The sequence below is a fragment of the Pseudomonas sp. GW821-FHT09E12 genome (assembly GCF_059416085.1).
The window spans coordinates 403,837-459,727 of sequence record NZ_JBWKOM010000006.1 but is presented as its reverse complement, the minus strand read 5'-3'; the positions used below and the strand labels follow the sequence as shown (position 1 = coordinate 459,727).

At 61.6% G+C, this 55,891-nt stretch carries 55 protein-coding genes and 1 tRNA gene (1 of these 56 cut by a window edge); 26 read left to right on the top strand and 30 right to left on the bottom strand.

The annotated features are described in order from the left end of the window. From relA to AC07PQ_RS20420, 5 genes are all read right to left on the bottom strand, one after another. Positions 1-1,134 carry the 5' portion of a GTP diphosphokinase gene (gene relA / locus AC07PQ_RS20440; protein ID WP_007927768.1) on the bottom strand. 1,110 nt of this gene lie to the left of the window's left edge, so the window shows 1,134 of its 2,244 coding nt (coding positions 1-1,134); the start codon lies at positions 1,132-1,134; its stop codon lies off the left edge, out of view. Positions 1,135-1,254: 120 nt separating this feature from the next. After that, on the bottom strand, positions 1,255-2,607 hold the full coding sequence (rlmD, locus tag AC07PQ_RS20435) for a 23S rRNA (uracil(1939)-C(5))-methyltransferase RlmD (protein ID WP_493186029.1): 1,353 nt from the start codon (positions 2,605-2,607) through the stop codon (positions 1,255-1,257). Then, complete coding sequence (gene cysM, locus AC07PQ_RS20430; RefSeq protein ID WP_007927760.1) at positions 2,607-3,509, bottom strand: cysteine synthase CysM; 903 nt, start codon at positions 3,507-3,509, stop codon at positions 2,607-2,609. Before cysM ends, rlmD begins: the two co-directional genes overlap by 1 nt. An 80-nt stretch (positions 3,510-3,589) precedes the next feature. Continuing rightward, positions 3,590-5,002: a sensor histidine kinase gene (locus AC07PQ_RS20425; protein ID WP_007927758.1), complete on the bottom strand. Its 1,413-nt coding sequence runs from the start codon at positions 5,000-5,002 to the stop codon at positions 3,590-3,592. Beyond that, positions 4,989-5,711, bottom strand: a complete 723-nt coding sequence (locus AC07PQ_RS20420; protein WP_493186030.1) for a response regulator transcription factor — start codon at positions 5,709-5,711, stop codon at positions 4,989-4,991. The genes AC07PQ_RS20425 and AC07PQ_RS20420 overlap by 14 nt, the downstream gene beginning before the upstream one ends. Positions 5,712-5,931: 220 nt before the next feature. On the opposite strand from AC07PQ_RS20420, the gene AC07PQ_RS20415 reads away from it, so the two are divergent. From AC07PQ_RS20415 to AC07PQ_RS20400, 4 genes are all read left to right on the top strand, one after another. Further along, entirely contained in the window at positions 5,932-8,685 is a 2,754-nt protein-coding gene (locus AC07PQ_RS20415) for a response regulator (RefSeq protein ID WP_101338800.1), read from the top strand. Positions 8,686-8,751: 66 nt separating this feature from the next. Continuing rightward, positions 8,752-9,741: a 2-hydroxyacid dehydrogenase gene (locus AC07PQ_RS20410; protein WP_101338801.1), complete on the top strand. Its 990-nt coding sequence runs from the start codon at positions 8,752-8,754 to the stop codon at positions 9,739-9,741. 90 nt (positions 9,742-9,831) lie between these two features. Beyond that, entirely contained in the window at positions 9,832-10,269 is a 438-nt protein-coding gene (locus AC07PQ_RS20405) for a hypothetical protein (protein WP_009050281.1), read from the top strand. Further along, a complete protein-coding gene (locus AC07PQ_RS20400; RefSeq protein ID WP_007927741.1) occupies positions 10,266-10,670 on the top strand; it encodes an META domain-containing protein in 405 nt (134 codons plus the stop codon). The genes AC07PQ_RS20405 and AC07PQ_RS20400 overlap by 4 nt, the downstream gene beginning before the upstream one ends. A 114-nt stretch (positions 10,671-10,784) precedes the next feature. On the opposite strand, the gene AC07PQ_RS20395 is transcribed toward AC07PQ_RS20400, so the two are convergent. Further along, positions 10,785-11,249 carry a TlpA disulfide reductase family protein gene (locus tag AC07PQ_RS20395; RefSeq protein WP_007931800.1) on the bottom strand — a complete coding sequence of 155 codons (465 nt, stop codon included), beginning with the start codon at positions 11,247-11,249 and terminating at the stop codon, positions 10,785-10,787. 128 nt (positions 11,250-11,377) lie between these two features. Between AC07PQ_RS20395 and arsC the strand changes: the two genes are divergently transcribed. From arsC to AC07PQ_RS20380, 3 genes are read left to right on the top strand one after another with little or no spacing between them, the layout of a single operon-like run. Beyond that, entirely contained in the window at positions 11,378-11,731 is a 354-nt protein-coding gene (gene arsC / locus AC07PQ_RS20390; protein WP_007931799.1) for an arsenate reductase (glutaredoxin), read from the top strand. Further along, on the top strand, positions 11,728-12,333 hold the full coding sequence (gene wrbA / locus AC07PQ_RS20385; RefSeq protein WP_007931797.1) for an NAD(P)H:quinone oxidoreductase: 606 nt from the start codon (positions 11,728-11,730) through the stop codon (positions 12,331-12,333). The genes arsC and wrbA overlap by 4 nt, the downstream gene beginning before the upstream one ends. Next, positions 12,326-12,751 (top strand): DUF2069 domain-containing protein, encoded by a 426-nt coding sequence (locus AC07PQ_RS20380; protein ID WP_053262269.1) that lies wholly within the window; start codon positions 12,326-12,328, stop codon positions 12,749-12,751. The genes wrbA and AC07PQ_RS20380 overlap by 8 nt, the downstream gene beginning before the upstream one ends. A 111-nt stretch (positions 12,752-12,862) precedes the next feature. Here AC07PQ_RS20380 and AC07PQ_RS20375 read toward each other — a convergent pair whose 3' ends face one another. Then, positions 12,863-13,534 carry a DNA-3-methyladenine glycosylase I gene (locus AC07PQ_RS20375; RefSeq protein ID WP_009050287.1) on the bottom strand — a complete coding sequence of 224 codons (672 nt, stop codon included), beginning with the start codon at positions 13,532-13,534 and terminating at the stop codon, positions 12,863-12,865. Positions 13,535-13,610: 76 nt separating this feature from the next. Then, the gene (ttcA, locus tag AC07PQ_RS20370; protein WP_007931792.1) at positions 13,611-14,435 is read right to left on the bottom strand and encodes a tRNA 2-thiocytidine(32) synthetase TtcA; all 825 of its coding nucleotides are present in this window, start codon (positions 14,433-14,435) and stop codon (positions 13,611-13,613) included. 279 nt (positions 14,436-14,714) lie between these two features. On the opposite strand from ttcA, the gene AC07PQ_RS20365 reads away from it, so the two are divergent. Together AC07PQ_RS20365 and AC07PQ_RS20360 are read left to right on the top strand one after the other, a co-directional pair. Beyond that, complete coding sequence (locus AC07PQ_RS20365) at positions 14,715-15,317, top strand: Yip1 family protein (protein ID WP_007931790.1); 603 nt, start codon at positions 14,715-14,717, stop codon at positions 15,315-15,317. Positions 15,318-15,461: 144 nt separating this feature from the next. Beyond that, a complete protein-coding gene (locus tag AC07PQ_RS20360) occupies positions 15,462-15,953 on the top strand; it encodes a SprT family zinc-dependent metalloprotease (RefSeq protein WP_007931787.1) in 492 nt (163 codons plus the stop codon). A 16-nt stretch (positions 15,954-15,969) separates the two neighbouring features. On the opposite strand, the gene AC07PQ_RS20355 is transcribed toward AC07PQ_RS20360, so the two are convergent. Both AC07PQ_RS20355 and AC07PQ_RS20350 read right to left on the bottom strand, forming a co-directional pair. Next, on the bottom strand, positions 15,970-17,151 hold the full coding sequence (locus tag AC07PQ_RS20355) for a CaiB/BaiF CoA transferase family protein (RefSeq protein ID WP_493186031.1): 1,182 nt from the start codon (positions 17,149-17,151) through the stop codon (positions 15,970-15,972). 151 nt (positions 17,152-17,302) lie between these two features. Next, complete coding sequence (locus AC07PQ_RS20350; protein WP_007931783.1) at positions 17,303-18,637, bottom strand: dicarboxylate/amino acid:cation symporter; 1,335 nt, start codon at positions 18,635-18,637, stop codon at positions 17,303-17,305. 346 nt (positions 18,638-18,983) lie between these two features. On the opposite strand from AC07PQ_RS20350, the gene AC07PQ_RS20345 reads away from it, so the two are divergent. Continuing rightward, the gene (locus AC07PQ_RS20345) at positions 18,984-19,982 is read left to right on the top strand and encodes an AraC family transcriptional regulator (protein ID WP_493186032.1); all 999 of its coding nucleotides are present in this window, start codon (positions 18,984-18,986) and stop codon (positions 19,980-19,982) included. 9 nt (positions 19,983-19,991) lie between these two features. Here AC07PQ_RS20345 and AC07PQ_RS20340 read toward each other — a convergent pair whose 3' ends face one another. The 3 genes from AC07PQ_RS20340 to AC07PQ_RS20330 all read right to left on the bottom strand — a co-directional run bounded on the left by AC07PQ_RS20340 (position 19,992) and on the right by AC07PQ_RS20330 (position 22,733). After that, positions 19,992-21,338, bottom strand: coding sequence for an ATP-binding protein (locus AC07PQ_RS20340; RefSeq protein WP_007931779.1), 1,347 nt, complete (start codon positions 21,336-21,338; stop codon positions 19,992-19,994). Next, complete coding sequence (locus AC07PQ_RS20335; protein WP_493186033.1) at positions 21,335-22,012, bottom strand: response regulator; 678 nt, start codon at positions 22,010-22,012, stop codon at positions 21,335-21,337. Before AC07PQ_RS20335 ends, AC07PQ_RS20340 begins: the two co-directional genes overlap by 4 nt. 118 nt (positions 22,013-22,130) lie before the next feature. Then, entirely contained in the window at positions 22,131-22,733 is a 603-nt protein-coding gene (locus AC07PQ_RS20330) for a hypothetical protein (RefSeq protein WP_007931772.1), read from the bottom strand. A gap of 144 nt (positions 22,734-22,877) precedes the next feature. Here AC07PQ_RS20330 and AC07PQ_RS20325 point away from each other — a divergent pair, with 144 nt between their 5' ends. After that, positions 22,878-23,669: a dienelactone hydrolase family protein gene (locus tag AC07PQ_RS20325; RefSeq protein WP_493186034.1), complete on the top strand. Its 792-nt coding sequence runs from the start codon at positions 22,878-22,880 to the stop codon at positions 23,667-23,669. A 103-nt stretch (positions 23,670-23,772) separates the two neighbouring features. Next, the gene (locus AC07PQ_RS20320; RefSeq protein WP_007931768.1) at positions 23,773-24,498 is read left to right on the top strand and encodes a 4'-phosphopantetheinyl transferase family protein; all 726 of its coding nucleotides are present in this window, start codon (positions 23,773-23,775) and stop codon (positions 24,496-24,498) included. A gap of 27 nt (positions 24,499-24,525) precedes the next feature. Here the strand turns inward: AC07PQ_RS20320 and AC07PQ_RS20315 are convergent, their stop codons facing one another. The 3 genes from AC07PQ_RS20315 to AC07PQ_RS20305 all read right to left on the bottom strand — a co-directional run bounded on the left by AC07PQ_RS20315 (position 24,526) and on the right by AC07PQ_RS20305 (position 27,390). After that, positions 24,526-26,136, bottom strand: coding sequence for an ATP-binding protein (locus AC07PQ_RS20315; RefSeq protein ID WP_274304352.1), 1,611 nt, complete (start codon positions 26,134-26,136; stop codon positions 24,526-24,528). Beyond that, positions 26,133-26,858, bottom strand: coding sequence for a response regulator (locus AC07PQ_RS20310; protein WP_493186035.1), 726 nt, complete (start codon positions 26,856-26,858; stop codon positions 26,133-26,135). Before AC07PQ_RS20310 ends, AC07PQ_RS20315 begins: the two co-directional genes overlap by 4 nt. 364 nt (positions 26,859-27,222) lie before the next feature. Further along, positions 27,223-27,390: a hypothetical protein gene (locus AC07PQ_RS20305; protein ID WP_155738300.1), complete on the bottom strand. Its 168-nt coding sequence runs from the start codon at positions 27,388-27,390 to the stop codon at positions 27,223-27,225. 198 nt (positions 27,391-27,588) lie between these two features. Between AC07PQ_RS20305 and AC07PQ_RS20300 the strand changes: the two genes are divergently transcribed. Then, positions 27,589-30,480 carry a ribonucleoside-diphosphate reductase subunit alpha gene (locus AC07PQ_RS20300; RefSeq protein ID WP_493186036.1) on the top strand — a complete coding sequence of 964 codons (2,892 nt, stop codon included), beginning with the start codon at positions 27,589-27,591 and terminating at the stop codon, positions 30,478-30,480. 367 nt (positions 30,481-30,847) lie between these two features. Here the strand turns inward: AC07PQ_RS20300 and flgE are convergent, their stop codons facing one another. The 6 genes from flgE to AC07PQ_RS20270 all read right to left on the bottom strand — a co-directional run bounded on the left by flgE (position 30,848) and on the right by AC07PQ_RS20270 (position 35,851). Then, entirely contained in the window at positions 30,848-32,173 is a 1,326-nt protein-coding gene (gene flgE / locus AC07PQ_RS20295; protein ID WP_007921631.1) for a flagellar hook protein FlgE, read from the bottom strand. A gap of 30 nt (positions 32,174-32,203) precedes the next feature. Next, positions 32,204-32,932 carry a flagellar hook assembly protein FlgD gene (flgD, locus tag AC07PQ_RS20290; protein WP_007921630.1) on the bottom strand — a complete coding sequence of 243 codons (729 nt, stop codon included), beginning with the start codon at positions 32,930-32,932 and terminating at the stop codon, positions 32,204-32,206. A 15-nt stretch (positions 32,933-32,947) separates the two neighbouring features. Then, a complete protein-coding gene (gene flgC / locus AC07PQ_RS20285; protein WP_007921629.1) occupies positions 32,948-33,391 on the bottom strand; it encodes a flagellar basal body rod protein FlgC in 444 nt (147 codons plus the stop codon). A 3-nt stretch (positions 33,392-33,394) separates the two neighbouring features. Then, the gene (gene flgB, locus AC07PQ_RS20280) at positions 33,395-33,802 is read right to left on the bottom strand and encodes a flagellar basal body rod protein FlgB (protein ID WP_007921628.1); all 408 of its coding nucleotides are present in this window, start codon (positions 33,800-33,802) and stop codon (positions 33,395-33,397) included. Positions 33,803-34,046: 244 nt separating this feature from the next. Continuing rightward, positions 34,047-34,874, bottom strand: coding sequence for a protein-glutamate O-methyltransferase CheR (gene cheR, locus AC07PQ_RS20275; RefSeq protein WP_007921627.1), 828 nt, complete (start codon positions 34,872-34,874; stop codon positions 34,047-34,049). Between the two features lie 44 nt (positions 34,875-34,918). Next, positions 34,919-35,851: a chemotaxis protein CheV gene (locus tag AC07PQ_RS20270; protein WP_007921626.1), complete on the bottom strand. Its 933-nt coding sequence runs from the start codon at positions 35,849-35,851 to the stop codon at positions 34,919-34,921. A gap of 73 nt (positions 35,852-35,924) precedes the next feature. Between AC07PQ_RS20270 and flgA the strand changes: the two genes are divergently transcribed. From flgA to AC07PQ_RS20250, 4 genes are all read left to right on the top strand, one after another. Beyond that, entirely contained in the window at positions 35,925-36,686 is a 762-nt protein-coding gene (flgA, locus tag AC07PQ_RS20265) for a flagellar basal body P-ring formation chaperone FlgA (RefSeq protein ID WP_007921625.1), read from the top strand. A gap of 151 nt (positions 36,687-36,837) precedes the next feature. Next, the gene (flgM, locus tag AC07PQ_RS20260; RefSeq protein ID WP_007921624.1) at positions 36,838-37,158 is read left to right on the top strand and encodes a flagellar biosynthesis anti-sigma factor FlgM; all 321 of its coding nucleotides are present in this window, start codon (positions 36,838-36,840) and stop codon (positions 37,156-37,158) included. A 50-nt stretch (positions 37,159-37,208) separates the two neighbouring features. Then, positions 37,209-37,676, top strand: coding sequence for a flagella synthesis protein FlgN (locus AC07PQ_RS20255; RefSeq protein ID WP_007921623.1), 468 nt, complete (start codon positions 37,209-37,211; stop codon positions 37,674-37,676). 95 nt (positions 37,677-37,771) lie between these two features. Continuing rightward, positions 37,772-38,518: a flagellar brake protein gene (locus tag AC07PQ_RS20250; RefSeq protein ID WP_007921622.1), complete on the top strand. Its 747-nt coding sequence runs from the start codon at positions 37,772-37,774 to the stop codon at positions 38,516-38,518. A 57-nt stretch (positions 38,519-38,575) separates the two neighbouring features. Here AC07PQ_RS20250 and AC07PQ_RS20245 read toward each other — a convergent pair whose 3' ends face one another. Together AC07PQ_RS20245 and AC07PQ_RS20240 are read right to left on the bottom strand one after the other, a co-directional pair. Beyond that, positions 38,576-39,958: an MFS transporter gene (locus tag AC07PQ_RS20245; RefSeq protein ID WP_007921621.1), complete on the bottom strand. Its 1,383-nt coding sequence runs from the start codon at positions 39,956-39,958 to the stop codon at positions 38,576-38,578. 70 nt (positions 39,959-40,028) lie between these two features. Continuing rightward, complete coding sequence (locus AC07PQ_RS20240) at positions 40,029-41,270, bottom strand: glutamine synthetase family protein (protein WP_177323775.1); 1,242 nt, start codon at positions 41,268-41,270, stop codon at positions 40,029-40,031. Between the two features lie 478 nt (positions 41,271-41,748). On the opposite strand from AC07PQ_RS20240, the gene speB reads away from it, so the two are divergent. Together speB and AC07PQ_RS20230 are read left to right on the top strand one after the other, a co-directional pair. After that, positions 41,749-42,705: an agmatinase gene (speB, locus tag AC07PQ_RS20235; RefSeq protein WP_493186037.1), complete on the top strand. Its 957-nt coding sequence runs from the start codon at positions 41,749-41,751 to the stop codon at positions 42,703-42,705. A 50-nt stretch (positions 42,706-42,755) separates the two neighbouring features. Beyond that, entirely contained in the window at positions 42,756-43,685 is a 930-nt protein-coding gene (locus AC07PQ_RS20230; RefSeq protein WP_493186167.1) for a LysR family transcriptional regulator, read from the top strand. Here the strand turns inward: AC07PQ_RS20230 and AC07PQ_RS20225 are convergent. Continuing rightward, complete coding sequence (locus tag AC07PQ_RS20225) at positions 43,673-44,365, bottom strand: sensor histidine kinase (protein WP_007921615.1); 693 nt, start codon at positions 44,363-44,365, stop codon at positions 43,673-43,675. The two genes, AC07PQ_RS20230 and AC07PQ_RS20225, sit on opposite strands and share 13 nt — an antisense overlap. Next, the gene (locus tag AC07PQ_RS20220) at positions 44,362-45,966 is read right to left on the bottom strand and encodes a tetratricopeptide repeat-containing response regulator (protein WP_007921613.1); all 1,605 of its coding nucleotides are present in this window, start codon (positions 45,964-45,966) and stop codon (positions 44,362-44,364) included. The genes AC07PQ_RS20225 and AC07PQ_RS20220 overlap by 4 nt, the downstream gene beginning before the upstream one ends. A gap of 387 nt (positions 45,967-46,353) precedes the next feature. Here AC07PQ_RS20220 and AC07PQ_RS20215 point away from each other — a divergent pair, with 387 nt between their 5' ends. The 4 genes from AC07PQ_RS20215 to AC07PQ_RS20200 all read left to right on the top strand — a co-directional run bounded on the left by AC07PQ_RS20215 (position 46,354) and on the right by AC07PQ_RS20200 (position 50,445). Next, positions 46,354-47,286, top strand: a complete 933-nt coding sequence (locus AC07PQ_RS20215) for a phytanoyl-CoA dioxygenase family protein (protein WP_493186038.1) — start codon at positions 46,354-46,356, stop codon at positions 47,284-47,286. 77 nt (positions 47,287-47,363) lie between these two features. After that, positions 47,364-48,932, top strand: a complete 1,569-nt coding sequence (locus AC07PQ_RS20210) for a glycosyltransferase family 61 protein (RefSeq protein WP_493186168.1) — start codon at positions 47,364-47,366, stop codon at positions 48,930-48,932. Beyond that, positions 48,929-49,327: a sugar 3,4-ketoisomerase gene (locus AC07PQ_RS20205; RefSeq protein ID WP_007921600.1), complete on the top strand. Its 399-nt coding sequence runs from the start codon at positions 48,929-48,931 to the stop codon at positions 49,325-49,327. The genes AC07PQ_RS20210 and AC07PQ_RS20205 overlap by 4 nt, the downstream gene beginning before the upstream one ends. Further along, positions 49,324-50,445 (top strand): DegT/DnrJ/EryC1/StrS family aminotransferase, encoded by a 1,122-nt coding sequence (locus AC07PQ_RS20200; RefSeq protein WP_007921599.1) that lies wholly within the window; start codon positions 49,324-49,326, stop codon positions 50,443-50,445. The genes AC07PQ_RS20205 and AC07PQ_RS20200 overlap by 4 nt, the downstream gene beginning before the upstream one ends. A 19-nt stretch (positions 50,446-50,464) precedes the next feature. On the opposite strand, the gene AC07PQ_RS20195 is transcribed toward AC07PQ_RS20200, so the two are convergent. Together AC07PQ_RS20195 and AC07PQ_RS20190 are read right to left on the bottom strand one after the other, a co-directional pair. Further along, positions 50,465-51,643, bottom strand: coding sequence for an ankyrin repeat domain-containing protein (locus AC07PQ_RS20195; protein ID WP_493186039.1), 1,179 nt, complete (start codon positions 51,641-51,643; stop codon positions 50,465-50,467). 98 nt (positions 51,644-51,741) lie between these two features. Continuing rightward, positions 51,742-51,818, bottom strand: a tRNA-Arg gene (locus AC07PQ_RS20190). 296 nt (positions 51,819-52,114) lie between these two features. On the opposite strand from AC07PQ_RS20190, the gene AC07PQ_RS20185 reads away from it, so the two are divergent. Both AC07PQ_RS20185 and AC07PQ_RS20180 read left to right on the top strand, forming a co-directional pair. Continuing rightward, positions 52,115-52,357 carry a hypothetical protein gene (locus AC07PQ_RS20185; RefSeq protein WP_493186040.1) on the top strand — a complete coding sequence of 81 codons (243 nt, stop codon included), beginning with the start codon at positions 52,115-52,117 and terminating at the stop codon, positions 52,355-52,357. 25 nt (positions 52,358-52,382) lie between these two features. After that, positions 52,383-52,562: a PA3371 family protein gene (locus AC07PQ_RS20180; RefSeq protein WP_007921585.1), complete on the top strand. Its 180-nt coding sequence runs from the start codon at positions 52,383-52,385 to the stop codon at positions 52,560-52,562. On the opposite strand, the gene phnN is transcribed toward AC07PQ_RS20180, so the two are convergent. Beyond that, complete coding sequence (phnN, locus tag AC07PQ_RS20175) at positions 52,537-53,121, bottom strand: phosphonate metabolism protein/1,5-bisphosphokinase (PRPP-forming) PhnN (RefSeq protein ID WP_493186041.1); 585 nt, start codon at positions 53,119-53,121, stop codon at positions 52,537-52,539. The two genes, AC07PQ_RS20180 and phnN, sit on opposite strands and share 26 nt — an antisense overlap. 381 nt (positions 53,122-53,502) lie before the next feature. On the opposite strand from phnN, the gene AC07PQ_RS20170 reads away from it, so the two are divergent. Beyond that, a complete protein-coding gene (locus tag AC07PQ_RS20170) occupies positions 53,503-53,829 on the top strand; it encodes an Arc family DNA-binding protein (RefSeq protein ID WP_003178899.1) in 327 nt (108 codons plus the stop codon). Positions 53,830-53,971: 142 nt separating this feature from the next. Here the strand turns inward: AC07PQ_RS20170 and mgtE are convergent, their stop codons facing one another. Continuing rightward, complete coding sequence (mgtE, locus tag AC07PQ_RS20165; protein ID WP_007921578.1) at positions 53,972-55,414, bottom strand: magnesium transporter; 1,443 nt, start codon at positions 55,412-55,414, stop codon at positions 53,972-53,974. Between the last annotated feature and the right edge of the window lie 477 nt (positions 55,415-55,891).

Genomic DNA, 55,891 nt, shown 5'->3' with positions numbered 1-55,891 from the left:
GTTGGAACCGGATTTGACGTCGGTGCCCTTGTAGCGCCAGTGGGCGCAGACCCCCAGCTCGGCCTCTTCGTGCATCGCGTGGGTGCGGATCTGCACTTCCAGGACCTTGCCCTCAGGGCCGATGACCGCCGTGTGCAGCGAGCGGTAACCGTTCTCCTTGGGGTTGGCGATGTAGTCGTCGAACTCTTTCGGAATGTGCCGCCACAGGGTGTGGACGATCCCCAGCGCGGTGTAGCAGTCGCGCATTTCCGGGACCAGCACACGCACCGCGCGCACGTCGTAGATCTGGCTGAACTCCAGGCCCTTGCGCTGCATTTTGCGCCAGATCGAATAGATATGTTTGGCCCGGCCACTGATGTCGGCGTCGACGCCGGTGGCCCGCAGCTCATTCTGCAGCTGATTCATCACGTCGGAGATGAAACGCTCGCGATCAAGGCGCCGCTCGTGCAGCAACTTGGCGATCTGCTTGTACTGCTCAGGCTCCAGGTAGCGGAAGGACAGGTCCTCCAGCTCCCATTTGATATGGCCGATACCGAGGCGATGCGCCAGCGGTGCATAGATGTCGAAAACTTCCCGGGCGACCCGGTTGCGCTTCTCGTCGTCGGCGTTTTTCACCGCGCGGATCGCGCAGGTCCGCTCGGCCAGCTTGATCAGGGCCACACGCACGTCATCGACCATCGCCACCAGCATCTTGCGCAGGTTTTCCACCTGGGCCTGGGTGCCGAGCACGAGGGATTGGCGGGGGCTGAGGCTGGCGCTGATCGCCGCCATGCGCAGCACGCCGTCGATCAGTTTGGCCACCACCGGGCCGAAGCGCTGGCTGACGGCCGGCAGCGGGATCTGGCCTTCGCGGACGCCACGGTAGAGTACCGCGGCCACCAGCGAATCCTGATCCAGCTTGAGGTCGGCGAGGATCTCCGCGATCTCCAGGCCAGTGCTGAAACTCGACATGTCCTCGCCGCTGAGATTCTTCGCCGCGATGTGTTGTTGCTCTGCCTCACGAGCAAACTCGCAGGCTTCTTTCAAGGCTTCACGGTCCAGTGCCATGTCGACGCTGACCGCATGATCGAGCCACGCCTCGAGATTGATACTGCCGTCGGTGTTGATCGGCTGGTGCGCTCTCACCTGTACCATCTTGCTTTACCTTCCCTACGACGCACATTCAATGCGTCAAATCGCTGACCTTCACTGCCAGTATTTCCTCGCTGGGCCGGCGAGTGCTGCCTGACGGGCCAACGGATTAGACGAGCCATCCTAGCTCGCTTCAAATAACGCCATGGCCTCGACATGTGCCGTCTGAGGAAACATATCGAGGATCCCGGCACGTTTTAACCGGTAGCCCTGTCTGACCAGTTCGACTGTGTCACGCGCCAGAGTGGCAGGGTTGCATGACACATAAACCAGGCGCTTGGCGCCCAGGCTCGCAAGCTTGCGTACCACCTCGAAAGCACCGTCCCGAGGTGGGTCCAAGAGTACCGCAGAAAAGCCTTCGCGGGCCCACTCGGCGTCGCTCAGGGGCTGCGATAAATCGGCCTGAAAAAACCGGGTGTTATGCAAATTGTTGCTAGCAGCATTCTGCGCCGCACGCGCGACCATGGTCGCCACCCCTTCGACCGCCACCACTTCCCGAACGTTCTGCGCCAGCGGCAAGGCAAAGTTGCCCAAGCCACAAAAAAGGTCCAGCACGCGCTCGTCGGCCTGTGGCGCCAGCCATTCCAGGGCCTGGGTCACCATCGCCTCGTTGACCCCGGCGTTGACCTGGACAAAGTCTCCCGGCCGATAAGCCAGCTGCAGATTCCAGGGCTCCAGGCGATAGCCCAGGGCCTGGTCCGGGTCCACTGGTTGCGGCTCGCCTTCGCCATGCAGCCACAACTGGGCCTCATGGAATGCGCAGAACGCCTGGAGAATCTCCAGGTCGGCCGCGGACAACGGCGCCATATGGCGCAGCAGCACGGCAATCGCCGAACCGCTGAACAATTCCACATGCCCCAGTGCCTGCGGTTTGCTCAGGCGCTGCAGCATGGCCGGCAAGCGGCTCATGATCGGTTGCAAGGGCTGTACCAGCACCGGGCATTCGTCGATGGCGACGATGTCCTGGCTGCCGGCGGCGCGAAAACCCACTTCGAGCTTTTTCGCCTTGGCGTCCCAGCGCACCGCAACCCGCGCCCGGCGCCGGTAGCCGAACTCCGGACCGCTCAAGGGCGCCGCCCACACCTCTGGCTCGACACCGGCGACCCGCGACAGCTGCTCGGCGAGCATGCGCTGTTTCAGGGCAAGCTGTTCGTCATGGGGCAGATGCTGCACGCTGCAGCCACCACAACGGCCGGCATGGGCACATGGCGCCGGGCGCCGCAGATCGCTGGCGCTGAACACCCGCTCGGTACGGGCTTCCACCACTTTGCCGTGGGCGCCCAACACGCGCGCCTCGACCTCTTCGCCCGCCAATGCGCCAGCGACGAACCAGGTACGTCCTTCCAGGAAGGCAATGCCGCGACCATCATTGGCCAGGCGCTCGATGGTCAGGCGCTGTTTTTTACCGACGGGTATCTGCGCAGCCCGGCTGCCGCCCGAAGGCTGGAAGCGCAGGCCTCTGACTGGCTTAGCCATCAGTTGGGCGCATCGAAGATGCCGGTCGACAGGTAACGGTCGCCACGGTCACAGATGATCGCGACAATCACCGCGTTTTCGACTTCGCGGGACAGGCGCAACATCGCCGCCACCGCACCGCCCGAGGACACGCCGCAGAAGATGCCTTCTTCGCGGGCCAGGCGCCGGGTCACCTCTTCGGCTTCGCTTTGCGCCATGTCGACGATGCGATCGACGCGACTGGCCTGGTAGATCTTCGGCAGGTATTCCTGCGGCCAGCGGCGAATGCCGGGAATGGCCGAGCCTTCCATCGGTTGCAGGCCGATGATCTGCACGTTCGGGTTCTGTTCCTTCAGATAACGCGAGGTGCCCATGATGGTGCCAGTGGTACCCATGGAGCTGACGAAATGGGTGATGGTGCCCTCGGTCTGCCGCCAGATTTCCGGGCCGGTGCCGGTGTAGTGCGCCTCCGGGTTGTCACCGTTGGCGAACTGGTCGAGCACCTTGCCACGACCTTCGGCCTGCATCCTTTCGGCCAGGTCGCGCGCGCCTTCCATGCCCTCTTCCTGGCTGACCAGGATCAGTTCGGCACCATAGGCGGTCATCGCCGCCTTGCGCTCGGCACTGGAGTTGTCGGGCATGATCAGGATCATCTTGTAGCCCTTGATCGCCGCGGCCATGGCCAGGGCAATCCCGGTGTTGCCCGAGGTCGCTTCGATCAGCGTATCGCCGGGGTGAATCTGCCCACGCAGCTCGGCGCGAGTGATCATCGACAGCGCCGGGCGGTCCTTGACCGAACCCGCCGGGTTATTGCCCTCGAGCTTGAGCAGCAGGGTGTTGCTGGTGACGCCAGGCAGGCGCTGCAAACGGACCAGCGGGGTGTTGCCGACGCAATCGGCGATGGTGGGGTACTGCAAGGTCATGGCGTATTCGCAATCCGGACTGCGGGGGCGACTATCATACCGGCAAACGTTCGCAGGCCATATCACGCAAAGTGAGGGTCTTATGGCTTAACGATATAAGGCAGCGAATCAGCTTCGGGCGAAGGCGCTTCCATCACAACCGTAGCCCGCAGGCGCATGTTCAAACGCAGCCCACGCCCGGTATTTTCCGCCCACAGCTGGCCGCCCTGACGCTGCACGGCGTTGCGCGCAATACTCAACCCCAGGCCAAAACCGCCATGGCCCGGGCGCGAGCCGTCGAGGCGGATAAAGGGATCGAAGATCCGCTGCAGATCGGCGTCGGCCACGCCAGGCCCTTCATCCTCCAGCCACAGCAACCAATGCTCGCCCTGGCGCTGGCCGTCCAGCAGCACACGACCGCCCGCGGGCGAATGGCGAATGGCATTGCGCAGAATGTTTTCCAAGGCCTGGGCCAGGGTATTGAGATTGCCCCGGACCCAGCACGAGGCGTCCAGCGCGCAATGCAGTTGCGTGGCGGACCAGGCGCTTTCGAAGCAGGCGTTTTCCGTGAGCATTTCCCACAGGGCCTGGATCTGGATGTCTTCCTCGGCCAGCGGTGCCCGCTCGGTGTCGAGCCAGGCCAGTTGCAAGGTGTCGTCCACCAGCCGCTGCATGCCATCGACTTCCCGCGCCAGCCGCTCGCGCAGTGCTGGCAGGCTCTGCTCGCCGTCACAGGCGACCCGCAGGCGACTCAGGGGCGTGCGCAATTCATGGGAAAGATCGCGCAGCAATTGTTGCTGCAAGGCCACGGTGCCCTGCAGGCGCTCGGACATCTGGTCGAACGCCCGGCCCAGCTCACCCAACTCGTCCTGCCGACTGGTGGTCTGGCTCGACAGCCGCGCATTCAGTTGATCGGCGCGCCAGGCGTTGGCCTGTTCGCGCAGCTGGTTCAGCGGCACTACCAGCAGTCGATACAGCCCGACACACAGCAGCAGGGTGAACAGGCCGGGAATCACGCCATTGGTCAGCACCCGCCAGAACACCCGGTAGCGCCCGGGCATGAAGCGCTGGGGCAGCTCGATCACCAGGCTGCCAGCGGACGGGTCGTTGGGAAACGCAATCTTCAGCCAGGGCAAGCCACGGGTATGCCGGCTGACCGGCCAATCCAGGCCGCGCAGGAACGTCAGGTGCTGGCTCTCGGCTTCGCTCAGCGGATAACTGCTCAGCGATTGCAGGTCGCGGCCGATGACCCCGACCCAATGGCGCTCGCGCTCGGCCATGCCCTGCAGCCAGGCATCGACCCCGGCGCTCTGCCCCTGGTTCCAGGCCCGTTCGGCTTCGGCGGCGTAGCCGGTCAGCGTGCCGCGGGCCTCGTCGGAAAGGAACAGGTTCTTCTGTTCCATGTAGCGGCCCCAGGACCAGCTCAGCCAGATCATCAGCAGGCAGAACGCGACCAACAGGCAGGCCAGCTTCCAGAACAGCGAATGCCTGCCGGGCAGCTCAGGCCATTTCATCGACGGCACTCAGCACATAGCCCTTGCCCCAGACGGTGCGCACTTCCCGCGCGACATAACCGATGGCCTTGAGTTTGCGGCGGATCTGGCTGATGTGCATGTCCAGGCTGCGATCATGGGGCGCATAGCCGCGCTGCAGCACATGCTGATAAAGGAAGGGTTTGCTCAGGACCTCGTCGCCGTTGCGGTTGAGCGTCTCCAGCAGGCGGTATTCGCTGCGGGTCAGCCCGGCCCACTGTTGCCCGTAATGCACGTCGCACAGCTCGTCGTCGAAACGCAGGCCCTGGGCTTCCTGCCTGAGCGGCGCCGAGGCCGGCCGGCGATCCAGGGCCACGCGCCGCAGGATGGCTTCGATCCGTACCCGCAGCTCGGCCATGCTGAAGGGCTTGGGCAGATAATCGTCGGCCCCCAGGCGAAAACCGCTGATGCGATCGGCCTCGGCCCCCAGTGCCGACATCAGCAGCACCGGCGTGGAATGGCTCTGGCGAAAATGGGTGAGCACCGTCAGCCCGTCCATCCCCGGCAGCAGGATGTCCATCAGCACCACATCGAAAGGTTGCTGGCGAGCCATCGTCAGGCCTTCCTGGCCGTTCTGGCACCAGGTGACATCAAACCCACAACGGCCCAATTGCTCATGCACATAGGCACCGAGCACCAGGTCGTCTTCGATACTCAGGATCCGGGGATGGCCGACAGATACGGGATTCATTAGCTTCTGCAAGTAATTCTCAGTTGGGCGATTATTCAAGATTGTCCGCGGCCGGGCAACCGACACCGGTCGACAAAGCGCTCGCTAACCCGCGGCACCTGAGCGGTTCGACGGTTAATTTTGCGAAGATTGCGGCAAAGCAAATGGCTACACTGCGCAGGTGGTGCGCACCGGATGTGCGCAGGGTTCATTCAAAACGGCGTGGTAGCAGGAGAGTTGCGTGCTTAAGAAACTGGGGATCAAAGGCCGCGTGCTGTTACTGACCTTGCTGCCAACCAGCCTGATGGCGTTGGTGCTGGGCGGTTATTTCACCTGGATGCAGCAGTCGGACCTGCAAACCCAGCTTCTGCAACGCGGCGAAATGATCGCCGAGCAACTGGCGCCCCTGGTGGCACCGGCCCTGGCCCACAAGAACACCGCCCTGCTGGAACGCATCGCCACCCAGTCCCTGGAACAGCAGGACGTGCGCGCAGTGACCTTCCTCGCGCCCGACCGCACGCCCCTGGCCCATGCCGGCCCGAGCATGCTCAACCAGGCGCCGACCGGTAACGGCAGCCAGATGCTGCAACGCACCGGCAGCGACGCCACCCGCTATCTGCTGCCGGTGTTCGGCCGCCACCGCAACCTGGCCGGCGACCTGATTCCCGACGAGTCCGACCGCCTGCTCGGCTGGGTCGAGCTGGAGCTGTCCCATAACAGCATGCTGTTGCGCGGCTACCGCAGCCTGTTCGCCAGCCTGCTGCTGATTATCGCCGGGCTGATCTGCACCGGCCTGCTGGCGCTGCGCATGGGGCGCACCATCAACAACCCGCTGAGCCAGATCAAACATGCCGTTACCCAACTCAAGGACGGCAACCTGGAAACCCGCCTGCCCTTGCTCGGCAGCCAGGAGCTGGACGAGCTGGCCTCGGGCATCAACCGCATGGCCGGCACCCTGCAGAATGCCCAGGAAGAATTGCAACACAGCATCGACCAGGCCACCGAGGACGTCCGGCAAAACCTGGAAACCATCGAGATCCAGAACATCGAACTGGACCTGGCGCGCAAGGAGGCCCTGGAGGCCAGCCGGATCAAATCGGAATTCCTGGCCAACATGAGTCACGAAATCCGCACGCCGCTCAACGGCATCCTCGGTTTCACCCACCTGCTGCAGAAAAGCGAACTGACCCCGCGCCAGCTGGATTACCTGGGCACCATCGAAAAGTCCGCCGACAGCCTGCTGGGAATCATCAACGAAATTCTCGACTTCTCGAAAATCGAAGCCGGCAAGCTGGTGCTCGACAGTATTCCGTTCAACCTGCGCGACCTGTTGCAGGACACCCTGACCATCCTCGCCCCGGCCGCCCACGCCAAGCAGCTGGAACTGGTCAGCCTGGTGTATCGCGATACCCCGCTGTCGCTGGTGGGCGACCCGCTGCGCCTCAAGCAGATCCTCACCAACCTGGTGAGCAACGCCATCAAGTTCACCCGCGAAGGCACCATCGTCGCCCGCGCCATGCTCGAAGAAGAACACGAAGACAGCGTGCAACTGCGCATCAGCATTCAGGACACCGGCATCGGCCTGTCGAACCAGGACGTGCGTGCCCTGTTCCAAGCCTTCAGCCAGGCCGACAACTCGTTGTCGCGCCAGCCTGGCGGTACCGGCCTGGGGCTGGTGATTTCCAAGCGCCTGATCGAACAGATGGGTGGCGAGATCGGCGTCGACAGCACGCCCGGCGAAGGTTCGGAGTTCTGGATCAGCCTGCGCCTGCCGAAAACCCGCGACGACGCCGAAGACCTGCCAGCCCCGCCGCTGCTCGGCAGGCGGATCGCGGTCCTGGAGAACCATGAACTGGCGCGCCAGGCCCTGCAGCATCAACTCGAGGACTGCGGCCTGGAAGTGACGCCGTTCAATACCCTGGAAGCCCTGACCAACGGCGTGACCGGAGTGCATCAGACCGAACAGGCGATCGATCTGGCAGTGCTCGGCATCACCACCAACGACATGCCGCCGGAACGCCTCAACCAGCACATCTGGGACCTCGAACACCTGGGCTGCAAAGTACTGGTGCTGTGCCCGACCACCGAACAGACGCTCTTCCATCTGTCGGTGCCCAACCCTCACAGCCAGTTGCAGGCCAAACCGGCCTGCACCCGCAAACTGCGGCGCGCCCTGGCCGACCTGGTCAACCCCAAGGTGGTGCGCAACGAGCCGAGCGAACCGATCGCCAGTCGCCCGCCACGGGTGCTGTGTGTCGATGACAACCCGGCCAACCTGCTGCTGGTGCAGACCCTGCTCGAAGACATGGGCGCCAAGGTGCTCGCGGTCGACAGCGGCTATGCGGCGGTCAAGGCGGTGCAGAACGAATCCTTCGATCTGGTGATGATGGACGTGCAGATGCCCGGCATGGACGGCCGCCAGAGCACCGAGGCGATTCGCCAGTGGGAGAGCGAGCGCAACTGCACGCCGCTGCCGGTGATCGCCCTCACCGCCCACGCCATGGCCAACGAAAAACGCGCACTGCTGCAAAGCGGCATGGACGACTACCTGACCAAGCCCATCAGTGAGCGGCAACTGGCTCAGGTGGTGCTGAAGTGGACCGGTCTGGCCCTGCGCAACCAGGGGCCGGAACGCACTGGCGAACCGTCCGGCAACGGCCTCGAGCTGCAAGTGCTGGATCACGACGAAGGTTTGCGCCTGGCCGCCGGCAAGGCAGACCTGGCCGCCGACATGCTGGCGATGCTCCTGGCCTCGCTGGAGGCCGACCGTGAAGCGATTCGCGCCGCCCGTGCCGCCAACGACCACAATGCGCTGATCGAACGGGTCCACCGTCTGCACGGGGCGACCCGCTACTGCGGAGTGCCGCAGTTGCGCGCCGCCTGCCAGCGCAGCGAAACCCTGCTCAAGCAGGAAGACGTCAAGGCCTTCGCCGCCCTCGACGAACTCGAACGGGCCATCAACCGCCTGGCCACGGAGGCCCGCATCAACGCCTGACCCAGAGCAACGACAGGTTTGCCCCGAAGGTTCATGCTCGGGGCAACCTCCCACAAGGACGACGCCATGCGCACGATTCTCTTCAGCAGCCAGAACTATGACCGCGACAGCTTCCTCGGTGCCGAGTTGCCGCCGGGCATCGAGCTGCAGTTCCAGGCCGCGCGCCTGAGCCTGGACACCGCGGCCCTGGCGGAGCACCACGAAGTGGTCTGCGCCTTTATCAACGACGACCTGAGCGCCCCGGTGCTGGAGCAACTGGCCGCCGGCGGCACGCGCCTGATCGCGCTGCGCTCGGCCGGCTACAACCATGTCGACCTGGCCGCGGCCAAACGCCTGGGCCTGAGCGTGGTCCGGGTCCCGGCCTATTCTCCCCATGCCGTGGCCGAGCATGCCGTGGCCCTGATCCTGGCGCTGAACCGCCGCCTGCACCGCGCCTACAACCGCACCCGCGAAGGCGACTTCAGCCTGCACGGCCTGACCGGCTTCGACCTGGTGGGAAAAACCGTCGGCATCGTCGGCACCGGGCAAATCGGCGCGACATTTGCCCGGATCATGGCCGGCTTCGGCTGCCAGTTGCTGGCCCACGATCCCTTCCCCAACCCGCAAGTCGAGGCCCTGGGCGCACGTTACCTGAGCCTGCCGGAGCTGCTGGCCCAGGCGCAGATCGTCAGCCTGCACTGCCCGCTCACCGCCGACAGCAAACACCTGATCAACCGCCAGAGCCTGGCCCGGATGCAACCGGGCGCAATGCTGATCAACACCGGCCGCGGCGGCCTGGTGGATACCCCGGCACTGATCGAGGCCCTGAAGAACGGCCAACTGGGCTACCTGGGGCTGGATGTCTACGAAGAGGAGGCGCAGCTGTTCTTCGAGGACCGCTCCGACCTGCCGCTACAGGACGACGTGCTGGCGCGGCTGCTGACCTTCCCCAACGTGATTGTCACCGCCCACCAGGCGTTCCTCACCCGCGAGGCCCTGGCGGCGATCGCCGACACCACCTTGCACAACATCGTCGCCTGGGCCGCCGGCGCGCCCTGCAACCGGGTGGAAGGCTGAGTCGACGGACCGGCGGTAAGCGAAGGTCATCTGCCTGCAACCTGAGCTATCGGGGTGCGTGCTAGCATACGCGCCAGATTTGGAGGACCCATGGTCGAACACGATTTCCGCTACAGCCTGATGAACCCGCAACACACTCTGATCGAATGCCGCGCCCTGGTGCCCGGCCGCTATCAGGTCACCGGCAACGGTGGTTCCATCCGCAACGACGACGTGCTGATCGTCACCCTCAAGGGCAGCAAGGACCTGTCGATGCGCCTGACGGTGGAAACCGTGCGGCACCTGATCAACCCGGTCGGCCAGTGGGTCGCCGTGGCCCGTGGTCCGGTATTCGGCGAGCTGGCGATCCATCAGTGGCAGGTCAACTGCGACAGCTGCGCGGCCGAGCTGAGCTTCGAGTTCGCGGTGGACGCCAAGCTGGGCAGCAAGGCGCAAAAGCCCGCGGCCAGCGCGCGGATCGCCGAGCTGGGCTGGATCAGCGAAGGGGAAAAACACCTCTGCCCGAAATGCCAGCGAGCCGCCCAATGAAACGCCTGGCGTTGACCGCCGCGTTCGGCGCCGGCCTGCTGGGTTGCGCGGCGGAGCCGGTGAAACTGCAGCAGGATCGCAGCTACATCCTGGAGTGGATCGGCGAGCGTCCGCTGATCGACTACAGCCACCTGACCATCACCCTCGGTGAAGACGGTCGCGCCTACGGCAACGGCGGCTGCAACCACTGGTTCGCGCCCTATACCCTGGACGGCGACAAGCTCAGCTTCGGCAAGGTCGGCAGCACCCGCAAGCTGTGCGCGCCAGCCCTGATGGAGCAGGAACGACGCTTCCTGCAGGCGTTGGAAACCGTCCAGCGCTGGGACATTTCCCCAATCGAGCAAGTGCGCTTCTGGCCGGCCGAAGGCAAGCCGTTGCGCTGGTGGCTCGAGGAAGGTTGACCGCCCCTCTTGTAGCCGCTGCCGCAGGCTGCGATAAGGTCCGCAGGACCTTCAGCGATCCCGAGATCGCAACGGCCTTGCAGGCCGATCGCAGCCTGCGGCAGCGGCTACAGATCAATGCCCGCGCAGGGCTTCCAGCTTCGCCATCACGCCCGCCGCGGTCTGTTCGCCCATCAGTTGCTCACGCACCTTGCCCTGATCATCGATGATGTAGGTCACCGGCAAGCCTTCGCTGCGTGGCAAGTCGAAAATCTCCGCCGGGTTCTGCGCCAGCACGGTGAACTTGATCCCCAGTTTTTCACTGGCGCTCTTCAGTTCTTCGCCCTGCACATTATCGAAATTGACCCCCAGCACACTCACCGGCTGGCCCTTGAGCCCTTCGGCCAATGCATTGAGCTCGGGAATCTCGGTGCGGCACGGCCCACACCATTCGGCCCAGTAATTGAGCACCAGCCACTGCTTGTCCACGCGCTCGGCGGCGACTTTCCGGCCATATTGATCGACCCCGTAATCGTTACCGCAGCCGCTCAGCAACAAAGTGCCGATGATCGCCAATGCCGCTGCCAGTTGCCTTGCCATGCCTTGATCCTTGTATTGAAAAAAACCGTCAAACCCGCTTTCTCGTGCGACCCATCGCCTCGCAAGGTTCAGGACTGCCCGTCGCACAGGTAGAATAGCCGCCACCTTACGCAAGATGCGACCCGCCCATGACCGATCTGACGCTTTATCACAACCCGCGCTGCTCGAAATCCCGCGGTGCGCTGGAACTGCTGGAAGCCCGTGGCCTGACTCCAACCGTGGTCCGCTACCTGGAAACCCCGCTCGATGCCGCCCAGCTGCAAAGCCTGCTGGGCAAGCTCGGGATCGGCGCCCGCCAGCTGCTGCGCACCGGCGAAGACGAGTACAAGACCCTCAACCTGGCCGACGCCAGCCTCAGCGAAGCGCAGCTGATCGCCGCCATCGCCGCGCACCCGAAACTCATGGAACGGCCGATTCTCGAAGTCGGCGACAAGGCCATCATCGGCCGGCCGCCGGAGAACGTGCTGGAGATCCTGCCTTGAGTACGCCGTACATCCTGGTTCTCTACTACAGCCGCAACGGCTCGACCAACGAGATGGCCCGGCAGATCGCCCGGGGCATCGAACAAGGTGGCATGGAAGCGCGCCTGCGCACCGTGCCGGCGATATCCGCCGACTGCGAGGCCGTGGCTCCGAGCATCCCGGAAGACGGCGCGCTGTACGCCAGCCTCGACGACCTGAAGCACTGCTCCGGCCTGGCTCTGGGCAGTCCGACCCGGTTCGGCAACATGGCCGCGCCGCTGAAGTACTTCCTCGACGGCACCAGCAACCTGTGGCTGACCGGCGCCCTGGTGGGCAAGCCGGCCGGGGTGTTCACCTCCACCGCCAGCCTGCACGGCGGCCAGGAAACCACCCTGCTGTCGATGATGCTGCCGCTGCTGCACCACGGCATGCTGATCACCGGCCTGCCCTACAGCGAATCGGCCCTGCTGGAAACCCGTGGCGGTGGCACGCCTTACGGTGCCAGCCACCATGCCGGCGCCGACGGCAAGAGCCCGCTGAACGAGCACGAAGTCGCCCTCTGCCGCGCCCTGGGCCTGCGCCTGGCCAAGACTGCCCTGCAACTGGAGAGCAGCCGTGGCTAAAAAGCCGAAGATCCTGCCGGCCATCGAATGGCTGGAGCCGCGCGTACGCATCACCCGGGTGCTGAGCCTGATCTGTTTTTTCGGCCTGGTCGGCCTGCTCTGCGGCTACTACCTGTTCGTCGCCGACCTGCACGGCGCCCGGCCCTGGGTGATCCTGCTGATCGAACTGGTGCCGCTGCTGTTGATGGCGCCGGGCATGCTGGTGGGCAGCGCCCGCGGGCATTCCTGGATGTGCTTTGTGGTGAACCTGTATTTCATCAAGGGCGCGCTGGCCGCCTACGACCCGAACCGGCAACTGTTCGGCATTCTGGAAATGCTGGCCAGCCTGGCGGTGTTCTGCTCGGCCCTGCTCTACGTGCGCTGGCGCTTCCAGCTCAACCGCAAGCTGGCGGGCGAAGGCCAGGTCAGCGCCGCCTGACGGCGCGCTGTCGCGGGCAAGCCTCGCCCCTACAGAGCACCCTGTACTTCTGTAGGAGCGAAGCTTGCTCGCGATGAACGATGACGCGGTACTCCAGGGAACACGCCCCGATCAGTGATTGACCGTATACGCCAGCATCATCGAGATCTGGCACAGCGGCCGGCCACTTTCGGCGTGCCACTGGTTGAAGGCGCCCTGCACGGTGGCCAGGTCCTTGAGGCTGCTCGGCACCTTGTCGATGATCTGCTGCGCATTCAGCGCCGCCACCACGTCATAGGTCGGCACGAAGGTGTCCTTGCCGACCATTCGCAGAAAGCGCGGGGCCGACAGGCCGCCCAACTGATGACCGTGCTTGGCCAGGTACTTCCACAGGCCGACGATGTCGGTCACCGGCCAGTCGGCGATCAAGGCGCCGAAACTGCCCTTCTCCTTTTCCACGTCGAGCACCATCTGCGCATTGCGCGGCACGCTCTTGAGCTTGCCCAGGTGGCGAATGATCCGCGTGTCCTGCATCAGCCGCTCGAGGTGCTCGGCGCCCATCAGCACCACTTTTTCCGGGTCGAAGCCAAAGAACACCTCTTCGAAGGCCGGCCACTTGGCGTCCACCAGGCTGTGCTTCAAGCCGGCGCGGAATACCCGCAGGGCCAGGGTCGAGAGATAACGGTCATCGCTGATCTTGCGCAATTGCGCCGGGGTTTTCGGCACCGGCAGATGGGCTTCCAGCTCGGCCGCCGAACCGAAGCGGTTCAGACAGTATTCGTGCAGCCACTTGTAATCGCGCATGCCCTCTCCTAATGACGATAAAGAAACGGCGCTCGAAGGAGCGCCGTGATTCCACGATACAGAGCCGCGAGACGACTCAGAGGTTCACCACATTGACGAAACGCGAAGCCGCGGTTTCATCGATCTTCAGGCTGGTGAAGTCGAACAGGTTGCGGTCCGCCAGCTGCGACGGCACCACGTTCTGCAGGCCGCGGAAAATGCTTTCGGTACGGCCCGGGGTCTTGCGTTCCCATTCCTGGAGCATTTCCTTGACCACCTGGCGCTGCAGGTTTTCCTGAGAGCCGCAGAGGTTGCACGGGATGATCGGGAACTGCTTGAGGTCGGAATAGGCCTGGATGTCCTTCTCGCTGCAATAGGCCAGGGGTCGGATCACCACATTACGCCCGTCGTCGGCCCGCAGCTTGGGCGGCATGGCCTTGAGCGAGCCGTTGTAGAACATGTTGAGGAAGAAGGTCTCGACGATGTCGTCCCGGTGGTGACCCAGGGCCATCTTGGTCGCGCCGATCTCGTCGGCGAAGGTGTACAGGGTGCCGCGACGCAGGCGCGAGCACAGCGAACAGGTGGTCTTGCCTTCCGGTATCAGTTCCTTGACCACCGAATAGGTGTCCTTCTCGACGATGTGGTACTCCACACCCAGTGTCTCGAGGTAGGCCGGCAGCACGTGCTCGGGGAACCCGGGCTGCTTCTGGTCCATGTTCACGGCGACGATGTCGAACTTGATCGGTGCAACCTTCTGCAGGTGCATCAGCACGTCGAGCATGGTGTAGCTGTCCTTGCCGCCGGACAGGCAGACCATGACCTTGTCGCCGTCTTCGATCATGTTGAAGTCGGCGACCGCTTCCCCGGCCTGGCGGCGCAAGCGTTTCTGCAGTTTGTTCTGGTTGACCGTAAGAGTGCCCATGGCGCTTGAAATCCGCGGTGTGTGACGAAAAGCCGGTCATTTTACGCAAAAACCGCGCGCGGGCGAAGCGCCGGGCGCCAGTCGACCGATCAAATCGCCGAATGCGATTACCAGCCGCGCCGACAGCGCGATTTGCTCTAACACCCATGACCTTTGCAGGTCAGTCCTTTCTATACTGCGACATAAGGTCGCACGCATATTCAGACCTTTACTTACTTGGCCGCTGGCCCGTAGGCGCTCCGTTGGGGGGCGATGGCAATAACAAAGGAGTGACTGACTATGATTCATCATGTCGTGGGACTCTTCACCCACCCCGATCAGGAATGGCGAGAAATACGTGGCGACGAAGAGGAAAGCATCAGCCACATGTACCTCACCCACACGCTGATTCTCGCGGCAATTCCGGCGATTTCGGCGTTTATCGGCACCACCCAGGTCGGTTGGGTCATCGGCAATCGAGCACCGGTCATGCTGACCATGGAAAGCGCGCTGTGGATGACCATCATGTCGTACCTGGCGATGCTGGGCGGGGTCGCGGTCATGGGCGCCTTCGTCCACTGGATGGCCCGCACCTACGACGCCAGCCCGAGCCTGGCGCGCTGCATCGCGTTCGCCACCTATACCGCGACGCCCCTGTTCATCGGCGGCCTGGCGGCGCTGTATCCGCACATGTGGCTGGGCATGATCGTCGGCACGGCCGCCATCTGCTACACCGTCTACCTGCTGTATGTCGGGTTGCCGACCTTCATGAACATTCCCTCGGACGAAGGTTTCCTGTTCTCAAGCTCCGTACTGGCCGTTGGGCTGGTGGTGCTGGTCGCGATCATGGCGTTCACCGTGATCGTCTGGGGTCTTGGCGTCGGCCCCGTTTACACCAACTGACGTCGCTCAAAAAACCAACACAATCTGCCAACACAGGCCGCCGCAAGGCGGCCTTCTAATCTGCGCAACGACCATTCGGCGCCTGGACGATTCGGAATGCATCGGCTTTGCGGCATACTCACCCGCTCTGGAGAGCCGTTAAGCATGCCCGAGCAACTCAATACCCGCGTCGAAGACTGTTTCCAACTCGCTGAATCCTTTTTCAAACGACCTTTCAAACGCCCGGTGGTCAGCCTCAAGTTGCGCGGCCAGAAAGCCGGTGTCGCCCACCTGCACGAGAACCTGCTGCGCTTCAACCCGCAACTGTACCGGGAAAACACCGAAGACTTCCTCAAGCAGACCGTGGCCCATGAAGTCGCGCACCTGATCGCCCACCAACTGTTCGGCGAGCGCATTCAGCCCCACGGCGAAGAATGGCAACTGATCATGCGCGGCGTGTACGAACTACCGCCCAATCGCTGCCACACCTACGAGATCCAGCGCCGCAGCGTGACCCGCTACATCTACCGCTGCCCCTGCGACAACGACTTTCCGTTTTCCGCCCAGCGCCATCGCCTGGTCGCCCAGGGCCGGCGTTATCTGTGCCGGCGTTGCCGGCACACCCTGGTGTTCAGCGGCGAGATGCGGGTGGAATGAACCCGGTCCTGGCGCCCTACAGGATGACCCGGCCCTGGCGTAGCTCAGCGATGCGCTGCGCGCTGTAACCCAGCTCGGCCAGCACCTGGTCGCTATGGCCCCCCAGTTCCGCCCCGATATGCCGCGGCTCCGGCAACCCCTGGGAAAACTTCAGCGGGCAGGCCATCTGCGCCTGGTAGCTGCCATCGCCACGCGGCACCTGGCTGACCAGTTGCCGTGCCTGCAACTGCGGATGCGCCACCGCCTCCGCCAGGCCCAACACCGGTTCGACGCAGGCGTCGACCCCAGCAAACAACTCGCAGAGCTCGGCAAAATCGTGCTTCTCGAACTCGACCTGCAAGGCCTGCTTGAGCGCCTGCTGTTGTTCCGGCTGCGGCGACAGCCCCTGGGCCGCCAGTTCCGGACGCCCCAGGGCCTTGCACAGCGCCTGCATGAACGGCGGCTCCAGGCTGCCCACCGACAGCCAGCGACCATCCCGACTGCGGTAATAGTCATAGAAGCTGCCGCCATTGAGCACCTGCTGCTCCGCCGCGGGCTCGATCCCGCACGCCAGGTAGCCGGCCCCGGCCATGGCGTTCAGGCTGAACACGCAATCGGTCATGCTCACGTCCAGGTGCTGCCCCAGGCCGCTGTGCTGGCGGGCAATCACCGCCGCCAGCAGGCCGATGACCCCATGCAGCGAACCGCCGGCGATGTCCGCCGCCTGGATGCCCAGGGGCAGCGGCCCGCTGTCCTTGCGCCCGGTGTAGCTGGCCAAGCCCGCCAGGGCCAGGTAATTGATGTCGTGGCCGGCGCGATCCCGGTACGGGCCGGTCTGGCCGTAACCGGTGATCGAGACATAGATCAGCTTCGGGTTCAGCGCCTTCAGCGCCTCGTAGCCCAGCCCCAGGAGCTCCATCACCCCGGGGCGGAACTGCTCCAGGACGATGTCGTATTCCAGCACCAGTTGGCGGATCACCTCCAACGCCTCGGGCTGCTTGAGGTCCAGCGCCAGGCTGCGCTTATTGCGATTGAGGTAGGCATGGCTGGCGGAGACGCCCTGATCGTGGGGCGGCAGCACCCGCAGCAGGTCCATGCGGGTCGGCGATTCGATGCGCAGCACCTCGGCGCCCATGTCCGCCAGCAGCAAGGAGGCGAATGGCCCCGGCAGCAGCGTGGAGAAATCCAATACCTTGAGTGACGCCAGTGGCCCGTGCATGAGTACCCTCCCTTGCCGATTGACTGCCCACAGAGTAGGCAGCGTCTCGAGGCCCGGCAATCACCGCAAGCGCCACCCGGGCTGACCGTTGCGCTCAAACCCCGGGCATGAAAAAACCCGCCGCAGCGGGTTTTTCATCGACGTGGTGAAGTTACTTCACGGACGTCGGGGTTGGGCCTTCGGCAACGCCCAGGTCATCTTCTTCGCGAGTGTCGCTGATAGCACGACCACCGGAAGCCAGCTCGGCCTGCAACTGGTCTTCGTCCAGCTCCTTGACCCACTTGGCGACCACTACGGTGGCTACCGCGTTACCCACCAGGTTGGTCAGCGCACGGGCTTCGGACATGAAACGGTCGATACCCAGGATCAGCGCCAGGCCGGCCACCGGCAGGTGACCCACGGCCGACAGGGTCGCCGCCAGCACGATGAAGCCGCTACCGGTCACGCCTGCGGCGCCTTTGGAGGACAGCAGCAGCACCAGCAGCAGGGTGATCTGGTGAGTGATGTCCATGTGGGTGTCGGTCGCCTGGGCGATGAACACGGCCGCCATGGTCAGGTAGATCGAAGTACCGTCGAGGTTGAAGGAGTAACCGGTGGGGATCACCAGGCCCACTACCGATTTCTTCGCGCCCAGGCGTTCCATCTTGATCAGCATGCGTGGCAGGGCCGATTCCGAGGAGGAAGTACCCAGCACGATCAGCAGTTCTTCACGGATGTAGCGGATCAGCTTCAGCACGCTGAAACCGTGGGCGCGGCAGATGGCGCCCAGCACCACCAGCACGAACAGCACGCAGGTGATGTAGAAGCAGATCATCAGCTGGCCCAGCTGCACCAGCGAACCCACGCCATAGGCGCCGATGGTGAAGGCCATGGCGCCCAGCGCACCGATCGGCGCGAGCTTCATGATCATGTTGATGATGTTGAACATCACATGGGCGAAACGGTCGATGAAGTCCAGCACCGGCTTGCCATAGGCACCCAGGCGGTGCAGGGCGAAACCGAAGATCACCGAGAACATCAGCACTTGCAGGATGTCGCCGTTGGCGAAGGCACCGACGATGGTGTTCGGAATGACGTTGAGGATGAAGCCGACGATGCTCTGGTCCTTGCCGGCGGTGACGTAGGCCGCCACTTTCGAGGCATCCAGGGTGGACACGTCGATGTGCATGCCGTTGCCCGGCTGCACCACGTTGACCACAACCAGGCCGATCAGCAGGGCGATGGTCGAAACGATTTCGAAGTACAGCAGCGCGTAGCCACCGGTCTTGCCCACCGATTTCATGTTCTGCATGCCCGCGATACCGCTGACGACCGTACAGAAGATGATAGGCGCGATGACCATCTTGATCAGTTTGATGAACCCGTCACCCAGGGGCTTGAGGGCCACACCGGTCTGCGGGTAGAAGTGACCGAGCAGGATGCCGATGGCGATGGCAACGATCACCTGGAAATACAGGGATTTGTACAGTGGCTGACGAGTCGTCATTGCAAAGTTCCTCAAGAGCACCGTTGCACACCATCCATCGATGCACACGACGCCTAAAGTGCGAACCCTCCTGCACTGGAGGGATTTGTTGTGTAGAGCTGCGGGGAACACCTTTCGCTGCTCCCTTCTCCTTGCTCGCTATCGCAAAGCCCGTGCCAGCTTGCCAAAAAACCCTGAAGGCCTTTGGACACCAGGGTTTGCGCTCGCCTTCGCTCTCCCTGCCCCTACATGAAGTGGCGGATTTCCGCCCATCGCCCGACGCTCGTCCTACAATTTGGCGGATATCCGCCTTGCCCAGTCGTTGTCGGCTGTTAACATCCGCCACTTAATGGACGGATCAACCTTCATGCGCGAACGCACCATCGCCAGTCATTTCGCCCGCGCCGCCCTGGGCGGGGCGCGCCGACGGGGCTACGACTATTCGGAGCTGCTGCAGACCCTGGGCATCAGCCTCGAACTGCTCAACGAACCCAAGGCCCGTATCGCCCCCGAGCAGTTCGCCAGCCTGCTGCAACAGCTCTGGCAAGTCCTGGACGACGAGTACCTGGGGTTTGGCGACGGCCCGAGCAAGCGCGGCACCTTCGCCATGATGTGCCACGCCCTGATCCACTGCAGCAACCTGGAAAAGGCCCTGCAGCGCGGCCTGCTGTTCTATAGCCTGTTCCCCCAGGCACCGCGGCTGAGCCTGACGCGCGAAGGGGACATGACCCGCCTGAGCCTGGACGACGCCGCACTGTGGGACCCGGACCATTTCCTCAGCGAGAGCCTGCTGGTGATCTGGCATCGCCTCGGCAGTTGGTTGATCGGCCAGCGCATCCGCCTCGAGCAGGCCTGTTTCAGCTACCCGAAACCCGAGCACGGCAACGAATACGACCTGCTGTTCCCCTGCCCCCTGATGTTTTCCCGCGACTGCAGCAGCCTGCTGTTCCACAGCCGCTACCTGAACATGCCGCTGCTGCAGGACGAACGAACCCTCAAGCACTTCCTTGAACGCTCCCCCGCCGACCTGCTGGCCCGCCCGGACGACGGCGACAGTCTGAGCAGCCAGCTGCGCCGCCTGCTCAGCCGCGACAGCAACCATTGGCCGGACCTGGAAAGCATCGCCCAGCACCTGCACATCAGCCCGCAGACCCTGCGCCGGCACTTGCGCGAAGAAGGCACGAGTTTTCAGGGGTTGAAGGATCAGTTGCGGCGCGATATCGCCATCTACCACCTGCGTCGGGCCGACCTGTCGTTGCAACAGATCGCCGAGCAGACCGGCTTTTCCGAGCCATCGGCCTTTCACCGCGCGTTCAAGAAGTGGACCGGGCTGACCCCGGGCGCCTACCGCGCCCAGGAAATCTGAGCGCGCCGATCAAATCGCCGGGAAGTGAATGCGGAACGCGGCCCCGCCCAGGGTGGAATCGCCAAGGGTCAGTTGCGCGCCGTAGCTGTCGATGATGTCCTTGACCACCGCCAGGCCGATCCCCTGCCCCGGATGCTGGCGATCCAGCCGTTCGCCGCGCTGGAGAATCCGCGCCCGCTGGTCCGGCGGCACGCCCGGCCCGTCGTCCTCGACACACAACTGCGCGCCGTGGAGGTCTTGGCGGACACTGATGCGCACCTCGCTCAGGCACAGGCGGTAGGCGTTCTCCAGCAGGTTGCCCAGCAATTCGAGCAAGGCTCCATGCTCGATCGGCACATAGCAGCGCTCCGGCAGATCGAACGAGACCCGCACCTGTTTGTCGCGGTAGACCTTGTCCAGGGTGTCGCACAGGCTTTTCAGCACCGGACGCAAACGCACCTGGTGGCGCACCAGGCCGCTCTTGCGCAGGCTGGCGCGCTGCAGCTGGTAGCTGATCTGCTGGCTCATGCGTTCGATCTGGGTCTGCAGCACCCAGGCCTGTTCGCGGTCTTGAGGACGCAGGGCCATGTCCTCGCTGACCCCTTGCAACACCGTCAGCGGGGTCTTCAGGCTGTGGGCCAGGTCATCCAGGGAATCGCGATAACGGCTGCGTTGCTCGCGCTCGCTGTGCAGCAGGCGGTTCAACGAGCCGGTCAGGCGCAGCAGTTCGCGTGGATGTTCTTCGCTGAGGCTTTGCCGGGTGCCGCTCTCGATTTCGTCCAGCTCCTGGCTCAGCCGGCGCAATGCCTGCAGGCCCCAGGTCAGGCCGAGCCAGAGCAGCGCCAGGAGCACCAGCAACGCGGCGCCGAACCCGAGGTAGAGGTTTTCCCGCACCCCTTCCAGGGTCAACTGGTACTCACGCACCGGCTGCAAGGCGACGATGCTGAACGCCGCGCTTTTACCGCCCAGCAGCTTGACCTCGACGTCGTAGACGAAAAACTCCTGGCCGTTGACCTCGCGGATACGCGCGAACTCGTTGCCGCGCCCGTCATACCGCGGCTTGTAGTTGATGTTCTCTTCCTGGGTCGCCTTGGAGCGCCAGACCAGCCGCCCTTCCCGGTCGTAGATGTAACCCAGGAGACGGCTGTCGGTCAGGTTGAAACGCTCGTCCGGCAGTTGCGCCGGCATTTGCAGGTGATTGTTCTCGACCCGGGCCGCCGAGATCAGCGTGGTCACGTCGGAGGCCAGGCGCTGCTCGATGGAGTCCTGCAGCGCCAGGCTGAACGCGCCTTGCATGGCCGGCAACAACGCCAGCATGAACAGCACCGCCAGCGTCGTGGCCGCCAGCATCAGGCGCAGGCGTAACGATCGGATCATCGGCAGCGCTCGTTGAACAGGTAACCCAGGCCACGCACGGTATCGATGGGCTTGAAGCCCGACGGCCCTTCCAGCTTGCGCCGCAGGCGGCCGACCAGCACCTCGATCACGTTCGGATCGCGCTCGTCATCGTCCGGGTACAGCTGCTCCATCAGCCGGTCCTTGGCCACCACCTGCTGATGGTGGCGCATGAGGTACTCGAGAATCCGGTACTCGTAGGCGGTCAACGCCAGCGGCTGTTCGTCGAGCGAGGCCTGCTTGCGATTGAGGTCGAGCAGCAGCGGGCCGGCGATGATGGTCGACTGGGTGAACCCGCTGGAGCGACGCAGCAGCGCATTCAGGCGTGCGTCCAGCTCCTCGAACTGGAAGGGCTTGACCACATAGTCGTCGGCGCCGGCGGCCAGCCCTTCGACCTTGTCCTGCCAGTTGCCGCGTGCCGTCAGGATCAGGATCGGAAACGCCTTGCCCCGCGAGCGCAGCTGGCGGATCAGGTCCAGCCCGCCTATGCCCGGCAGGCCCAGGTCGATCACCGCCAGATCATGGTTGAACTGCTCGGTCTGATACAGCGCCTCCTCGGCATTGGCCACGGACTCGACCACATGGCCGCTGTCCGTGAGGCGGGTTTGCAAGTGATGGCGCAGCAGCGCCTCATCTTCAACGACGAGCAGTTTCATGCAGCTCTCCCAGGCAAAATTCGACATCTCCAAGGGCGCTCAGGCGCCCTGATCGTATATATGGCAACGCCGGATCTTGCCTTGGCAGATCCGGCGCGCTCAGAACCAGGACAATATTTTAGAAAGCGTAGTTGGCCGACAGGTAGGTCTGGGCGCTGCTGGTCAGGCTCAGCGAACCCTGCTTGCTGCCACTGCGCTCGCTCATCTCGGTGCTGGCATTGCTGCGCAGGTAACGGTAACCCAGTTCGACCGAGGTGTTCTGTGAAACCTGCTGCAGGACACCGGCCTGCACGCCGACGGCATAACCGATATCGCTGTCGCGGCTGAAGCCTGGGGAATCCTGGGTCAGCTTGGTCAGGCCCGCGGTACCGCCGCCGAACAGCTTGGTGCTGCTGGTCACCGGCAGGAACACATCGTAGCTGCCGAGCAGGTTTTCCTGGCGCAGTTTAATGCCATTGTGCGAGCCGGAGACATTGTCGTAGGTGGCGTAGTAGCGGTGCTGGTCATTCTGCTGACCCAGGCGCACGCCCCAGGTGTTGTCCTTGCCGATCACACCGTCGGCGTTCGGGTTGTTCAGGTTGCTGTTGAGCAGGCTGGACTTCTTGACCTTGTCGCTGGTCTGGCCATAGGTAAGGCTGGCGAAGTTGCTGTCGGCGGCCTGGACGACAGCGCTGGCGCCGAGAACAGTGAAGGCCAGGATCATCTTCTTGAAAGTAGTCATGGGTGTTTCCTCATTCGCTATGTGTTTTTGGGTACGGGAGCCAGACTACCGACCCCGCCCTGAACTCCCCCTGAACACACTCTGAACCTCGGCTGAATCAAATCGACTAGGCTGTTGGGCAGTCTTTTAAAAGGAGAACGGACCATGCGCGCGCTTTTCGCTTGCTTGTTGTTGGCTTTCTGCGGCTTGAGCCAGGCAGCCATCAAGCCCCAGGAAATCCCCTACCAGAGCCCCGACGGTACCCGGCTCATCGGCTACTACGCCTATGACGACAGCCTGCAAGGGCCACGTCCCGGCGTCGTGGTGGTGCATGAGTGGTGGGGCCTGAACGACTACGCCAAACGCCGGGCCCGGGATCTCGCGGCCTTGGGTTACAGCGCCCTGGCCATCGATATGTACGGCGACGGCAAGAACACCGAGCACCCGAAAGACGCCATGGCCTTCATGCAGGCCGCCTCGAAAGACAGTGCCGCCGCCAGCGCGCGCTTCAAGGCCGGGCTCGACCTGCTGAAGAAACAACCGCAGACCGACCCGGCCAAGCTGGCCGCGATCGGCTACTGCTTCGGCGGCAAGGTGGTGCTGGACGCAGCGCGCCAGGGCCTGCCCCTGCTCGGTGTGGTGAGTTTCCATGGCGCCCTGGTCACCAGGGCCCCGGCCACTCCCGGCAGCGTCAAGGCGAAAATCCTGGTGGAGCACGGCGCCCTCGACAGCATGGTCACCGCCGATAACGTCAGCGCCTTCAAGGCAGAAATGGACAAGGCCGGCGCCGACTACCGGTTCGTCAACCTCGAGGGCGCCAAGCACAGCTTCAGCAATCCGGATGCCGACCGCATGAGCCACGGCGAACATGGCGGGCTGGACATCGGCTACAGCAAGGCCGCCGATGAACGCTCATGGGCGGACATGCGAGAGTTTTTCAAAAAGCTGTTCGACTGACCCCGCGTCGACCGCCCCGAGACCTCAATTCCCGGGGCGGCGGCATCGAGGCCGACGCTTGCCAGGCTACCCTCCAGCCTTACAACCCGGCAAAATGCCTGGCATGAATCACATCCCCACCCTCCCCGCCTGCTGCACCCCACTCGACGACCAGTGGCCGCTGCCCGACGCCCTGCCGGACACCGTCCTGCTCGGCACCCATTTCGATGCCTCGCGCCTGGCCAGCAACGACTTCCAGCGCAGCGCCATCGAGCCGCCCGCGAGCATTCAACGTTCGGTGGCGAAACGGCAGGCCGAGTTTCTCGCCGGTCGTTTCTGCGCCCGCGCCGCCCTGCATCGCCTGGATGGCCTGGACTGCATTCCGCCGATCGGCGAGGACCGGGCGCCGGTCTGGCCGACGCACATCAGCGGCTCGATCACCCACAGCACCGGGCGCGCCGCGGCGATTGTTGCGCGTAAGGAACACTGGCGCGGGCTGGGCATGGACCTGGAGAACCTGCTCAACAGCGAACGGGCGGAACGCCTGGCGGGGGAAATCCTCATCCCGGCCGAAATGCAGCGCATGGCTGCCGCCCCGCGGGAACAACTGGCGCTCTGGGTCACCCTGACCTTTTCGGTGAAGGAAAGCCTGTTCAAGGCGCTGTACCCGATCGTCCGGCAACGCTTCTATTTCGAACATGCCGAAGTGCTGGAGTGGACGGCCAGCGGCCAGGTCCGCCTGCGCCTGCTGACCGACCTGTCCAGCGAATGGCGCAATGGCAGTGAACTGGACGCGCAATTCGCCCTGCAGGACGGGCAACTGCTGAGCCTGGTCAGCATCCGGGCTTGATGCCCGGACGAACCTGAGCGCAAGCCTTCAACCTTTATCCTGATGCCGTGGCCAGCTCAGGCTGAAGCAGGCGCCACCGAGGGTCTTGCTCCTGCTGATCAATGCCCGACCGTCGTGCCAGTGAATGATCCGCCGCACGATCGACAACCCCAGGCCGTGCCCACCCGAAGCGCGGGTACGGCTGTCATCCAGGCGCAGGAACGGGGTGAAGATCCGCTCCCAGGCGCTTTCCGGAACCCCTGGACCATCGTCCTCGACATCGACCCGGCAACGCATCTGCCCCACCTGGTAACTGACCAGCACCTGCGACTCGGCGTGGCGCATGGCGTTGCTCACCAGATTCTGCAACGCCCGATGCAGGTAGCGCGGCTCGGCCTCGACCCAAGCGCCATCGCAATCCGCCGCGGACAGGCACGAACCACGCTGCACCTTGACCTGCGCCCGCAACGGCGCCAGCTCGCTGATCACCTGGTTGATCAGCGCGTCCAGGTCGATGCGCTGGAAGTTCAGCGCTGGCGAACCCTGCTCCAGCCGCGCATAGGTGAGCATTTCGTCCACCAGCCGGTCGAGGTCCTGGATATCGTTGTCCATGCCCTCCATATATTTGTCCCGGGCCTGTGCGGTGGTCGCCGAGCCGATCATCTCCAGGCCAAAGCGCAGGCGCGCCACTGGCGTGCGCAACTCATGGGACACCGCACGCACCAGCTCGCGCTGGATCGCCAGCAAGCGCTGCAAATGCTCGGCCATGCCGTTGAAGGCCGCCGCCAACCGTCCCACCGAGTCGGCGCCACCGGCCGGCACCCGGGCTTCCAGGCTGCCCTTGGCAATGCGCGTGGCCGCCGATTCCAGGCCACGCAAGCGTCGCTCCAGCTGGCGTACCAATAAATAGACGATCAGGCCGATCAGGCTCAGGCCCAGCACCGCGATCAACACCAGCCATTGCGGCGGGTAGGGATTCATCTGGTACAGCGGACCGATTTCCAGCACCCAGGGCGTGCCCACCATCCCTGCGAACACGCGGATCGAATCGCCGCCCTTGCCCAGCGCCATCACCGTATCGCCCTCGGCAACCCGGCGACGCTGGTCCTCGTCCATGTCCGCGTCATCCTGGGTGACCAGGTGCATGTCGAAGCCAAAGCCTTTGTTCTTTTTCAGTGCCGCCAGGCGTTCCGGCTGCTCGGCCACCGGAAAGCGCACCAGCTCGTCGGCCAGCAGATAGATAGTCGCCCGCGCCAGTTGTTCGCTGATCTGCTGCACTTCACCGGTCAGCAACAATTGCTCAGGTTCGCTGACCAGACGGTAGACCCGTGCCGCGTAAGGCCCGGTCTGCTCCACCAGGGCCTGGCCGCGCAAAACGCGGTTGCGCTGCCCGAGGTCGAGGCCGGTCTGGGTGAAGGTCTGCAGGGTCAGCGGGATGCCCAACAGGCGCTCCCACACCGCCAGGGCGCGGCGGCGCTCGATCTCGCTCATGGGCTGCAGATTGTCGGCCATCAGCGAGAACGTGCCGTGGGCCAGGCGCTCGCGGTATTGCTCGCTACGCACCTGGTTGAGCAGGTGCAGCGCCAGTACGCCCAACAGCGCCACCAGAATCAGGGCGGCGCACATGCCGCCGTAGATGCGCAGGAATATGGAGTTCACGGCAACAGATCGGCAGCGGCTTCGGGGACGAACAGATAACCCTTGCTGCGGATGGTCTTGATCAGCCGCGGGTGCTCCGGGTCGTCGCCGATTTTCGGACGGATCCGCGAAATGCGCACATCGATGGAGCGGTCCTGGCCGTCATAGCCGATGCCGCGCAGGGCGGTGAAGATTTCCTCGCGGGACAGAATGCGCCCGGCGTTGGCCACCAGCAGCCAGAGCAGGTCGAACTCGGCGCTGGTCAACTCGATCCCGGCGTCGTGCAGCCAGGCCTCGCGCAAGGCGCTGTCCACCACCAGCGGGCCGAATTGCAGGCGCCGGGATTTCTCCGGCGCGCTGCTTTCCACGGGTTCGCTGCGCCGCAGCAGGGCCTGGATCCTGGCCAGCAACAGGCGCGGACGGACCGGCTTGCACACGTAATCGTCGGCACCGGTGTCCAGCCCCAGTATCTGGTCCATGTCGTCGGTGCGCGCGGTCAGCATCAGGATCGGCCCGTCGTAGCGATTGCGGACCTTGCGGCAAATGCTCAGGCCATCCTCGCCGGGCAGCATCAGGTCGAGGATCACCAGATCGGGTTGTTCGGCAATGATCCGCGCCGCGGCCAGGGCGCCATTGCCTTCGATGGCGACACGCAATCCATTGCTCTGCAGATATTCACAGGTCAACTCGGCCAGTCGCTGATCGTCCTCGACGATCAATATCTGCCACGCTTCTTGCTCCACGGTGACCTCTGCTTGCCAGATACGGGCTCAGGAAGAATCCGCCCGTCTTTTTGTAATGTGAGATGGATAAAACAATGTCTGGAAGGCCCGATTGTAGCAACGGCAAAGGCCGTGAACACAAGGCGCTGAATGCGCTCGGTAAAGGCGTTTTTTTGTGATAGGGTTCGCGCCCGCAAAAATCCGCCCCGGGCAGTTTTGCAGGGTAAAAAACAGTGACAAACGGTAGGATCCAGCCCTGCTGCGGCCTGCGTGAGGTTTACCTGCTTCATACACAATTTACGCACAACCTTATCCACAGGCTGTACGTTGCAATCACCCCCAAAAACGCATTATCTTGTAGCTCGGCTGCAAAAAAACCCTACATCTAGGGTTTCAGGCCAAAAACCAAACACAAATCAGACAAGAAACTCAAGCGCTTTTCTTGCACTCGTTTGGTGGAACCAATCGGATTTTCAGAAGCCAAACCGCGCATGCGGATGGCTGCGGTTTTCCAGCCCACGGCGAGGAAAACGGTACGGGTGTTGCAGTACATGACTGTCACCCATCAGGAATACGGTCACGAGCCACTGCTCGCGACCTATGACTTCGGCATGGAAGCGGCGCCAACAGCCCCCCTTCCTGAACTGTCCCGAAGTCGTTATGCCCGGCGTGCGCCGGTTGTAGTGCTTCAGGACGGAACGGTGGGCACCCAAAGGGTGCCCAAACAAACATAGAGAACGTGGAGACACCCATGCAAACCGACACAACTCGCGAGAACCCGCAGGCCAAAGCGCCGCAGGCTGCCGATTCCAACCTGGATCTGTCTGCCACCGCGCCTGGCCAACTGCGAGTGATCAAGCGTAACGGCACTGTCGTTCCTTACACCGATGACAAAATCACCGTCGCCATCACCAAAGCGTTTCTCGCAGTTGAAGGCGGCACCGCTGCCGCTTCGTCGCGAATCCACGACACCGTCGCTCGCCTGACCGAGCAGGTCACCGCCACCTTCAAGCGTCGCATGCCTTCGGGCGGCACCATCCATATCGAAGAGATCCAGGACCAGGTCGAACTGGCCCTGATGCGCGCCGGCGAGCAGAAAGTTGCCCGCGACTACGTGATCTACCGTGACTCGCGCGCCAAAGAGCGCGCCACCCGCACCCCAGGCGAAGAGCCGGTGCAGGCTCACCCGTCGATCCGTATCACCCGTACCGACGGCAGCTTCGCGCCTCTGGACATGGGCCGCCTGAACACCATCGTCACCGAAGCCTGCGAAGGCCTGGAAGAAGTCGACGGCGAGCTGATCCAGCGCGAAACCCTGAAGAACCTCTACGACGGCGTAGCGCTCAAGGACGTCAACACCGCCCTGGTGATGACCGCGCGCACCCTGGTAGAGCGCGAGCCGAATTACTCGTTCGTGACTGCCCGCCTGCTGATGGACACCCTGCGCGCCGAAGGCCTGAGCTTCCTGGAAGTGGCCGAGAGCGCCACTCACCACGAGATGGCCGACCTGTACGCCAAGGCACTGCCGGCCTATGTCGCCAAAGGTATCGAGTTCGAACTGCTGAACCCTGTGCTGGCCGAATTCGACCTGGAGAAACTCGGCAAGGCGATCAACCACGAGCGCGACCAGCAGTTCACCTACCTGGGCCTGCAGACCCTGTACGACCGTTACTTTATCCACAAGGATGGCGTGCGCTTCGAACTGCCACAGGTCTTCTTCATGCGCGTGGCCATGGGCCTGGCAATCGAAGAAAAACAACGCGAAGACCGTGCCATCGAGTTCTACAACCTGTTGTCGTCCTTCGACTACATGGCTTCGACTCCGACCCTGTTCAACGCCGGCACCCTGCGTCCACAGCTGTCGAGCTGCTACCTGACCACCGTGCCGGACGACCTGTCGGGCATCTACGGCGCCATCCACGACAACGCCATGCTGTCGAAATTCGCCGGTGGCCTGGGCAACGACTGGACTCCAGTGCGTGCGCTGGGCTCGTACATCAAGGGCACCAACGGCAAGTCCCAGGGCGTCGTGCCGTTCCTGAAAGTGGTGAACGACACCGCGGTAGCCGTGAACCAGGGTGGCAAGCGCAAAGGCGCTGTGTGCGCCTACCTGGAAACCTGGCACATGGACATCGAAGAGTTCATCGAGCTGCGCAAGAACACCGGTGACGATCGTCGTCGTACCCACGATATGAACACCGCCAACTGGATTCCTGACCTGTTCATGAAGCGCGTCTTCGATGACGGCAAGTGGACCCTGTTCTCGCCATCGGAAGTGCCGGACCTGCACGACCTGACCGGCAAGGCCTTCGAAGAGCGCTACGAGTACTACGAAGCCCTGTGCGAATACGGCAAGATCAAGCTGTTCAAGACCATCCAGGCCAAAGACCTGTGGCGCAAGATGCTGTCCATGCTGTTCGAAACCGGCCACCCTTGGCTGACCTTCAAGGACCCGTGCAACCTGCGCAGCCCGCAGCAGCACGTGGGCGTGGTCCACAGTTCGAACCTGTGCACCGAGATCACCTTGAACACCAACAAGGACGAGATCGCCGTTTGCAACCTGGGCTCGATCAACCTGCCGAACCATATCGTCGACGGCAAGCTGGACACCGCCAAGCTGCAACGCACCGTGAACACCGCGGTACGCATGCTCGATAACGTGATCGACATCAACTACTACTCGGTACCGCAGGCGAAGAACTCCAACTTCAAGCACCGTCCGGTCGGCCTGGGGATCATGGGCTTCCAGGACGCGCTGTACCTGCAGCACATCCCTTACGGTTCCGATGCCGCTGTCGACTTCGCCGACAAGTCCATGGAAGCGGTGAGCTTCTACGCGATCCAGGCGTCCTGCGACCTGGCAGACGAGCGTGGCGCCTACGAGACGTTCCAGGGTTCGCTGTGGTCCAAAGGCATCCTGCCGCTGGATTCGCAACAGATCCTGATCGAGTCCCGTGGCCAGAAGTACATCGATGTCGACCTGAACGAAACCCTGGACTGGGCACCGGTGCGCGCCCGTGTACAGAAAGGTATTCGTAACTCCAACATCATGGCCATCGCGCCGACCGCAACCATCGCCAACATCACCGGCGTGTCGCAGTCGATCGAACCGACCTACCAGAACCTGTATGTGAAATCGAACCTGTCGGGCGAATTCACCGTGATCAACCCGTACCTGGTTCGCGACCTCAAGGCTCGCGGTCTGTGGGACTCGGTCATGATCAACGACCTGAAGTACTACGACGGTTCCGTGCAGCAGATCGAGCGTATCCCGCAAGAACTCAAGGAGCTCTACGCGACTGCCTTCGAAGTGGAAACCAAGTGGATCGTCGACGCCGCCAGCCGTCGCCAGAAGTGGATCGACCAGGCTCAGTCGCTGAACCTCTACATCGCCGGTGCTTCGGGCAAGAAGCTCGACGTGACCTACCGCATGGCTTGGTACCGTGGTCTGAAAACCACTTACTACCTCCGTGCCCTGGCCGCGACCAGCACCGAGAAGTCGACCATCAACACCGGCAAGCTGAACGCTGTTTCCAGCGGCGGCAACCACGGAGACGACTCGGTCCTGGCGGCTCCAGCCGGTCCAGCTCCAGTGCCGAAGGCTTGCGCCATCGACGAGCCGGATTGCGAAGCTTGCCAATAAGCTGAGCCGATAGGCGCCTGTCGGCGCTTATCCGAACCCCCGACAGGCCCCTGGCCTGCCGGGGGTTTTCTTTTGCCTGGGAAAAGCCACAGCGCCGGACGGCACCCGAGGACGAAGCCCTCCCACAACTTGCTGCACGCGATTTGCCAGAAGCCCCCATCGCCAGCTTCGCGGGAATGAACCCGCCGAATACAGCCCTGCGGGCCAGGCAGCCGCAGCAGGACCGATACACCTCCTCCGCATGCCATATCCCTCATCGCGAGCAAGCTTCGCTCCTACAGAAGCAGGCCACGGCCGATGAATCTTGCAGGCACAAAAAAGCCCCTGCGGTGAGGGGCTTTTTTCGAGCGCTGTCAGCCAGCCATTATCAGGTCATCTGAATAATGGTCTGCATGATGGTGCTCTGGGTGGAGATGGTCTTGGCGTTCGCCTGGTAGTTGCTCTGGGCCTTGATCAGGTCCACAAGTTCGTTGGTCAGGTTGACGTTCGACTCTTCCAGGGAGTTGGACATGATCGAACCCAGGGTACCGGTTTGTGGAGCATCGTAACCCGGTACGCCCGAAGCGTAGGTTTCTCTCCAGCTGGTGCCGCCTACCGGCTGCAAGCCTTGTTCGTTGGTGAAGCTGGCCAGGGAGATCTGGCCGATGGCCTTGTTCTGGCTGTTGCTGAAGTTGGCGAACAGGGTACCGGTGCCGTCGATGGTCAGGTTGGTGATCTGGCCAGTGGCGTAGCCGTCCTGCACCGGCAGCGAACGCGCGGTATCGGCGTTGAACTGAGTGGTGCTGGTCATGGAGATGGTCACGCCGCCGGGATTGGCGCTGGCACCGTTGGCCGTCCACGTACCGTTGGTCACAGTGCCAGGCACCCAACCCGCCAGGGTCAGGTTGTTGCCCGGATTAGGCGTAGTGGCAGGCGGAGTGATGACCGAAACCAGTTTGCCGGCGGAGTCGAAATTCATGGTCGATGCGACTGGAGCCGTAGCGCCGGTGGTGGTCGGAGCGGAACCATCGAGGTTACGACCATCGACCAGGGTGTAGGTTTTCCAGGTGTTGGCACCGGTTTTCACCATGTACTGGTCCAGCTTGTGCTCGTTGCCCTGGCTGTCATAGATCGGTGTGCTGAACTGCTTGGTGTAGGTTTCCACCTTGGTCGGATCGAAGGCAAAACCTGTCACGCTCTGGTCAATGACCGGCGCAGTGGAGTTCAGGTTGATGGTCGAGGACACCGAGCTGGTGGCCTTCGGCGACAGGTTCGAGGTGTCGATACGCAAGTCGGTCAGCACGCCGTTGACGATCTTGCCATTGGCATCGACCGCATAGCCTTGCAGGCGGGCAGTGCCATCGGTGTTGGTGATGTAGCCGTCCTTGTCAGTCTTGAAGGTACCGGCGCGGGTGTAGGTCAGCGAGCCGTTGTCGCTCAGCACGAAGAAACCCGAACCCTGGATACCCATGTCCAGTACGTTGCCGGTGTTGTTCACGTCGCCCTGGCCGAACTGCTGGGAAACGTTGGCCAGGCGCACGCCATTACCTATGGTCTTGCTACCGGTGCCCAATTTGGTGGCCGAGTAGACGTCGGCGAATTCGGCACGGGACGATTTGAAGCCGGCGGTCGCCACGTTGGCGATGTTGTTGCCGGTCACGTCCAGTTGCTTGTTGGCAGCATAGAGACCGCTAAGGCCGATATTAAAAGACATATTCCACTCCTTGTGCCGTGTTAGTCGGCTCTAGATACCAATGGTTTGAACTTTGGAGAGCGCCACGGGGCTGCTCAGTCCCGCAAGGTTCAACATCAGCTCACCGCCGGTCTGGCTGATGGTGACGCTGTTGACCGTCGCCGGCAGGTAGGTGACCAGATCGGTCGCCTTGCCATCGATCTTTGTGCTGGCCTTGAAGGTGTAATTGCCCGGATCGGCCTTGGTGCCGTCGGTCTTGGTGCCGTCCCAGACAAAGCTGGTACTGCCGGCCTTCTGGCTTCCCAGGTCGAGGGTCTTGACCGTTTTGCCATCCTTGTCGGTGATGGTCACGGTGACGCCGCTGACTCCGGTAGGCACTGTCACCGAACCGGTCATGCTCTTGGTGGTGTCGACCTGAGTGGTACCGGTCTGGACGATCACCGAACGACCCACCAGGGACGAAGCCTGCAGGGCCTGGGACGACTTGTAGTTGCCAGTGATGGAGTTCACCGAGGTATTGAGGGTGGTGATCCCTTCCAGGGTGGAGAACTGCGCCAACTGGGCAACGAATGCGCTGTTGTCCTGTGGGTCCAGCGGGTTCTGGTTTTTCAGCTGGGTCACCAGCAACTTCAGGAACGCGTCCTTGCCCAGCTCATTTTTGCCCTTGACGCTATTGGTGGCCGCCGCCAGGCCGTCATTGCTGGTGGTCGGGGTCTTCTTCGAGGAGTTCGCAAGGACCTCCTTGAGCGTCAGGCCACTGGTGGTATCGGTAACACTCATCTGAGTCGCCCCTTATCACTGACCGAGGGTCAGGACCTTCTGCATCATGGTTTTGGCGGTGTTCATCATTTCCGCGTTGGTCTGGAACGAGCGGCTGGCAGAAATCATGTCAGCCATTTCTTCCACCACATTGACGTTGGGGTAGTAGACATACCCCTTGGCGTCGGCGGCCGGATGGTTAGGCTCGTAACGCGCTTCTAGGTTGCTCTGGTCCTCGACCACACCCAGCACCTGAACGCCCTGACCGGCCGCGTCCTGATTCTGGAACAGCGACTCGCTGCCACCGCTTTGCGCGCCCTGGAACATGGTGGCGAATACCGGATGGCGCGCACGGTAGGTCTGGTCGATGCTCGAGGAGACTGTCTCGGCGTTGGCGATGTTACTGGCGACGGTGTTCAAGCGAGTGGTCTGGGCACTCATGCCACTACCGGCAATATTGAAAACACTGGCGAGGGACATGGATTACTCTCCGCGCAGGGCTGACACCAGCCCTTTGAATTTGCTGTTGAGCAGCGTGAAGCTGGCCTGGAAGTTCACCGAGTTCTCGGCGTAGTTCGACTGTTCCAGTTGGGCATCCACGGTGTTCTGGTCGATCGACGGCTGCATCGGTGTGCGGTACAGCAGCGATTCGTCGCCGCTGCCCAGGCCTTCAGCTTCGATGTGCCGGCTGTTGGTCATGTTCAGGGCAAAGGTGCCGTTCTTGGCTTTCTCGTTCTGCTCGGCGAGCACGGCAGAGAAGTCCAGATCCCGAGCCTTGTAGTTCGGGGTGTCGGCGTTGGCGATGTTGTTGGCCAGCACCTCGGCACGCTTGGCGCGAAAGCCAAGAGCCTGCTCATGAATGCCGAGCGCTTTATCGAAGCTGATGCTCATGTCGGGAAACCTTCGACCAGATTTTTCGTAAACGGGATATAGCAAGCTGCGTGCCAAGTGCTAAAAGCCCGTAAATCAAGGCTTTGCCGGCAGCGGCAAAGCGGCAATGCCAGAAAAGCGGCAAGGCATTTCCGCGAAACGTCAGCAAAGCGGCAATGCAGCGGTTGCCGCCTCTCCTGCGCTGGCGCAATTGCGGGCACAAAAAAAGAGGCCCGAAGGCCTCTCTTTTTCAACAACGACAATCTTACTTCGCCTGGTAAATGATCCCAGGGCTGCACTGGACCATCTGGTAGTGGTCGGGCAATCCATTGAGCGCCTCGGAAGCGCCGAGAAACAGGTAACCACCCGGCTTCAGGGTGCTGTGAATGCGCATCAGGATGTCCTTCTTCACCTCGGCGGAGAAGTAGATCAGCACATTACGGCAGAACACGACATCGAATTTGCCCAGGCTGGCATAGCTGTCCAGCAGGTTGAACGAGCGGAACTCGACCCGGCTCTTGATCGGCGCCTTGACCACCCAGCGCCCCGGCCCCTTGGGGTCGAAATAGCGCTGCAAGCGATCGGCCGACAAACCACGACCGATCGCCAGGCTGTCGTACTCGCCGGTCTTGCAGTTGTTCAGCATGGTCCCGGACAGGTCGGTGGCAACGATCTGCACCCCCATCTTCAATTGCCCCATGTTGGTCTTCTCGAACTCGTCGATCGACATGGACAACGAATAGGGTTCCTGCCCCGAGGAACAGGCCGCCGACCAGATGCGCAAGCGCTGGTTGGGGCTGGCCTTGATCGCCTCCGGCAAGACCTTGTTCTTCAACACCTCGAATGGATAGGTATCGCGAAACCATAGGGTCTCGTTGGTGGTCATGGCGTCGACCACCATCTCTCGCAAACCGCTGCGCGGCTGGGACTGAATGCGCTGAACCAGCTCCCCGAGGGACTTGATGCCTTGCTGTTCCATCAGTTTGTTGAGACGGCTCGACACCAGATATTGCTTGTTCTCACCCAGCAAGATCCCACAGGCTTTTTCCAGGAACACCCGGAACTGTTCGAAATCCAAATTACCCGTAGACAATGATGCCGCCTCTTAAATCGTGTGACCGCCGGGGATGGATATCCCTAGCTGTTATCTGCTGCTTTGATCCGGTCGACAACCCGGGATGCCAGGTCATCAGGACGAAACTTGGCAAGGAAGTCATCGGCACCGACCTTCTTCACCATCGCCTGATTGAATACACCTGACAACGAAGTATGCAGGATGATATGCAGCTTTTGCATGCGTGGATCGTTGCGTATTTCAGCCGTGAGGGTGTAACCGTCCATCTCCGGCATCTCGATGTCGGAGATCATCATCAGAAACTCTTCTTCAGGTTTCTTGCCCTCGTCGACCAGCTTGCGCAGGTAATCCAGCGCCTGTCGGCCGTCGTTCAAGGCCACCACCTCGACCCCCACTGTCTGCAGGCAACGCGTGACCTGCTTGCGCGCCACCGACGAGTCATCGACCGTCAGTACCCGCAGTGAAACAGCCTTGTGCTGAGTCTCGACATCCACCACGCCGACCGAAATGGTCTCGGGCGTCGGCGCGACCTCGGCCAGCACCTTCTCGACGTCGATGATTTCCACTAACTGATTGTCGACCCGCGTCACCGCCGTCAGGTAGTGATCGCGCCCCGTCCCCTTGGGTGGCGGATGGATCTCCTCCCAGTTCATGTTGACGATGCGCTCGACCGACCGCACCAGAAACCCCTGGGTCTTGGTGTTGTACTCAGTGATGATGACAAAGGGGTTGCTCAGATCCTGCAACCCGCCTGAACCGGTGGCCATCGCCAGGTCCAGGATCGGAATGGTCGCCCCTCGAATATTCGCGACACCGCACACCACAGGACTGGATTTGGGCATCAACGTCAGTTTGGGGCATTGCAGCACCTCCCGAACCTTGAACACGTTGATCCCATAGAGCTGCTGCCCGTCGAGACGGAACAACAACAGCTCAAGGCGATTCTGCCCTACCAGTTGCGTGCGCTGGTTCACCGAATCCATTACACCAGCCATGCCAGACTCCCCAAAGCTTAAGTTCCGACGCGCGCTCATCGCTAAACGGCACGGCGCTTGCTTTTTAACTGTTATGAACGCCAAAACGACATTTTCCCGACGCCTGACATCAAACTACCGCAGATTGCTGTACGGGCTGTCGGCTTTGTTTTTTTTAAACCCTGGCCATCCTGCCGTTGCTGACTCGGTAACCCTGCCTGATCTACTTATCGGCGTCACTCAAGGGTTTCTTGAATTCACCGTAGAAGACTATTTAGCCACCAGTCAAACGCCTGGGCGCTACGAGATCCAAGTCAATCAACTCGACCCGCGGCTGCGCATGCCGCACTGCGACAAGGAATTGACAGCGACCCTGGAAAGCCCGGCGCAACCGCTGGGACGCGTGACCGTTCGCGTCCGTTGCGACGGCGCCTCGCCCTGGACCGTATTCGTGCCCGCCCAGGTCAAGCTGTTCCGCGAGGTGGTGACCACCACCCGGCCACTCAAGCGCGCCGGCATCATCAGCCCCGAAGACGTAATGCTGCGCGAGCGCGATATCGGCCAGATCAACCAGGGCTATCTGACTTCAGTGGACCAGGCCATTGGGCAGAAGCTTGTCCGACCAATGGTCGCCGACCAGCTCGTCACCCTGGTTCACCTGGAACAGGCGGAAGTGGTGCGCAAGGGCGATCAGGTGGTGATCTCTGCCCGTAGCGGCACGCTGAACGTGAAAATGCCCGGCGAAGCCTTGTCCAATGGCGGCATGAGCGAGCAGATACGGGTCAAGAACCTCAATTCACAACGGATCATCAAAGCGCGGATCACCGCGCCGGGACAGGTGGAAGTCGCCATGTAGACGACTGGCGCTGTGCACTGTTGCCCCCTAAACTGTGGCCCATGCAGGGCAACAGCGGCGCGTGCGGGCTTATCGATATTTGAGCCTAAAGTTTTCCGGCGTATTGCCGAAAACAAGTCAAGCGTCCAAATACCCAGAGGTTTTTTTTACCATGGCCATCGATTTCAGCCGTTTAAACAGCTCTCCCTCACTCACCGGCAGCACGCGCACCAGCGCCAGCAAGGAAACCGGCGACGCCGACAAATCCGCGCCGCTGAACGCTCCGGCCGAACAGGCCAGCACCAGCGGGGAGTCAGTACACCTCAGTAATGAGGCTCAACAGTTGCAGAAGATCACTGACAAGCTGCGCGACCAGCCTGCCGTCGACAACGCCCGCGTGGCCGAGCTGAAGCAAGCGATTGCCGATGGCAGCTATAAAGTCGACAGCAACCGTGTAGCCAGCAAACTGCTTAATTTCGAAGCCCAGCGCTAGCCAATAAGGCCTGCGCCAGTTTTTTGGACGCTTAAAACCCAAGGCCATACATGCACGACACTAATTTGCTGCAACTGATCACCGACGACTTTGCTCCAGCTCAACAATTGCTGGAATTGCTGCGCACCGAATCCCTAGCCCTGCACGGTCGCGACATGCCGCTGCTGGAAGAGATTCTCGCGCAGAAGCAAGCCCTGATCATTTTGCTCGAGCAGCATGGCCGCAAACGCAGCGAACTCCTCGCCAGCCTGAACCTTCCTGCCAGCCGCGCCGGCCTGGAACAGTTGGCCAGCCACTCCTCGATCGGCGACCAGTTACTGGCCCAGAGTGACGTGCTGACCCAAATGCTTGCCGATTGCCAGGCGGCGAACGAACTCAACGGTCGCTCGATCCAGGTTCAACAGGCCACCACCGCCAATCAATTGAAAATCCTCACCGGTGGCGAGCCTCCAGCCCTCTATGATGCCCGTGGCTCAACCGCCAAGCTGGCCAAGCCTCGCCCGCTTAGCCAGGCCTGACCCCAGAGATGAGCGCGCCCTATCAAGTCGCGGAACATGCTGGCAAAATGCTGGCTCTTGCGTGTAGTCGTATTTTGTCTGGAGATTGATGAACCGTGTTCAATGCCGTAAACGCAGAAGATGCGCCGCAGCCACCCAAGGTGCTGACCACCCCCTTGGAAATCAACTCCACGCTGCGCTTGCTGCAAGACAGCCATGACCCGCTGATCATCACTTTCCATGAACGCAGCCAGCGCTTTCAAAGCTATCTGGTCGAGATCGATCGTGACAGCAACATGATTGCCCTGGACGAAATGATCCCCCGCGATGGCGAACGCTTCATGCTCGCCGGCGAACCGTTTCGCGTCGAAGGCTTTCACGAAGGCGTGCGCATCGCCTGGGAAAGCAATGGCATCCCGACTATCGACGAATCCAATGGTGGGCGATGCTACCGCGGCACCCTGCCAGACGAAGTGGTCTATCACCAGCGCCGCAATGCCTTTCGCGCAGCCCTGAAGCTGGCCCAACTGGTCAACATCGAACTGGGCGGCGAAAAACTCAAGGCGCCGATCGTCGGCAAGCTGCTGGATATCTCCGCCACCGGTTGCAAGTTGCGCTTCGAGGGCGACATCTCCAGCCGCCTGCAACTGGGCCAGGTCTACGAGCGTTTTATCGCCGCCCTGCCCTTCGGCAGCATGACTGCGCCAGTGGAACTGCGTTACCTGCACCACGAAGAGAAGATCGACACGACTTTCGCCGGTGTGCGCTTTCATAACATGAGCGGCCTGGTTCAACGCCAGGTCGAGCGCTTTGTCTATCAGCTGCAACGCGAAGCCCGGCGCTTCGACAAAGACGACCTCTGAGATTCGAGCGTCGATAAAAAACGGGCAGTCCCTTGCGGGGCTGCCCGTTTTTCGTTTCTAGGGCCTGGCCCCACTGAACTGGTCCGGCCCTGGCTCATCCGGCTTCACTACCGGCTCCTCAGCCTCAACCTCATCCGTGGCCGGCGTCTCGACCGGAGGCTCGGCTTCCGGCGCGCTGGTCTGTTGCATCTGATCTTGCACCACTTGCTCATCGACCCGCGGATCGAGCGCGGCCACCAATGGCGAACTGGACATGCTGTCCGGCATCGCCACGTGATGCAGCGGCGCATCATCGACCTGATGCAGGTTGGTCACGGCTTTCGGCCGGATGCGCCAGACCAGTACCAGGGCAAAGAAACTGAAGAACGCATAGAGCATCTGGCTGCCGAACAACTTCATCAGCACCCCCGCCACCAAAGGCCCGACACTGGCCCCGACGCCATAGGTCACCAGCAGCATCGCGGTCAGCGAAACCCGCCGATCGCCTTCGACATGGTCGTTGGAGAACGCCACCGCCAGCGGGTACAGGCAGAACTGCACCAGCGAACAGAGGAACCCCAGGGCGAACAGCACCTCCAGTGGCACCTGGGGCAGAATCGCCAACGGCAAGGCCACGACTGCCAGGAAGCAGGCAAAGCAGCGAATCAGCAGGGCCCGATCATAACGGTCGGACAGCCATCCCAATGGCCACTGCACTACCAGCCCGGCAAAAATGCAGCTCCCCATGAACAGGCCAACCTGCTCGGTACTCAAGCCCTGCTGGGAGGCATACAGCGGTGCCAGACCATAGAACGAACCGACAATCAGCCCCGACCCGAGCACCGTGCTCAGCGACTGCGGAACGCGCTTGATAAAGAAGCGCGGTTCCATGGGCGCCGGATGCAAAGGCGCCGGGTGAATACGCCGGGTCATGGCCACCGGTACCAGGCACAGGGCAAAACACAGGGCCACCAGCATCAGCAACTCAAGCCCGAGGGCCGGATGCATGACCAGAATCAACTGCCCCAGGACCAGCCCCAGATACGAGGCGATCATATAGCCGCTGAACACCAGCCCGCGCTGCTTGGCATCGGCCTGCTCGTTGAGCCAGCTTTCGATGACCATGTACTGGCACATCATGCCCAGGCCGACGATCATCCGCAGCACCAGCCAGGCCGGCAACCAGTCCACCAAGCCATGCCCCAGCACCGCCGCACCGACGATCCCGGCACAGGTGGCGTACGCACGGATATGGCCGACCCGGGCAATCAGGCGGTGGCCGATTTTCCCGCCCAGCACCAGGCCGAAATAGTTGGCCGCCATCAAGGCCCCCACCCATAACCCGTCGACATGATCGGCGGCCAGGCGCAACGCCAGGTAGGTACTGAGTAAGCCCGAGCCGATCAACATCATCAGCGAGGCGAAATAAAGCGCTCGAAAGGATTTCCAGATTTGGCGCATCGGCGTTCCGAGCGGCTCCTTGAATTGAGTGTCGGGCCATCTGGACGATAGCCCGACTGCGACGGTTCGGTTAAGCCTGGGCCGCTAAGACGCGCCGCTCCCAGGGAGTTATTTCATCAAAGAAACTGGTCAACTCCATGGTCTTCGAAGCGACGTAACCTTCGACGAACTCATTGCCGAACAATTCCTTGGCCAACTGGCTACGTTTCAGACGCTCAAGAGCGGCATGCAAGGTACAAGGCAGAGATAAACTGTCCGGCACGGCAAACTCACCCTGAATCGCCGGCGTCGGTTCCAGCTCGTTTTCGATACCGTGCAAACCTGCCGCCAGGCTCGCGGCGATCGCCAGATACGGGTTGGCATCGGCACCCGGCAAGCGGTTCTCGACCCGCCGCGCCACCGGCGAACTGGCCGGAATGCGCAGGCCTGCCGCCCGATTGTCATGGGACCAGCAGGCATTGTTCGGCGACGCGTAAGGATGGCACAGGCGCTGGTAGGAATTGACGTTCGGTGCGAACAGCGCAGTGAAATCCGCCATCCCCGCCTGCAGCCCGCCAATGAAGTGGCGGAACATCGCGGTCGGCTCTCCGGCCTCATCACTGAACACGTTACGCCCGCTGGCCGACTCCACCAGGCTCTGGTGAATATGCATCGAACTGCCCGGTGTGTGCGCCAGCGGCTTGGCCATGCACACCACGGTCAGACCATGCTTGAGCGCCACTTCCTTGAGCAGGTGCTTGAACAGGAATGTCTGGTCGGCCAGCAACAGCGGATCACCGTGCAGCAGATTGATCTCGAACTGACTGACGCCCATTTCATGCATGAAGGTATCGCGCGGCAAGCCCAATGCCGCCATGCAGGCATAGACCTCACTGAAGAACGGCCGCAAACCGTTGTTGGAACTGACGCTGAACGCCGAATGCCCATCCTCGCGACGACCGTCCAGGCCAAGGGGCGGTTGGAAAGGTTGGGTCGGGTCGGTATTGGGAGCAAACACGAAAAACTCCAGCTCGGTCGCCACCACCGGCGCCAGGCCGTGAGCGGCGTACCGCGCGATGACCTCTTTGAGCTGGCCCCGGGTGGAAAGACGCGAGCTTTCACCGCTCAGCTCGTCCGCATCGCAAATCGCCAGCGCACGCGGCTGCGAACTCCAGGGCAGGCGATGAATCTGTTGCGGGTCGGCAGTGAGCGCCAGGTCGCCGTCGTCACTGCCGTAAAAACGCGCGGGTGGATAACCCCCCATGATGCATTGCAACAGCACCCCACGGGCCATCTGCAGACGCCGCCCTTCGAGGAACCCCTCGGCGGTCATCACCTTGCCCCGTGGCACGCCGTTCAGATCCGGAGTGACACATTCAATCTCGTCAATGCCCGTCAATCGCTGAGCGAGTGAACTGCGGCCATCGGTTGTCATGACTCAATCCTTGTTGTTGTACGAGCCGAGAACGGCGACCCGTACAAAATAGGCTCCGGCTGTTCGGAATATCAAGCAGGGACACTCGAAATACCCGGATAAACAACCATCATCCGGCATGCCTTCGCAAGGAGCGCTCTCAAGGAACTTGTCACAAAACACAAGCCAGCTTGCCGAGCTGATGATTTATCGGCCTGCCACGCCCGCCCTATGATTTTTTCGCCCCCGCCAACTCGCTTGGCCGGGCTCGGCTGGTGAGGCATGCGCAAGGCCCCTGCTGACCAGCCCGACCGTCGCGCCGTCCATCGAAACCCATTGACAGCGCTTACCCAGGGAGCAGCCACATGCCGCTCCCATTCGCCACAGGAGCTCCACCATGCCCAATGATTTTCCCCAACCCGTGGACGCAGCGCTGGTGCCACGCTTCGCCGGGATTCCGAGCTTCATGCGCCTGCCGGTCTTTGATGACCCGGCCCAGGTGCAGATCGCCCTGGTCGGAGTGCCCTGGGACGGCGGCACCACCAACCGCGCCGGCGCCAGGCATGGCCCGCGAGAAGTGCGCAACCTCTCCAGCCTGATGCGCAAGGTGCACCATGTCAGCCGTATCGCCCCCTATGACCTGGTGCGCATCGGCGATCTCGGCGACGCTCCCGTCAACCCCATCGACCTGCTGGACTCGCTGTCGCGCATAGAAGCCTTTTTCCGCGACTTGCACGAAGCCGGTGCCGTGCCCCTGGCCGTTGGCGGCGACCATCTGGTGACCTTGCCGATCTTTCGCGCCCTGGCCCGCCAGCGGCCAATCGGCATGGTGCATTTCGACGCTCACTCCGATACCAACGACCGCTATTTCGGCAACAATCCCTACACTCACGGCACACCGTTCCGTCGTGCCGTGGAGGAAGGCCTGCTGGACCCGCGACGCACCGTGCAGATCGGTATCCGTGGCTCGGTCTATTCGGCCGATGACGAGGCCTTCGCTGCCGAGACCGGCATCCGCGTGATCCATATGGAAGAGTTTGCCGAGATCGGCGTCGCCGCCACCCTGGCCGAGGTCCGACGCGTGGTCGGTGAAGGCCCGACCTATGTCAGCTTCGATGTCGACGTGCTGGATCCGGCCTTCGCCCCCGGCACCGGTACCCCGGAAATAGGCGGTATGACCACCCTGGAGGCCCAGCAGTTGATCCGTGGCCTGCGCGGCCTGAACCTGATCGGAGCCGATGTGGTGGAAGTGTCGCCGCCCTTCGACGTCGGCGGCGCCACGGCGCTGGTAGGGGCGACCATGATGTTCGAGCTGATGTGCCTGCTGGCCGAATCCATCGCCTCTCGCCGCTGACTCGCAGATCCGCACCGGTGTAGGCTTTGCCCATCCCCTTGCCGCGCCTGATGGAGGCCAATGTGCTGGGCAGCCTATCCGATATCGACCTGCGCATGCTGCGGGTCTTTTGCACCATAGTCGACGCCGGCGGCTTCACCGCGGCTCAGGCCAGGCTCAATACCAGCCTGTCGCGCCTGAGCGTGGTGGTACGCGATCTCGAGGAGCGCCTGGGCTGCTCGCTGTGCCGACGTGGTAGCAGTGGCTTCCAATTGACCGAGGAAGGCCTGGAACTGTTCGATGCTGCGCAGTTGCTGTTTCGCGACATCGAGCGCTTTCGGCAGCAGGCCAACCAACTCGGCGGGCCGGCACGCGACCACCTGCAGATCGGCAATGTCGACAGCATGCTCAGCCTGTCCTATGCGCCATTGCCCCTGGCCATCAACCTGTTCCGCCAGCGCCTGCCGGAAGTCCGCCTGGGCCTGCACATACTGCGTCCCGACGAGCTTGAACAGGCCGTGCTCGACGAGCGCCTGCACCTGGCCATCGGAGCCTTCCACCACCAGCTCTCCGGGCTGCGCTACCAGCCGCTGTTCGAGGAGGAACAAAACCTCTATTGCGCTGCTGGGCACCCGCTGTTTCAACGCAGCGACACTGACCTGACCCTGGAAGAAATATGCAACACACCCTATGTCGGCCGTGGCTACATGGCTGAGAACCAACGCCCCCATGGCCTGTATTTTTTGCAGAGCGCCACCGTCTACACCATGGAAGCGATTGCCACCCTGGTGTTTTCCGACAGCTATCTGGGTTACCTGCCCAGCCACTATGCCGCCAACTGGGTGGCCAGGGGCCAAATGCGCGCCCTGTTACCGCAGCGCCTGGCCTATCGTTCGACCTTTCACTGCATCACCCGTCAGGGTCAGGAGTCGAAAGCCGCCCTGACCTGCTTTCTACAGGCCCTGGAGCAAGCGCAACAGCAGCTGGCTCAGGGCAGGTAGAGACTGAACACACCGCCGCCCAAAGGCCCGCCGTTGCGAATCTCGGTACGTCCGCAGACACCGTTGCGCTGATGCAGCGCGGCAATGCGCCCGGCGAAGTACAACCCCAGGCCGGTGCTGCCGCTACTGTGATTGATGCCTTGCACGTAGTCGGCCTGGTTATCGATCATCGGCTGCGGATAACCCTCGCCATCGTCATTGATGGTCAGCACCGTCTGCCCACCTTCATCGTGCACGCTGACCAGCAACGCATGGCGCGCATAACGAATGGCGTTGTTGATGCAGTTGTCCAGCACCGAGGCGATCAATTCCCGATCGAAGAACCCCAGTGGGGTCAAGGGATCGACTTCATAGGTCGCGGCAATGCCACGACTGGCGAACACATCCTGATGGCTGACCAGTTGCGCCTCGATGAAGTCATCCAGTTCGTGGTAACCCGGCTGCACCGGCAACTGGTTGACCCCCAGTTTGTAGAGCCCCAGCAGTTGCACCAGCATGCCGTTGAGATGGGCAAACTCGAACTCCATCACGCCCTGCTCCAGCGTGCCCTGGTGCGCCTGCGGCAGTGCCGCCAGCCACTGGGCATGGGCCTGCATGAGCAGGGTCAGGGAGTTCTTCATGTCGTGCACGGTAGAGGCGATCACCGTGGAAAAGTCGAGAGCCTGTTCGTGGGTATTCATTCGCCAAACGCCTTGCTTCGCAGCTTCTGATAACGCGGATAACGCGCGTCGGTATCGGGCATCAGGCCGACCATTTTCAGGCAGGTCCGGCACTCATCCAGCAGTGCCGTGTCCTGGGTGATGTCGGTGCCGTGCAATAGCGACTGCGCCATGTTCAGGGCAATACTGATGTTCTTCGGTTGCATGGCCAGGGCCCGACGGAACAGATCCCGGGCTTCGCCCAACGCGCCGGCCTTGTAGCTGCGCACGCCTTGACGGTTCATGTCCGCCGCCGCGTTGGCGGAGTTGAGGATCGCCGGGTCATCGGTGAGCTTGGCAATACCTTCCATCACCTTCGGGTCGTCGCCGTAGATTTCCGCACAGTTTTTCAGCATCGATGCACCGGCATCGGCCTGTCCCAGCATCTGCAGTTGCTTGGCCACCAGCAACGCCGCTTCCGGGCTCATGAACTGCTCCATCCCGTCCAGACGCAGCATCGCCTGCTCGGTGAGTTTTTCCGCCGTTTCAGCATCGTTGAGCAACAGGCTGGTGGCCTTCATCAGGCGCGCGCGAATCTGCAGCCCCGGATCGCTGGGGTTTTCCTTGGCCACCGCACTCAGGGTGCTGTTGATTTCCAGGCGCGTACGGGTATCCAGGCCCCTCTCGCTGCCCTTGCTGATCAACGCATGGGCCAGGCCAAGGTTGCTTTCCGGATCCTTGAAACGCGATTGCGCGCCTTGCGACACCGCCTGGCGATACGCCTTGGATGCGGTCTCGAAGTCTTCGTTGGTCATCGCCAGCTTGCCCAGCAGCGCTTGCCGGCGCACGGCCAGCGGCGACAGGCGCACCGCCTCCTCCAGCACACTCTGGGCGCGCTTGGAATCACCCTCGGCGAGCAGCACATCGGCCATGCCATCGTAGAGCGCCGGCATCATCGGAAAGGCCTTCAAGGCCTTTTCATAGATGGCCTTGGCCTGGGTCACCTGGCCACGCTTGAACAGCAGACGCCCCAGGCCGACATAGGCCCACGGCAACGGGCGATCCGCCAGGATGCTCTCGTACAACCGCTCCAGCGCCTCGTTCTGATTCATGTCACGCAAGGCATCGGCCCGGTAGCGCAGGCACAACGGCGCATAACGCGGATCCTGCTTGCACAGGGCGATGCAGGCATTGAGCACCTCGAGCGGCTTGCCGCGATCGAGCGCCTGCAGGATCGGCTTGAGCAACGACTTGCGCTGCTGCAGCCGCTCCAGCCGCTGGGCCAGGCTGGAGCGGTTGAAAGGCTTGGTCAGATAGGCGTCCGGCTCGTGCTCGAGGGCGCTGAGCACCATCGACTGGCTGGTCTCGGCGGTGACCATGAGAAACACGCTTTCATGGCTGATCAGCTTGTCGGTCATCAGGTCTTCGAGCACCTGCTGACCATTCTTCTTGCCGTCGCCCAGGTGGTAATCCTGCAGGATGAAGTCATAACGCTTTTGCGCGCACATGCGCAGCGCCTGCTCGCCTGTATCGGCAGTGTCTACGTCCTTGACGCCCAGCTCACGCAGCATGGACCGGACAGAACTGCGAAAATCCGAGAAATCATCGACGATCAAAAAGCTTTTTTGGTGGTACGCCAGCATCGAAGATTCCAGACCCGTAAAAAAGATGAAGCCCGCGGCAACAGCAGGACACGCTCAAGGTCGTCACCCTTGTTGCCCCCGGACAACGATAATGGCCACAGGCCATCAATGCATTCTACATCAACCCACAATGGCGCCCGCCCGCTCTCGCCGGACACTCGGTCCATGGCCCCGCCATTTGACCTGCAACAACATCCATGGGGTTATCGGCCGATTCTGGCGTTCCCTTATAGATAGTTGCCAAAAGCATTCGATATCCTTGCTCGCGCCGCCCGCCAGCTCCGATTGCGGCAAACTCCATCGGGAATATCAGCCGCGCGGCATCAACTTTAAGCCAGCCACGCCGATACCTTGCAGACAGACAGCAACAGTCAAAACGAGCGCAACATGCAAACCTGTATCCAAAACCTCATCGACCAGGGCGCCCATATCTTCGGCGAGATCCTGGACGCTGACCGCACGCAGGCGCTGTACCGCGAAATGATCGCCGCACGGGCCTTCGGGGCCAAGCTGTTCATGGACGAGGCTGAATACCTGGCCCAGGAAAACCACCTCAACGCCAACCCGAACAAGACCTTCAACTTCCTCAATGGCTTCGAGTCGCAATTGCAGTTCATCGAGCAGGATCCGCGCCTCACTGCGGTCCTCGATGAAGTGCTCGGCGCCGACTATGAGGTAGTGATCAAGAAAGCGGTGTGCGGCGTACCGGATTCGTGGCTGCCGGACTGGGTGCGGGAAAAGATCCGCGATGTGAATGTGGCGAACCTGGGGCCCTATATCAAAAAACCCTTTCGCGACATCACCTACTTTCGCGGGATCGACTTCCACCAGGACATCATCGATTGGCCCCAGGGCCGGGTGGAACTCGACCCCTCGACCTTTCTGACCCTGTATGTGTACCTGCACGACGTCACCGAAAACGACTCGCCCCTGCACCTGATGCCCGGCACTCACCGCTTTGGTGCCACGCTGTTCCCTCATCAGTTGGAACATCAGGAGCACGACCAATGGACCTACGCCGACGATCAGGGGCAGCAGATGGCCTGCCAGGATTACCGGCTGACAGGCGGGCCGGGTTACGTCGGGCTCTGGCACAACTGCACCTTGCACGGTACGCGGCCAGTAGCCAACGAGTCAGAGCAGTTCCGCCTGTCGCTGCGCTACCTGCTGGGCAAGTCCCGGAGTAACACCGGCAAGACCGCGATTGATACCATCAACGCCGCAATCCAGGGCGAGCTGCAACCGATAAGGACCCGACGCGACCTGAACGCCAAGGGTATCGCCCAGATCAAGGGCAACATCATCAATAACAATGGCTAGCGTCACCGCCTTTACCGAGCGGGCGAACCGCTCGGGTGACGATCTACCACCGGCAGCACCAGCAAGACGAGGTCAATGTGTCGACAGGGTTTGGACAAAAAGCGCGGGTGCTGATATTCGGCACCGGCGCCGGCGGGGTCAACTTCTACAAGTACAACCGCCGCCGCTACCGGGTGATCGGCTTCGTCGATAACAATCAGCAGAAGCAGGGCCAGCGCCTGTTCGGCAAGTTGATCCACGCGCCTCAACAATTGAGTTCGCTGGCTTTCGACAAGATCATCATCGCCAGTGATTACTACCGCGAGATCCATCCGCAGCTCACTGAGAAGCTGGCCATCAACGAGCAAAAAGTCGAAGTGTTCCATGGCGCGCAGATCAGCTCGCAGCTCCCATGGTTCCAGCGTATTGGCAAACGCCTCGAGCAACTGGGCTATGAACGACTGTGCAGAAAGCCGGGACTGATCAGCGACCTGCTGTATCGACTGTTTTTTCGACGCCAGGATACCCGGCGCCTGGCCTTGCGCTGGCTGGATGAAAGCGACGAGCACAAGGTCCATGTGTTTCGCCCGAGCCAACCGGGCACCAGCCAGCCCCCACGGTTCCTCCATCAATCGACACCAGCGATCACCCTGGCGTTACCCGAGATCGCCCTGTATCACTTCCGGCAGGGACAAGTCTGCTCGGTGTCCCGTTCGGTGATACTGCCCGGCGGGCAATTGGTGCTGGAGCGAGTGCCCACGGCGAAATCCCTGCAGGCCGACTATAGTGCCGCGCACCTGCTCTACCATGGCCAGCGCCTGGCCCTGGTCAGGACCGGCACACCTGTAGAGCTGGAAAAAGGCCTGCTGATCAGCGGCTGCAACGAGCAGAACTATTACCACTGGACAGTAGAAGTCTTGTCGCAACTGCAATTCGTGGCCGAACTGCCGCCGCAATATGCGGACTATCCTCTGCTGATCTCCAAGAGCAGCCAGAACATTCCTTCGATCAAGGCCCTGATCGAGGCGATCGGCGTTGGCCGCCCGCTGGTGCTCCTGGACAACATCACCAGCTATCAGGTGGCCGACCTGCTGCTGATCAGTGCTCCGAACAATATGATCCCGAACTTCAAAGGCGCGGCACAGAACAGTGCCAGCAGCGGCTTCGTCCGCCCGGAGTCGATCCATTTCCTGCGGGAAAAGGCGCTGCATCTGGCCCATGACATTCCCATCGGCGAACTCCCCAAACGAGTATTCCTGGCCCGCAAAGGCTTTCTCCGGCACTACAACCAGGCCGAGATCCTCAAGCTGCTGGAACCCTATGGGTTTACCTGCGTGTACATGGAAGAACAGGACATCAACCATCAGGTGGCGATCATGGCCAATGCCGAAGTCATAGTCGGCCCCACCGGCGCAGCCTGGACCAATCTGATTTTCGCCTCGAAAAACGCCCGCGCACTGTGCTGGATGGCCGAGGAATACGCAGAGCTGTCGTGCTTTTCCAACCTGGCGGCGGTCGTCGGCGTGGAAATGGACTACATCGCTTACCGGGTAGGCTCGACCGACTCCCGAGAACTGTATTACCGGAATTATCGGGTCGACGCCAAGAGCGTTGAAAACTGGCTGCAACAGCATTTGTCGAAACGGCTCGAAGGGGAGACGCGATGAAAATTCACATTCTGCCGCTGCAGACCCACGGCGATGACCGTGGTTCGCTGATCGCCCTGGAAGAAGGGAAAAACATCCCCTTCCCGGTGAAGCGGGTGTACTACATGTTCAATACCGGTGAAGGGGTTCGCCGCGGCTACCACGCCCACAAGACCCTCAAACAGGTGGCCATCGCCGTACGCGGCTCGTGCCGTTTTCTGCTGGACGACGGTCGGGAAAAAATCGACATCACCCTGGACAATCCTTGCCAGGGCCTGCTGATCGAATCCTTTATCTGGCGTGAGATGTATGACTTCTCTCCAGACTGTGTGCTGATGGTCCTGGCCGATCAACTCTACGAAGAAGGCGACTATGTTCGAGACTATGCCCAGTTCATGGACATGCTCGGACAATGACCCAAATGATGAATATTCCGTTTTTGGATCTGAAAGGCATCAATCACGAATATGCCGATCAGCTCAAAGCCGCTTGCAGCCGTGTGATCGACTCCGGCTGGTACCTGATGGGGCGTGAGCTTGAGCAATTCGAGGCCGCGTTCGCCGATTACTGCGGCAGCCGGCATGCCATCGGCGTCGCTAACGGCCTGGATGCTCTGACCCTGATCCTGCGCGCCTGGAAAGAGCAAGGCCGGCTGCAGGCCGGTGATGAAGTGATAGTGCAGAGCAATACCTTTATCGCCACCATCTCGGCCATTCTGGAAAACGATCTGGCGCCGATCCTGGTAGATGTCGACCCTGCCACCCACAATCTGGAGATCGAAGCCGTCGAACGGGCCATCTCGGAAAAAACCCGGGTGATCCTGCCGGTGCATCTTTATGGGCAGCTGTCGCCGATGCCGCAGATCATGGCGCTGGCCCACAAGCATGGCCTGCTGGTGCTCGAAGATGCCGCTCAGGCCCATGGCGCCGAGCTGGCCGGGCGCAAGGCCGGCAACTGGGGCGATGCCGCGGCGTTCAGCTTCTACCCCGGGAAGAACCTCGGAGCCCTGGGCGACGGCGGAGCCATCACTACCAACGACGCCGAGCTGGCAACCCTGGTCCGGGCGCTGGGCAACTACGGTTCGCGCGTCAAATACCAGCACGATCATCAGGGGGTGAACAGCCGCCTCGATGAAATCCAGGCCGCGATGCTGGGAGTGAAGCTGGCGCATCTGGACAACGATACTGCCCGTCGACGCAGCATCGCCCACTACTACGGCGAACACATCCGGCACCCGGGAATCACCCTGCCCTCGGTGACGACTGCGAGCGCCCATGTCTGGCACCTGTATGTCATTACCTGCCCATGGCGCGATCAGCTGAAGGCGCATCTGGCCGAGCGTGGCATCCAATGCCTGGTTCACTACCCACTGGCGATCACCGAGCAGCGGGCCTACCGCGATCTGGCCAGGACCTCCCAGGCATCCCGGGCGCCGCTGCATGACTCGATCCTGTCATTGCCGATCTACCCGACATTGGACCTGGAACAACAGCAACACATTGTCACCGCCATCAACCAGTTCACCGCCCACTGATGCGCCTGTTGCGAGGTGCCTAGAAAGCACCTCGCAACTGAGCAAACTGCTCGTCAGTCACATAGTCGGCGAGTGCCCGACCGCAATGGTCGGCAGCCTCCAGCCTAGCGCCCTTGCGCAACAACAACGGAAAGGTTCTACGACAACGCCCGGCCAGGTAGGCATCCTTGGCATACATCAAGGGCGTCGTGCCTTTGTTGTTGGACCGCTCCGGGTCGGCACCTTGCTGCAATAGCCAGTCAACCACCTCATAGGCACCCGCATAACTGGCGACGATCAGCGGCGTCCAGCCTTGCGAGTTGGCATCGTTGTAACCGGCAATATTGGCCTGCAGTGCCACCACTGCCTCCAGATCGCCTCGTTCACAAGCCTTGAGCATCTCCGGCAACCGATCAAAATTCAGCCGGACGTCATAGTCGATGGTGCAGAGCTCGACATAATCGTCAGTTGTGCTGATCAGGGTCCCGGCCTTGAATTGCGAACGCCCAGGCAGAATCGTCGCCGAGACCACCGGTTTCCCATCCCAGCGCAAGAATTGATATTCACGAAAGGCGAACGCCCTGATCTGGTTGCGTAGCGCCCAGGCCGTCGACAGCGGATCGATCTTCAACGCCCCATAGTCGATGGCGTCCTTTGAAAAGTAGCTGGATCCCGCCGCACTCTGTGGCTGCGCTCTGACGCCATCATCGACCAGCCTGGCAAACCACTGCTCCAGCAACTGGCCGGCATGCTGGTTAAAGGCGAAATAGAGATCGCGGCAGGTCCACCAGGACGGGATTGGGAATACCTGTTGCGCGACGATGTCCCCGGTATCGATACCCCGGTCGATGAAATGCAGGGTCACGCCCGCCTCGGCCCTGGACTCCAGCAACGGCCAGACCGAGGTAAACATACCCTTGTATTCGGGCAGCCTCGAGAAATGAATATTGAACACACGACTGATAGAGAAGCGCCCAGGCACGACGATCCGGTCGAACTCCAGGGAAATGAACGCGATGGACGCGACTTCATAAGCCGCCTCCAGGCTGATCTCACGCACACCATACTTTTGCGCGGCCGCCCGCAACGAACGTTGCCAACCATCGACGCCTGTATCGTTACGGTTGCAGACCACGGCAATTTCGTCGGGCGAAAATTGTCGCAGAGCCCGCTCCAGGCCAAATACCGAAATATTGTTTTTTCCAGCAATGACAATCATGGGTGACTCCACAGCATCGAGAACTGCGTGTACCAAACGTAGCCGTTACCAGGAAATAAAGACGAAAACCACGTTTGGCCTGAAAGCCCGGAAATAGATGGTGTCCCAGGGCAGGTTCGAACTGCCAACCTTCCCCTTAGGAGGGGGATGCTCTATCCAATTGAGCTACTGGGACAAATTGACCACCGCGTGTACTCCACGGCGCAAAGGACGGCGTGCATGTTAACGGTCAGCCCTGCTTTTGTCATGTTGTGAGTAGGGCTTTTTAACCGGTGGCGGCCTCTGATCATCAGGCAACTTGCCAGAGCCGCCGTGCAAATTGCATCACTGCAAAAAGCCATCATTGCAGAATGCAATCCGCCATCGTCTAAAAACCCTATCAAATCATTGTTTTTAAAGGGTTTATTAGAGGTTAGACTCTTGGCATGAGCGCTGCTTCCTCTCTATGAAAGAACAGTGGAGATCAAGCCCATGAACAGCGCCCTTCTTCTATCGAATGCCATTGCCATCGCCGTACTGGTGGTCTTCCACTTTCAGCCTGATGGCCGCGCGGATCAGAGCCCCCAGTACAAGGCCCACTACGTGCAACACCAGGCCCCGCAATTGGCTGTGATAAGCAGCGCATCGGAGAATCCTGGCATCGCACAGGTCGCCGATGCCCCAGAAGCCGTTGTTCTACCTGCCAACCCAAGACCCGAAAGCTGGGTATTTTGAATATCACCCCATCAGGAGCCTGTTAATGTCCCGACTTGCCAAAGGCCTTCTCATCCTGGCAGTACTCAGTGCCACACTGGGTTGCTTCACCACTGAAAATACCCTGGGTGATGCGCTCTTGGTTGCCTGTGGTGTTTTTTCCGGCCTGTTCCTGCTGGCGCTGGTGTTGGGACGTAAGATCAAGTTCGACCCTGTATTGCGCTGATCCCCTGCGATCTCAATAGCTTCAGAAAACGCTCAAGCGTCACGGACAGCTCGCTCGAGTTGTCCAGAAAAAACACGGACTCTCCCAGCACGGGCCCGCCCTCAGCGGAAAAAAGAGCGCTTCTCTCGAGTCTCGCCTCGATCTGCGCCGCACTTTCGCGACCGCGGTTCATCAGTCTTTGCCGCAGCACGTCGATATCCACCGTTAACAGAATCGCCAAAAGCTCCGGATAACGCTGGCGAGCCTGATCCAGGTGAGCCCTGGAGCCATTGATCAGGACATGACGCCCACTGGCCAGCCATTCGTCGATCTGCACGGGAATTCCGTAGGCCAGGCCATTGGCCCGCCAGCACAAGGCAAAGGCGCCCTGCCGCTCAAGACGCTCGAACTCGTCAGCACTTACCCCATGGGCCGCCTCCCCCACGGATTCCGCGGAACGGGTGATCACCCGCCGCACCATATCACAGCCGAGTTGCGCCAAAGGACGGCGCGCAGCCTCGATCAGGCTGTCCTTTCCCGATCCGGAAGGTCCCATCAAATAAATCAGTCTGCCTGGCATTTGAAGACTCCATGGCGCTCGCAGCCTAGTAAATCGGCAATTTGCCACTATCCTGTACAAGGTAGGAAACAATGATCGGATCCGCATGCATGCCCGTCTGGCGACGCACAAGCGCACCACCATCGGACATCAGGACGCGGGCAGATAGGCGGACCAGGCAATCTTTTCAAACCAGTCCGCATTTCTGATAATTGGTGCTGGCATAACGCCTTTACCCAGTTCAATATTTGTCACAGAATTGACGCCAAGGATCTGGCTACTTTGAGGCATGATGCGGGCCTCTTAACAATTCAGGTTGAACATTTGGCAGCAACGCTTGTCCTAACTGACATCCCGCGGCCAATTCCGAGAACCGCTCCCCTGAACTAACCGGTTAAATATATGCGCCCATTGAAACAGGCAATTTATTCCAGCCGTACGGCTGACAAGTTCGTCGTACGTCTACCCGACGGGATGCGTGAACGCATTGCCGAGGTGGCTCGCAATCATCACCGCAGCATGAACTCCGAAATCATCGCGCGCCTGGAACAGAGTCTTATTCAGGAAGGCGCCTTGGGTGAAGAGTTGAGCATGCGCCTGGACAGCCCAGAACTCTCCTTGCATGAACGCGAACTGCTTCAACGTTTCCGTCAACTTTCCCACCGCCAGCAGAACGCTCTTGTTTCGCTGATCGCCCATGACGCCGAAATGGCCGCAGACGCTTCCTGATTCGACCTCGAAAGCTAGAGCCAGCCTTGTGCTGGCTTTTTTTTGCGCGAAATTTGCTGCTCGAACGCTACAAACACAGAAGCCTGGATGGCAAGGGGATGGAGAAAACGATACAGCCCCATTAGAGGGGCTGCATACGGGATCAAAGCAGGAAGATGGTGGCCAGCCCAAGGAAGATGAAGAAGCCGCCACTGTCGGTCATGGCCGTGATCATGACGCTGGCCCCCATGGCCGGGTCGCGCCCCAGGCGCGCCAGCGTCATCGGAATCAGAACCCCCATCAGCGCCGCCAGCAACAGGTTGAGCGTCATGGCCGCCGTCATCACCACACCTAACGACCAACTGCCGTAGAGCAGGTAAGCCACCACGCCAATGACTCCGCCCCAGACCAGGCCGTTGATCAAGGCTACCGCCAGCTCCTTGCGCATCAGACGCGAGGTATTGCCGGTGCTGACCTGGTCCAGCGCCATGGCGCGAACGATCATGGTGATGGTCTGGTTACCCGAGTTGCCGCCAATACCCGCCACGATCGGCATCAGGGCCGCCAGGGCCACCAGCTTTTCGATGGAGCCCTCAAACAGACCGATCACTCGCGAAGCGACAAATGCGGTGATCAGGTTGATTGCCAGCCAGGCCCAGCGGTTGCGCAGGGAACGCCAGACCGAGGCAAAAATATCTTCTTCTTCACGCAGACCGGCCATGTTGAGGACTTCGGTCTCGCTCTCCTCACGAATCAGGTCGACCATTTCATCGATGGTCAGACGGCCGATCAATTTGCCGTTCTTGTCGACCACCGGCGCCGAGATCAAGTCGTAGCGCTCGAATGCCTGCGCAGCGTCGTAGGCATCTTCGTCCGGATGGAAACTTACCGGGTCGCTGGCCATGACTTCCGAAACCTGTTTCTCCGGATCATTCACCAGCAACCGCTTGATGGGCAGCACACCTTTGAGCACACCGTCATAGTCGACGACGAACAGCTTGTCGGTATGGCCTGGCAACTCTTTGAGGCGACGCAGATAACGCAGAACCACTTCAAGGCTGACATCCTCACGGATGGTCACCATCTCGAAGTCCATCAACGCACCGACCTGCTCCTCGTCATACGACAAGGCGGAGCGAACGCGCTCGCGCTGCTGGCCGTCCAACGCCTCCATCAGCTCATGGACAACGTCTCGCGGCAGCTCGGGAGCCAGGTCAGCAAGTTCGTCGGCGTCCATCTCCTTGGCAGCAGCCAGGAGCTCATGATCGTCCATGTCGGCGATCAGGGTTTCACGTACGGAATCGGATACTTCGAGCAGGATGTCGCCGTCACGCTCAGCCTTGACCAACTGCCAGACAGTCAGACGCTCGTCGAGCGGCAAGGCTTCAAGGATGTAGGCAACGTCGGCAGAGTGCAGATCGTCGAGCTTGCGTTGCAGCTCGACAAGGTTTTGCCGGTGGACCAGGTTCTCGACCCGATCCTGATGATGACCTTCCTGACGATGAGTCAGGTCTTCGACCACCCGTTGGCGCTGCAGCAGCTCAACGACTTGAGCGAGGCGATCCTGCAGACTGTCTTGTGTTTTCTTTACTTCTACTTCGGTCATAGGCGAACTCCACTCCCAGCAGAGGAGCACGCCGGAAGGATCAATCAGTCAATTCATGATTGTAAAAACGGGATACTGAGTAACTACTGGGTAAGTCCATGGAGGTATTCCACAAGCCCCGGCGGGGCTGACGGGCGCAATCATACACCGCTTGACGGCTTTAAACGTTAAAAAATCATGGCAAGAACAAGCGCTTGCGGCGCAAAGCTGAAGAAGCGCTGAATCTATAAAGCTGCGACGCACCATCCGAAAAAGAAAACACACCCCAGACGAAAAAACTGCGCCCGGAACTCGCTCCCGTTATCGATTCACAATTGCCGGGAGCCTTCGAAAGGCCACATCAAAAGGACAGGCACACGCTGAATACGACGCCAGAATGATTGCGACGTTCAAACAGAGGAACCAATAAAGAAGGGAGAAAACCCAAACGGCAGAAAGCAAAAAGCCCGCAATAAATGCGGGCTTCTTGGTATATGG

Bases quoted from the DNA above. Each gene is read 5' to 3' on its own strand.
- rlmD (WP_493186029.1), bottom strand. From the start codon at position 2,607: ATGGCTAAGCCAGTCAGAGGCCTGCGCTTCCAGCCTTCGGGCGGCAGC.
- cysM (WP_007927760.1), bottom strand. From the start codon at position 3,509: ATGACCTTGCAGTACCCCACCATCGCCGATTGCGTCGGCAACACCCCG.
- AC07PQ_RS20425 (WP_007927758.1), bottom strand. From the start codon at position 5,002: ATGAAATGGCCTGAGCTGCCCGGCAGGCATTCGCTGTTCTGGAAGCTG.
- AC07PQ_RS20420 (WP_493186030.1), bottom strand. From the start codon at position 5,711: ATGAATCCCGTATCTGTCGGCCATCCCCGGATCCTGAGTATCGAAGAC.
- AC07PQ_RS20410 (WP_101338801.1), top strand. From the start codon at position 8,752: ATGCGCACGATTCTCTTCAGCAGCCAGAACTATGACCGCGACAGCTTC.
- AC07PQ_RS20405 (WP_009050281.1), top strand. From the start codon at position 9,832: ATGGTCGAACACGATTTCCGCTACAGCCTGATGAACCCGCAACACACT.
- AC07PQ_RS20400 (WP_007927741.1), top strand. From the start codon at position 10,266: ATGAAACGCCTGGCGTTGACCGCCGCGTTCGGCGCCGGCCTGCTGGGT.
- AC07PQ_RS20395 (WP_007931800.1), bottom strand. From the start codon at position 11,249: ATGGCAAGGCAACTGGCAGCGGCATTGGCGATCATCGGCACTTTGTTG.
- arsC (WP_007931799.1), top strand. From the start codon at position 11,378: ATGACCGATCTGACGCTTTATCACAACCCGCGCTGCTCGAAATCCCGC.
- AC07PQ_RS20375 (WP_009050287.1), bottom strand. From the start codon at position 13,534: ATGCGCGATTACAAGTGGCTGCACGAATACTGTCTGAACCGCTTCGGT.
- ttcA (WP_007931792.1), bottom strand. From the start codon at position 14,435: ATGGGCACTCTTACGGTCAACCAGAACAAACTGCAGAAACGCTTGCGC.
- AC07PQ_RS20365 (WP_007931790.1), top strand. From the start codon at position 14,715: ATGATTCATCATGTCGTGGGACTCTTCACCCACCCCGATCAGGAATGG.
- AC07PQ_RS20360 (WP_007931787.1), top strand. From the start codon at position 15,462: ATGCCCGAGCAACTCAATACCCGCGTCGAAGACTGTTTCCAACTCGCT.
- AC07PQ_RS20355 (WP_493186031.1), bottom strand. From the start codon at position 17,151: ATGCACGGGCCACTGGCGTCACTCAAGGTATTGGATTTCTCCACGCTG.
- AC07PQ_RS20350 (WP_007931783.1), bottom strand. From the start codon at position 18,637: ATGACGACTCGTCAGCCACTGTACAAATCCCTGTATTTCCAGGTGATC.
- AC07PQ_RS20345 (WP_493186032.1), top strand. From the start codon at position 18,984: ATGCGCGAACGCACCATCGCCAGTCATTTCGCCCGCGCCGCCCTGGGC.
- AC07PQ_RS20340 (WP_007931779.1), bottom strand. From the start codon at position 21,338: ATGATCCGATCGTTACGCCTGCGCCTGATGCTGGCGGCCACGACGCTG.
- AC07PQ_RS20335 (WP_493186033.1), bottom strand. From the start codon at position 22,012: ATGAAACTGCTCGTCGTTGAAGATGAGGCGCTGCTGCGCCATCACTTG.
- AC07PQ_RS20330 (WP_007931772.1), bottom strand. From the start codon at position 22,733: ATGACTACTTTCAAGAAGATGATCCTGGCCTTCACTGTTCTCGGCGCC.
- AC07PQ_RS20325 (WP_493186034.1), top strand. From the start codon at position 22,878: ATGCGCGCGCTTTTCGCTTGCTTGTTGTTGGCTTTCTGCGGCTTGAGC.
- AC07PQ_RS20320 (WP_007931768.1), top strand. From the start codon at position 23,773: ATGAATCACATCCCCACCCTCCCCGCCTGCTGCACCCCACTCGACGAC.
- AC07PQ_RS20305 (WP_155738300.1), bottom strand. From the start codon at position 27,390: ATGTACTGCAACACCCGTACCGTTTTCCTCGCCGTGGGCTGGAAAACC.
- AC07PQ_RS20300 (WP_493186036.1), top strand. From the start codon at position 27,589: ATGCAAACCGACACAACTCGCGAGAACCCGCAGGCCAAAGCGCCGCAG.
- flgE (WP_007921631.1), bottom strand. From the start codon at position 32,173: ATGTCTTTTAATATCGGCCTTAGCGGTCTCTATGCTGCCAACAAGCAA.
- flgD (WP_007921630.1), bottom strand. From the start codon at position 32,932: ATGAGTGTTACCGATACCACCAGTGGCCTGACGCTCAAGGAGGTCCTT.
- flgC (WP_007921629.1), bottom strand. From the start codon at position 33,391: ATGTCCCTCGCCAGTGTTTTCAATATTGCCGGTAGTGGCATGAGTGCC.
- flgB (WP_007921628.1), bottom strand. From the start codon at position 33,802: ATGAGCATCAGCTTCGATAAAGCGCTCGGCATTCATGAGCAGGCTCTT.
- AC07PQ_RS20270 (WP_007921626.1), bottom strand. From the start codon at position 35,851: ATGGCTGGTGTAATGGATTCGGTGAACCAGCGCACGCAACTGGTAGGG.
- flgA (WP_007921625.1), top strand. From the start codon at position 35,925: ATGAACGCCAAAACGACATTTTCCCGACGCCTGACATCAAACTACCGC.
- flgM (WP_007921624.1), top strand. From the start codon at position 36,838: ATGGCCATCGATTTCAGCCGTTTAAACAGCTCTCCCTCACTCACCGGC.
- AC07PQ_RS20255 (WP_007921623.1), top strand. From the start codon at position 37,209: ATGCACGACACTAATTTGCTGCAACTGATCACCGACGACTTTGCTCCA.
- AC07PQ_RS20245 (WP_007921621.1), bottom strand. From the start codon at position 39,958: ATGCGCCAAATCTGGAAATCCTTTCGAGCGCTTTATTTCGCCTCGCTG.
- AC07PQ_RS20240 (WP_177323775.1), bottom strand. From the start codon at position 41,270: ATGACCGCCGAGGGGTTCCTCGAAGGGCGGCGTCTGCAGATGGCCCGT.
- speB (WP_493186037.1), top strand. From the start codon at position 41,749: ATGCCCAATGATTTTCCCCAACCCGTGGACGCAGCGCTGGTGCCACGC.
- AC07PQ_RS20230 (WP_493186167.1), top strand. From the start codon at position 42,756: ATGGAGGCCAATGTGCTGGGCAGCCTATCCGATATCGACCTGCGCATG.
- AC07PQ_RS20225 (WP_007921615.1), bottom strand. From the start codon at position 44,365: ATGAATACCCACGAACAGGCTCTCGACTTTTCCACGGTGATCGCCTCT.
- AC07PQ_RS20220 (WP_007921613.1), bottom strand. From the start codon at position 45,966: ATGCTGGCGTACCACCAAAAAAGCTTTTTGATCGTCGATGATTTCTCG.
- AC07PQ_RS20215 (WP_493186038.1), top strand. From the start codon at position 46,354: ATGCAAACCTGTATCCAAAACCTCATCGACCAGGGCGCCCATATCTTC.
- AC07PQ_RS20205 (WP_007921600.1), top strand. From the start codon at position 48,929: ATGAAAATTCACATTCTGCCGCTGCAGACCCACGGCGATGACCGTGGT.
- AC07PQ_RS20200 (WP_007921599.1), top strand. From the start codon at position 49,324: ATGACCCAAATGATGAATATTCCGTTTTTGGATCTGAAAGGCATCAAT.
- AC07PQ_RS20195 (WP_493186039.1), bottom strand. From the start codon at position 51,643: ATGATTGTCATTGCTGGAAAAAACAATATTTCGGTATTTGGCCTGGAG.
- AC07PQ_RS20185 (WP_493186040.1), top strand. From the start codon at position 52,115: ATGAACAGCGCCCTTCTTCTATCGAATGCCATTGCCATCGCCGTACTG.
- AC07PQ_RS20180 (WP_007921585.1), top strand. From the start codon at position 52,383: ATGTCCCGACTTGCCAAAGGCCTTCTCATCCTGGCAGTACTCAGTGCC.
- phnN (WP_493186041.1), bottom strand. From the start codon at position 53,121: ATGCCAGGCAGACTGATTTATTTGATGGGACCTTCCGGATCGGGAAAG.
- AC07PQ_RS20170 (WP_003178899.1), top strand. From the start codon at position 53,503: ATGCGCCCATTGAAACAGGCAATTTATTCCAGCCGTACGGCTGACAAG.
- mgtE (WP_007921578.1), bottom strand. From the start codon at position 55,414: ATGACCGAAGTAGAAGTAAAGAAAACACAAGACAGTCTGCAGGATCGC.